Below are 52,628 nucleotides of genomic sequence, written 5' to 3' on the forward strand. Positions count from 1 at the left end.
CTCGGACGCCTGTGAGGTCACACGCGCCACCTGGTCGGGCTGCGGACGCGAGGAGGAGGACATCACGGTGACACTCTCGCAGGGATCGAGGCGACTGTCAGCCCGCGTCCGACGCGGGACGACGACGGGAACGGCCGCGTGAACAGACTCGTCGCCGCGGGACGCGCCCTGCGTTCCGCGGCACCGCACCGACTGCCCGACGTGCTGCGCGAGGTGCTGCGCCTCCACTACACGGCGCAGGACGTCGAACTCCGGCTGGCCGACTACGGGCTGACGGTGCTGCTGCCCGTGCCGCCCGGCGGCGCGCGGGGCACGGGCGTCCCGGCGCCGGCCGCCGTGCACGGCAGCGCGCCCGGCCGCGCCTTCGGCGCCCAGGAGCCGCATGTCGAGGAGCTCGGCGACGGGCTCGTCCTCGCGCACCTGCCCGTGACCGTGCGCGGCGACCGGCTGGGCGTCCTGTCGGTGACGCTGCCCGGGACGCACGCCCGGGAGCGGCTCACCGAGCTCGCCGAGGTGGCTCAGCTGCTGGGCCACGAGATCCTCGTCGCAGAGCGCGACACCGACACGTACCGGTGTGCGCGCCGCACGGACCGGCTGACGCTGGCGGCCGAGATCCAGTGGCAGCTGCTCCCGGCCCGGTCCTGCGCCCGGGACGAGTACGCGCTGGGCGCCCAACTGCAGCCCGCCTACGCCGTGTTCGGCGACAACTTCGACTGGGCGGCCGACGACGACCATCTGACGGTGTGCGTCACCGACGGGATGGGCGAGGGCATCGAGGCGTCGCTGCTGACCAGCCTCGGCATCAACGCCCTGCGCAACGCGCGCCGGGCCGGCGTCCCGATCGCCGACCAGGCGGCCCTGGCGGACCAGGCGATCCACGCGCACTACGGGGGCGACGCCCACCTGTCGGTGCTCCTGGTGGACATCGAGCTGTCCACCGGGCGCATGCGGGTCGTCGACGCGGGCTCGCCGCACCTGCTGCTGGTGCGCGACCGGACGCTGAGCCGGGTGGACCTGGAAGCGCAGCTCCCGTTGGGCATGTTCGAGGAGACCGACTACGTGGCCCAGGAGCTCGCCCTGCTGCCCGGCGACCGGCTGCTGTTCGTCAGCGACGGGGTGCACGCGGTCGTCGCGCCGGGCGGCGAGGCGTACGGCGAGCACGCGCTCGCCCGCGCGGTGGCGTCGGCGGCCCTGCTGCCGGCGGCGGACGTGCCGGGCGCGGTGCTGCGGGCGCTGACCGGCCACCGGGGCAGACCCGAGCCGGACGACGACGCGCTGGTCGTGTGTCTCGACTGGTTCGGGCAGCCGTCCCCGTCGCCGTCCGGCCGCCCCGGCTCACAGCCGTCGCCCGGCGAGGGGCGGGGCACGGTCCCGTCGCCACCGCCGGGACCGCAGCGGCACGACGCGGACGAGGAGTGAAAGAGATGCCGGAAGACGAGACGGCGGCGGAGCAGCCGGCCGAACGGGCGGCGCCCGTGGAGGAGGTGGGGGCGTTCCTGAGCCGTCGCCGCGAGCAGATCGCCCAGCGCTGGGCCGACGAGCCCCTGTTCCGCGTCGTGTTCACGATCTCGCGGGACGAGGCGGTGGAGGCGGGCCGGGGCGTCGTCGACGCGCTCGCCGACGTCGCCCGCTCCGGGCGGGTGGAGGACACCGACGGCGCCGGGTTCACGGCGGTGCGCGAGCAGTTGGCCAGGATGGCGGCCGCCCGGGCGCGCGCCGGTCTCAGCACCGCGCAGATCTCCCACGAGGTGGACGCCCTGCGCACGCCCGTGGTGAACCTCCTGGTCGCCGACCTGCCGGAGGCGCCCGCCGAGCACCTCAGGGAATGCGCGACGACCCTGACGGCGCTGATGGGCACCCTGCGGCTGGTGGTCATGGAGACCTCGCTGACCGAGGGTCAGGCCCTCATCGACCGGCAGCAGCTGCAGCTGCTGGAGGTCGCCACGCCGGTCATCCGGCTGTGGGACGGCATCGTCGCCGTGCCGCTGATCGGGACGCTCGACAGCGCGCGCAGCCAGGTCGTGATGGAGACGCTGCTGGAGTCGGTCGTCGACCAGCAGGCACGGTTCGCGATCCTGGACATCACCGGGGTGCCGACCGTCGACTCGCTGGTCGCGCAGCACCTGATGAAGACCGTCGCCGCCGTGCGGCTGATGGGCGCGGAGTGCGTCGTCTCGGGCATCCGGCCCGCCATCGCGCAGACGATCGTGCACCTCGGCCTGGACCTGCCCGTGGTCACCCGGTCGAGCCTCGCCGACGCCCTGGCGTACGCCCTCGACCGGCTGGGCGCCGGCATCGTGCCCACGGCGTCCGGCGGTGCGGGTCCCCGGTGAACCACGACCTCTCGCGCGCGGGCACCGCCCATGTGCCGGTGCTGCGGCTCGGCGACGTCCTGCTGATCACCCTTCAGGGCGACCTGCACGACGGCGCGGCGGAGCGGCTCCAGCAGGACGTCGCGGAGTCGATCGTCCGCAGCCGGGTGACCGGTGTGGTCATCGACGTCTCCGGCGTGGAGATCGTCGACTCCTTCCTGGGGCGGGTGCTGGCCGAGATCGCCGCGAGCGCACGGCTGCTGGCCGCCCGGACCGTGGTGGCGGGCATGCGTCCCGCGGTGGCGATCACGCTGGTGGAACTGGGGCTGACGCTGCCGGGGCTGCGCACGGCGCTGAACACCGAGGCCGCCATGGCACTGCTCGCGACGTCGTCGGACGAACCACGCCGGGAGCCTCGGTGAGCGAGACGTCCGCGGGCGTCGGCGCCCGCCTGCCGATCCGCTCGGACCTGGATCTGGTGTGGGTGCGGCAGCACGTGCGCCAGGCGGCGGCTGCGCTCGGCTTCGGCCTGGTGGAGCAGACCAAGCTGGTCACCGCGGCCAGCGAACTGGCCCGCAACACGCTGGTCTACGGCGGCGGCGGCGAGATGGAGGCCCGGGAGGCGTCGGACGGACGGGCCGCGCGCGGGCTGCGGCTGACGTTCACCGACGGCGGACCGGGCATCGCCGACCTGGAGCAGGCCCTCAGCGACGGCTTCACCTCGGGCGAGGGTCTGGGGATGGGCCTCGGCGGTGCGCGCCGGCTGGTGCACGACTTCGCCATCGACAGCGCGCCCGGGGCCGGCACCACGGTCACCGTGACGTCCTGGGCGGTGCGCCCGCCCCGGCCGCGTGAGGAGCAGCCCGGATGACGCGCGTGTGGGACGTACCGGTGCACGACTCGACGCGGGTGCGCGACGCCCGGGTGGCCGCGGAGGGCGCGGCGGCGCTGGCGGGTCTGGACGGGCAGCGCACCGCCGACGCGGCGCTGGTCGCCACCGAGCTGGCGACCAACCTGCTCAAGCACGCGCGGGGCGGGCAGCTGCTCGTGGAGGCGGTCGCCGCGCCGGTCGGGCGTGCCGAGGCCCGCATGGTGCAGATCGTCGCCGTCGACCACGGACCGGGCATGTCCGACGTTCCCGCCGCGCTCGGCGACGGGTTCTCCACCGCGGGCTCGCTGGGGGCGGGGCTCGGCACCTGCCGACGGCTGTCGGACGACTTCGACCTGCACAGCGTCCCCGGCCGCGGGACGGTCGCACTGGCCCGCATCGGCGGCGCGGGCGCCTCTTCCGGCCGCCGGGACCCGGCCGGCGCCGCCGCCGGGCCGGGCGCGCCCTCGCACTCCCCCGCCGCCGTGCGGGCCGGCGGGATCAACGTGCCCTTCCGGGGCGGCGAGTGCTCCGGGGACGCCTGGACCTGCGTGCGGGACGGCGACCTGCTGACGCTGATGCTGGCCGACGGTCTGGGACACGGCCCCGAGGCGGCCCGCGCCTCGACCGCGGCGGTGGAGGAGGTGCGGCGCAGCGCCCGTCTCGCGCCGGCCGAGCTGCTGCGCCGCCTGGACGGCGCGCTGCGCGGCACACGGGGCGCGGCGGTCGGAGTGGCCCGGCTCGATCTGCGCGCCGGGCGGCTGCTCTTCGCCGGCATCGGCAACATCGGGGCGCGACTGCGCGAGGGCGACTCCTGGCGGCATCTGCTCTCCCGGCCGGGCATAGTCGGCGTGCACCGGCCCGCCACCATTCCGGAGACGGCGGCCGAGTGGGCCGCGGACCGGCTGCTCGTGCTGCACAGCGACGGACTGCCCAGTCGCTGGACGCCGCCCGCCGACCCCCGTCTGCTGTCCGCGGACCCCGCGCTCACGGCCGCCGTCACGGTGCGCGACGCCGGCAGTTCCGCCCGACCCGTACGGGACGACACCGCCGTCGCCGTGCTGTCGCCTGGCCCGCCGGACCGTTCATGAGGCGCAGCTGGCGGATCGGCTCCGTCGAGGACGCGGCACGCGCGCGTATCGCCGTCGCCCGGGTGGCGGCCGCGTACGGCGTCGCGCCGCTGGACCGCACCCGGCTGTCGGCCGCGCTCAGCGCGCGGCTGCGCGGGTGTCTGACCAAGGGCGGAGTCTGGTCGCTCGAGCTGACCGGGGCCGGGGGGCAGCTCGACGTCGAGGTCGCCGCCTCCCCCGCCGGCGACGAACCGCCGTGGCGGTACGCCGTGCCCTGCCCGGAGCCGGCCGCGGCCCCCGTCGCCGATCCGGTGGCGGGCGACGCCACCGTCTTGTCGGAGGCGCTGCTCGGCGCGGACGAGGACACCGCGCTCGTGCTGGACCGGCTCGCCGAGCAGGAGGAGCTCGTCGCGTTCCACCGGGAGGAGCTGCACCAGACCAACCAGGGCGTCCTGGCGCTGCACGCCGATCTGGACGCCGCCGGGCGGGCCCAGCGTGAGGCCTTCGCGGCGGAACGCGCCGCCCGCCGCGAGGCGGAGAGCGCCCGCCGCAGGCTGACGTTCCTGGCCGACGCCAGCGCCGCGCTCACGGCCTCCCTCAACCACGAGGAGATCGTGCGCCGGCTGCCCGAGCTGCTGGTGCCCGAGTACGCCCGCACGGTCGACGTATGGCTGTTCGACGCCGAGGACGAGCGGGGGGCGTCCGCTCCGCGCCCCGCGGCCGCGGTGATCGCGGCCCGCACCGGAAGGCCCCAGTACGCGGCCGCCCGTCCCGGCGGTCTGCCCGGGGTGGACGACCAGCCCGCGTCGGCGCTGCTTCCGGCCCGGCCCCTGCTGTGCGTGCCGCTGCCGACGCGCCGGGCGCCGCTGGGCGTGCTGACCCTGACCCCGCCGGGCGACCGCTGGGACCCCGACGACGCCGTGATGCTCGTGGAGCTCACCCGGCGGGCGGGCGGCGCGCTCGACAACGCCCGCCGCTTCGAGCACAACCGGGACATCGCCGAGACGCTCCAGCGCGCCCTGCTGACGGAGCTGCCCGCCCCGTCGGGGCTGCGGCTGGCGGCCCGCTATCTGCCGGCCACGTACGGCCTGAACATCGGCGGCGACTGGTACGACGCGTTCCGGCAGCCCGACGGCAGCCTGATCACCGTCATCGGCGACGTGACCGGGCACGGGCTGCACGCGGCGGTGATGATGAGCCAGCTGCGCACCGCGCTGCGCGCCTACGCCGTGGACGGGGGCAGCCCGGGCGAGCTGCTGACCCGGCTGCACACCTTTCTGCACCACCTCCAGCCCGACCTGTACGCGACCGCCGTGATCGCCCGCTTCCGGCCCGGCGAACCCGTGCTGACGTGGGCGGCCGCGGGTCATCCGCCGCCCGTGCTGCGCGGCCCGGACGGCCGGGTGCGCACGCTGGACGCCAAGCCGGGTGCGATGCTCGGCATCCCGTTGCACCAGGAGATCGCCGACCACACGGCGCCGCTGGAGCCCGGCTCCACGCTGGCGCTCTACACCGACGGCCTGGTGGAGCGGCGGGCGCAGGGCATAGACCCGGGGATCGACCGGCTGGCGGCGGCGCTCGGCGGGTTCCGTGCCGAGGAGCTGGACGCGGACCTGGACGGCGCGGCCGAGCGCATCCTGGAACCGATGCTGAGCGACTCCGAACGCGACGACGACGTCTGCCTGCTGCTGTGCCACATCGACAGCCGCATCGACGGCCATGTCCACGGCCGGGCGGGCGAACGGGCCGACGGCGGGGCGGGCGACCGCACCGCCGGCCGGGTCGGCAGCCGGGCCGGCGACGTTCGCGGCGGGGCCTGAGCGGGGCGGTCAGTCGTCCGGGCCGGCCGGATCCCGGCCCGACGCCGAAGGTCCCGTCGCCGTGCGGGCCTGGTGGAAGGCGAACAGTCCGTGCTCGAGAGCGGTCCGCTGGGCCGGCGTCATGGCCTCGAACACCGAGGTGAGCCTCCGGATCCTGCGCTCGGCCACGTCCGCGAGGACGCGGTGGCCGTAGGCGGTCAGCACGAGCTGCACCTCGCGCCGGCTGTGCGGCTGCACGGTCCGCTCGAGGAGCCCCGCGGCCTCCAGCCGGTCGCAGAGGCGGCTCGCGGTGGGCAGACCGACGCCGAGATGCTCGGCCAGGGCCGTCAGGTTCAGCTCCGGGCGGCCCCGGACCGTGCGCAGGGCGTGCAGCTGCCGGGCGGGCAGCCGGGGCGAGGTCTCCTCCGCCGCGGCGAGCCAGCAGGCCACCAGGCTCTCCACGGCGTCGGCGACCTGCCGCGCCTGCCTCCCGCGGTGGTGCGTCCACCGTCCGTCGTCGGAGCCGTCCGCGTGCCCCGCTGTCACTGCTGTCGGACCACCGGATTTGTCATGTACGTCGGCCTACCCGAAGGACCGGGGCGTACACAGGCCCATCGGGGGGTACGACGCTGGCCTCAGGAGAAACGTTCGTCTGCATGCCTCGCCCGGCTGGCGGAACCGGCCCGGGCGCGGTGGTATCGATAAGGTGCGAACGGCTTGGGGCGGGGCACGCGCATGACGTCGGAGCAGGCCGCCCGGAGCCGCAGAAAGGGATGGACATCGTGACACGACCCAGGATCCTGGTGGTGGGCGCGGGCTTCGCGGGGGTGGGGTGCGTTCGGCGACTGGAACGCGCACTGTCCGCTGCGGAAGCCGACGTCACCCTGGTGACGCCGTTCGCCTACCAGCTCTATCTGCCCCTGCTGCCGCAGGTCGCCTCGGGTGTGCTGACGCCCCAGTCGATCGCCGTGTCGCTGCGCCGGAGCAGGAAGTACCGCACCCGCATCATCCCCGGCGGCGCCATCGGCGTGGACCTCGCCTCGAAGGTCTGCGTCATCCGGACCATCACGGACGAGATCGTGAACGAGCCGTACGACTACATCGTGCTGGCGCCCGGCAGCGTCACCCGCACCTTCGACATCCCGGGGCTCACCGACCACGCGTTCGGCATGAAGACCCTCGCGGAGGCGGCGTACATCCGCGACCACGTCATCACCCAGCTCGATCTCGCCGACGCCAGCAACGACCCCGCCGAGCGGGCCTCACGCCTGCAGTTCGTGGTCGTCGGCGGCGGCTACGCCGGCACCGAGACGGCCGCCTGTCTGCAACTGCTCACCCACAACGCGGTCAAACGCTATCCACGGCTGGACCCGAGCCTGATCAAGTGGCATCTCATCGACATCGCGCCGAAGCTGATGCCGGAACTCGGCGACAAGCTGGGCCGCAGCGCCCAGGAGGTCCTGCGCAAGCGCGGCATCGACATCTCGCTGGGCGTGTCGATCGCCAAGGCGGGCCCGGAGGAGGTCACCTTCACCGACGGCAGGGTGATCCCGACCCGGACACTCATCTGGACGGCGGGCGTCGTGGCGAGCCCGCTGATCGCGACGCTCGGCGCAAAGACCCAGCGCGGGCGGCTCGTGGTCGGGGCCGAGATGAACCTGCCCGGGAACGACGGGGTGTTCGCGCTGGGGGACGCCGCCGCCGTGCCCGACCTGGCCAAGGGCGAGGACGGCGCGGTCTGCCCGCCCACCGCGCAGCACGCGATGCGGCAGGGCAAGGTGGTCGCCGACAACGTCATCGCCACCCTGCGGGGCCGGCCGATGCGGCCTTACGAGCACAAGGACCTCGGTCTGGTCGTCGACCTCGGCGGCGCCGACGCCGTCTCCAAGCCGCTCGGCATCCAACTGCGTGGGCTGCCCGCGCAGGCCGTGGCGCGCGGCTACCACTGGTCGGCGCTGCGCACCGGCGTCGCCAAGGCGCGGGTCCTGACCAACTGGACGCTCAACGCGATCGCGGGCGACGATTTCGTGCGCACCGGCTTCCAGGCACGCCGTACCGCGAAACTGAAGGACTTCGAGTACACCGACAGTTATCTGACGCCCGAACAGGTACGGGCGCAGGTCGAGGGGGCGGCCCCGGACAGCGCCTGACATCCGCACGGCAGGAGAGACGGCAGGAGAGTACGACGGCGTGAGGGCAGCGGCACGGTCGCTCGGCGCGCGGTGGCGGGATCGGGTCGCCGCGTCCGATCCCGGGCTGCTGCGTCTGGCGGCGGGACTGCGCACGGTCGGCGCGATCGCCCTCACGCTGGCCGTGCTCTCCCTGCTGGGCGCGGACGTCGCGCATCTGGTGGCGGGCGCCATCGCCTCGATGGTCGCCACTTTCGCCGTCCGGGAGAAGCAGCGCGGCCCGCAGGCCGTCACCCTGGCGCTGGGCCTGCCCGTGGCGCTCGCCTCCGTGTCGCTGGCGGCGCTGCTCAGCTCCCGGCCGGCGGCCGGCGACTTCTTCTTCGTCGCCCTGATCTTCTGCGCCGTCTACGGCCGCCGGTTCGGCGACCGGGGGACCGCGCTCGGGCTGATCGCCTTCCAGGTCTACTTCATGGCGCTGTTCGTCGGCGTCGGGACCTCGTCCCTGCCGGGCTACCAGGAGGTCATCGCGGTGGCCTTCGCCTGCAGCGCGACGGTCCGGTTCCTGCTCGTGCCGCAGACCTCGTCCGGCATCCTGGAACGGCTGCGGCAGGCCTTCCGGGCGCGGCTCGCCCAGCTGCTGGACGCTCAGCTGGATCTGCTCGACGCCGGTCAGGACGACGCGGAGAAGGCTCTCGGCCAGGTGCGCGAGGGCACCGCACGGCTGCACGAGACGGCCATGATGATCCAGGGCCGGCTGGTGGAGGGCACGTCCGACGAGACGGTCGCCCGCCTGGTGCAACGCCGGATCGCCGACGCCGAGATCGCCGCCGAGCGGCTGGGGCTGCTCCTGCTCACCGCCCGCAGCGCCGAGCGGGCCGACACCCTGACCCTGCACCTGCCCGGCGCGCCGCTCCCCGAGGCCACCCGGCTGCCGGTGCGGGACGAGGCTCTCGACACCCTCCGCCATGATCTGCGGGCCCTGCGGCTGCTGGTACGGCATCCCGTCGAGGCCGGGTCGGGCGCCGCGCTCTCCCAGGTGCGCAACCGGCTGCTCGGCTACCGGGACGAGGAGAACCTGCCGCAGGCGCCGCCCCCCGTGCAGGACGTCTTCCGGGGCGTCGGCGAGACCGCGCGGGCGGTGCTGGGCCTGCGGGTCGCGCTCGACGGGCCGCAGGACGAGTCCGCCGACAGCCCCGAGACGGCCCGCTCCCGCGAGGAGCTGGACGCCGAGGACGCGGCGATCGGCGGCGCCGAGGACGACGAGGCCCCCGCGGACGACGCCACCGGACTGCGCAGGCCCACCACCCGGGCCGCCGTGCAGGTCGCCGTCGGGTCCTCGCTGGCGATCCTCGGCGGCGAGCTGCTCTCCTCGCACCGCTGGTACTGGGCGGTGCTGACCTGCTGGATCGTGTTCATGAACACGTCCTCCACCGGGGAGATCCTGGTCAAGGGCTACCGGCGACTGCTGGGCACCGTGCTCGGGGTGGTGGCGGGCATCGCGCTGGCGGGCCTGGTCGGCCATCACACCTGGACGGCGTTCGCGGTCGTGCTGCTGTGCGTGTTCGCGATGTTCTACACGGCGCCGCTGTCGTACACGCTGATGTCGTTCTTCGTGACCGCCGCGCTGGGTGTGCTGTACACGCTGCTGCACACCTACAGCCTGTCCGTGCTGGTGCTGCGGGTGGAGGAGACGGCGCTGGGGGCGGCCTGCGGGATCGTCGCGGCGGCGCTGGTGCTGCCGGTGCGCACGGACCGGCGGACCAACGAGCTGCTGACGACCGTGCTCGAGCGGCTGGGCGAGGTCACCGAGGCGGCCGTGGAACAGCTGAGCGGCGCTCCCCCGGCGGATCTGCTGGAGCGCGCCCGGGACCTGGACCAGGCGTTGGCCGATCTGCGGGCCGCCACCCAGCCCCTGACGCACCCGGTCACCCCGCTGCGGTCGCGGCGGGACACCGCCCGCTACGTCGTCGCGCTGCTGGAGACCTGCGCCTACCACGCGCGGTCCCTGGCGGCCACAGCGGAACTGCTGCCCACCCATCCGTCGATCGCGGCGGACCCGCGGCTGCGCCGTGCCGGTGCGCGCATCCTGCACAACCTCGGGGCGCTCGACGCGCGCGTCGCGGACGAGCGGAGCACGGCGGAGGTGCTGGCCGGGCCGAGCGTCGCCGCGCTGCTGAAGCCGGGCGTGCCGGGGACGCCGCGCTACGGCCGGGTGACCGACCGCGTGCTGCGGCATCTCCAGCGCCTGGACGAGGCGGTGGTGGGCCTCGCCCGTCCGCTCGGGACGCCGGTGGCGGCGCCGAAGTGAGAGCGGGCGGAAGCGGGCCGGACGCGGCCGGGCCCTCCGCGAGCTGCACGGAGCGCCCGGCCGGGCTCAGAAGTCGGTGGACATGCCGCTGGCCGCCGCGATGCCCCGCAGGGCCTCGGTGTCCTTCTGACGCTGCTGTATGCAGCCGGCGATCTCGGCGAGCCGGGACGGGTCGGACGCGGTGACCGCGTCGGTGACCACCCGGACCGGGCCGGTGCCGTCCACCTGGATCTCCACCAGCTGGTTGTCCAGCCGGCCGGTGACCGCGGTGGCGATGACCAGCGCGGCCTCGTCGCGGACCTCCTGCGGCAGGTCCTCGGTCTCCTGTGGGTCGAGGGCGAAGTCGAGACGCTCGGGTTGCTGTCCGTCGAGGGCGCGCAGCGCCGGGGCGACGACCTCCAGCAGGAGCTGGTAGTCGTCGCTGTCCATGCGGACGCGCAGCAGGTCGAGATACATGTCCACGGGCCGTCCGTCGCGCGGGAACTCTGCTTCGTTCATTTGGTCCGTGTTCCCCCGCGGACGGTCGTCAGACCTTGCGCCAGCGAGCCATCGAGAAGGAGAAGAGCCCGAAGAGGACGAGCCCTGCGGCGACGCAGGCCAGCAGGGCCGGCCCCGCCGGGGCGCCGGCGAACGAACGCAGGGTGTCGTCGAGCCCCTTGGCCTTGTCGGGCCGGTAGTCCACGGCGGCCCGGACGGCGAACGCCCCGGCGGCCGCGAACACCAGCCCGCGGGCCGCACCGCCGCCCACTCCGGTGACGTCCACCATGCGCCGCACGCCCGGGGACATCTCCCCCAGCCGCATCTGCTTGCGGTAGGAGCGCATGACGGCGCGGGCCCCGATCCACAGGCCGGCGACGACGATCCCGACGCCGGCCGCGCCGACGAGCCACTGGCCGGCGGGGAGGTCGAGCACCCGGGCGGTGACGTCGCGGGACTGTTCGTCGCTGGAACCGCCCCCGTCGCCCGAACCGGCGGCGAACTCCAGCACGGAGTAGGCGACGAAGGAGTAGAAGGCGCACCGGGCGAGCGCCGTCAGCCGCTTCCTGGCGCTGCGCCCGTCGGCGCCGACCCCGCCGAAGGCGGCCTCGGACAGCCGCCACACCGCCATGCCGACCAGCCCCACGCCCAGCGCCCACAGCAGCACGGCGCCGAAGGGCTTCTGCGCGATCTCGGCGAGGGTGCCGCGGCGGTCGGCCTCCTGACCGCTCTCGCCGAACGCGATCTGCAGGGCGATCACGCCCACCAGCAGATAGATCACGCCTCGCGCGGCGAGCCCGGCCCGGGCCGCCCCCTTGGTCAGCGACCCCCGCGCCGCCCGCTCCGCCTCGGCCCGCCCGTTGCGCGCCCACGCACTCGTGTTCATCCCGACCTCCCGGAATCCTCCCCGAACTTCGCGGGATCCGCATGCCCCCGCTCGGGCCGTGCACACCCGCCGGTCGGCGACGGGCGGGCGCGCCGGCACCGGGCCCGTCCGAGCCGCGCCCGAGGCGCGGACGAGCAGGCGCCCGGAGGCCGGACACGCGGACGGGCAGGCGCATCCCGGCGATCGCCGTGGTGCGCCTGCCCGTCCCGGCCGCTCAGGCCCGCAATGCCCGTCCCGGGCGCCGCTCAGGCGTACACGCGCGGGCCGTCGTCGGTGTGGCGCCCGGCGGCGTCGGCGGCCGCGGCCGCGTCGAGCCACTGGCGCGCCGTCTCCAGAGCGTGTCGCACGTCCCGGGTCCCGGTGGACACGCACAGGGTGTAGGCGAGGTCGCGGGCCTGCGGATGGTGCTCGCCTGCACCGGACTCCCTCACCCCCTGGTACTCGTCGACGAGTTTGCGCAGGACGGCGGGGTGGGGCATCAGCATGGGTCGCTTCTCTCCGTTCTTCGTTCGGGACCCGGCGGTGAAGGAAGGGGCGTCCTGCGGTGTCAACGCAGCGCCTCCTGACGCACCCGCTCACAGCTGCGGTTGATGAGGCGCGAGACGTGCATCTGGGAGATGCCCAGCCGGTCGGCGATCCTGCTCTGCGTCATGTCCTCGAAGAAACGCATGTAGAGGATGGCGCGTTCGCGTTCCGGCAGCCGCCGCAGACCCTCCTTGGCGGACTCGCGGTCCACCACGGTGTCGAAGGAGGAGTCGGCGGCGCCCATGGTGTCGGCGAGGCTGTAGCCGTCGTCGCCGGCCGGGATCTCGGCGTCCAGCGAGAGCGTGCTGAAGCTCTCCAGGGCCTCCAGGCCTGCCGCGACCTCGTCCTCGGTGAGGCCGGTGTGCGCGGCGAGGTCGGCGGCCGAGGGCTCGGGGGCGCCGGGGGCCTGGGCCAGCTCCCGCCGTGCGACGCGCACCTTGTTGCGCAGCTCCTGCACCCGGCGGGGCACGCGCAGCGCCCACATGCGGTCGCGGAAGTGACGCTTGATCTCGCCGGTGACGGTGGGCACGGCGTAGCTCTCGAAGGCGCCGCGCTCGGGGTCGAAGCGGTCGACGGCCTTGACCAGGCCGAGGGCCGCCACCTGGCGCAGGTCCTCGGTCGCCTCGCCGCGGTCGCGGAACCGGCCCGCGATGCGGTGGGCCATGGGCAGCCAGGCGGTGACGATCTCGTCGCGCAGGGCATCCCGTTCCGGCCCGTCCTGCAGCGCGACGAGCCGGGCGAAGCGGCTCGCCGTGTCGGGCGCGTCGTCGTGGGTGCGGCGCAGTTGGGCAGTGGTCTGCGCGGTGGGCCGGGCACTGGGCTGAGCAGGGGTGGAAGCCGTGACGTCGTGACGGCTTGTCGACATGTCGATAGGCATGCGGATTCGCTCCTGAACGGTCATTTCAGGGACAGACGACGAGAGGGCTCCTGCCACCCGGGGCGCACGGGGCGCCCCGGGGCGGACATACCGCTCCCGACGGCGCGCCTCCGGTCCGAAGCACGAACCTCCGTCTGCCCTCCCCCCGGGGGCGCAAACTCCGCCTGCCCGAAACCCGTCGCGGAATCTCCGAGCCGTGCCCGGAGAGGACCGGCACGCGGGTCAGAACACGGGCACGACGGCCGTGACGCGCTTGCCGCCGGAGGGAAGACCGGCCACCCGGACGTCGCGGGCCAGCCGGCAGACGATCGGCCAGCCGCGGCCCCCCGCGCGCTGCCGTCCCCGTTCGTCGTACGGGTCGACGGCGACGGGCGGCCGGTCGCTGCGATCGCTGACGGAGACCCTCACGGCCCGGCCCTCCAGGTCGACGTCGAATCCCGTCATGCCGCCCCCGTGAAGGATGGCGTTGGTGGAGAGCTCCGAGGCGACGAGCAGCGCGTCGGAGAGGCCTTCTTCGTCGTAGGGGCATCCGGTGGCCCCGCATCGGGCGGCCACAGCCCGCCGTACGGCGTTGCGGACGTCGGCGGGTCGGCGCCGCTCGTGCTCCCCGCACCGGAAGGGGTCGTCCGGCGTGTCCACGAAGTCGGTGGAGTCGTTCGTCAGCATCCCTTTCGCTCCCCTGGCAGTTGCCGAGTCTCGGTGGCGGACGGTCGATGATCGACGGTCGTGATCGACGGTCGATGCGTGAGTGGTCGTGCAGGCGATTCCGCCGAGCCGCTGTTCTCGCGGCGGCCGGCGCGTCGCCCCTCGGGCCACGGCCTCGGCGGGGCGGGCGCCGGTGCGCTCGCGCCGGGCCGTCCGGGCGCCGCAGCGGCGGCCACGCCCCGTCGGCCCGCGCCGCACGTTCCTCTCCTCTCCGGCTGGCCGCCCCGCCCGCCGCCAAACCTCTCGGGCGGGGCGCAATCGTCCGCCTCGGCCGGGGTAGACGACGTACATGATGGATGTCGTGGACTCTGACGAACTGCTGCGCCGCATCCAGCGGGCCAGGACCTGCGCACAGGAGGAAGTGCGGGCCTGGCGGGCCCGGGGCGCGGATCTCGCGGACGCCGACGCGGACGGGGCGCGTGACGCCCGCACCCGGGGAATCGCCTACGAGGCCGTGCTCAGGGTGCTGGACGAGATCGTCACCCCGGGCCGGCCGGCCGAGGGCCGCTGACCGGACGGCGTCGACGAGGCCGCCGCCCGGACTACGCCAAGTGAGGCCGCCCGGACGGCAGATGAGGTGAAACAGGTCACGCAACCGGGTTTTTGGTGTGCCAAAACCCTTCGAATGGTTTACCGTTCATACACACGTGGTGGTCGGAGTCGACGCACTTCTCCTCCGCACCCCACGCGCTCGTACCGCCCTGGCTGGCTTCCCCCGTCCAGCCAGGGCTTTTCTCTGCCCTCAGCCGGAAAACCCCGTCCGCCGAGGTGCCCCCGGCGTCCCGAACGGCTGAAATGGAAGAGGCAAGCACCCTCAGACAGGCACCCCAGACACGCCCCCCCCCAGACGATCGTCGGCGAGAGGCTCGCGCCATGACCAGAGCGACCAAGCTGCTGACCGCCCTCCCCCCGCCTCAGCGCCAGCGCCTGATGGCCCTCGCCCGCGAGGTCTCCTTCCCCGAGGACGCCCGGATCTTCGAGGCGGGAGGCACGGCCGACCGCTTCTGGATCATTCGCTCCGGCGCCGTCTCGCTCGTCCAGCAGGTGACGTCGCTGCGCCGGGTGACCGTGGCCGGCCTGGGGTCCGGCGACCTGTTGGGATGGTCGTGGCTGTTCCCGCCGTACCGGTGGGACTTCGGCGCGGAGGCGTTCAGCCCCGTGCGCGCCTACGAGTTCGAGGCGCAGCCGGTGCTCAAGCTGTGCGAGGAAGACCCGGCGCTCGGCATGACGCTGGTGCGGCTCGTGGCCGAGATCCTCGCGCACCGGCTGGAGATGACCCGCGGCAAGCTCATGGAGCAGTACGGGACGCACCGGCGCGGAGTGCTGTAGCGGCACGCGCCGACAAAGGCCGTGGGGGGCAGACGGCGACGGGGTCCACCGCACCCCGTACGCGACCCGCCCCATGGCCCGGAAGCCCGGGAGCCCGGGAGCTGGATCAGATGCGGTACCGGCGCAGTGCGGGCAGCGCGGCCGCCAGGCCCAGCATCGCCGCGACCACCAGCAGTCCGCCTCCCGTCACGGCCGCGCGGGGCCCGAAGGCGGCGCCCGCCGTGCCGTGCAGCACGTCGGCCAGGCGCGGGCCGCCCGCCACCACCACCGTGAACACGCCCTGCATGCGCCCGCGCATCTCGTCGGTGGCCGCCGACAGCAGGATCGCCCCGCGGAAGACCATGGAGACCATGTCGGCGACGCCGGCACAGGCCAGGAACAGCACGGCGAGCCACAGGCTGCCGCTCAGCCCGAAGCCGGCGATCGCCGCGCCCCACGCGACCACCGCGCCGATGACCATCCAGCCGTGCCGACGCGCACGGGAGAACGTGCCGGACAGCAGCCCGCCCGCCACCGCGCCGACGGGGATCGCCGCGAACAGCAGGCCGAGGGCGAGCCCCTCGCCGTAGGGGGCGTAGGTCTCGGCGGCGAGCTGCGGGAACAGGGCGCGCGGCATGCCGAAGACCATCGCGATGACGTCGGCGAGGAAGGACAGCAGCAGCACCTTGTGCAGGGCTATGTAGCGGAATCCCTCCGCGATCTCCCGGATCCCCGCGCGCCGGACCGTCGCGGTCGCCGTCGGCGGCAGCGCGGGCAGGCGGACCACCGCCCACAGGGTCACGCAGAGCGCGACGGCGTCGAGGAGGTACAGCTCCGGGAGGCCGACGACGGGAATCAGGGCGCCGGCGAGCAGCGGGCCCGCGACCAGCCCGGTCTGCATGACGGTCGAGCCGAGGGCGTTGGCGGCGGCCAGTTCGTCGGCGGGGACCAGCCGGGCGATGGAGGCGTTGCGAGCCGGCGCGTTCAGACCGAAGAAGGCCTGCTGGGCGGCGAGCAGCACCATCAGCACGGCCACGGAGTCGAGGCCCGCCGCCGCCTGGAGCCAGAACAGCACCGACGTCACGGCGATGCCGCTGTTGGTGACCAGCAGCAGCTTGCGCCGGTCGACGGTGTCGGCGACCGCGCCGCCCCACAGCGCGAACAGCACCATCGGCGCCAGTCCGGCGAGGCTCGCGTAGCCGACCCAGGCGGAGGAGCCGGTGATGTCGTAGATCTGCTTGGGCACGGCGACGGCGGTGAGCTGACTGCCCACCGCCGTGACGACGGTGGAGGACCACAGCCGCCGGTAGGCCGGCCGGCGCAGCGGGCGCGTGTCCATCGCCCAGCGGCGCCAGCCGCGCCGGGGACGGTCCCGCGGGCTCGGGTCGGCCTCCTCGGCCTCGGGTGCGGTGCTGCTCTCGCTCGTGTCCACGCGAATCCTGGTTGCTCGATACATCTTTCTGGTCGGGGGCCACTATCCCAGCACCTGGCGGGGTTCTGCCGCACTTTGGACGGACGATCTCATTGCCCGGACGGCGTCGTTCGTCCGACGCCCGCGCTTCCCCCGCCTCGGCCGGCCGACGCGGAGCCGTCTCGACCGACCGGCGCGGAGCCGTCTCGACCGACCGGCGTGAGCCGCCCCGGCCGGGCTGCGCGCGGATCAGGCCCCCGCGACGAGCGTCACGCCGAGGACGATCATCGTGGCGGCGACCAGGCCGTCCAGGACGCGCCAGGCCGAGGGCCGGGACAGGAAACGGCTGAGCAGCCGCGCCCCGAAGCCCAGGGCGGCGAACCAGCACACGCTGGCGAGCGCGGCCCCGAGGCCGAACGTCCAGCGCAGCGGGCCGCGGTCGGCGGCGACGGAACCGAGCAGGAAGACGGTGTCGAGGTAGACGTGCGGGTTGAGCCAGGTCATCGCCAGGCAGGTGAGGACGGCACGCCGCCGGGAGCCCACCGGGTCGCCCGCGGCCGCCAGCCCGCCCGAGGGCCGGAACACCCGCCGGGCCGCCAGCGCCCCGTAGCCGACGAGGAACAGGCCGCCGATCCAGGCGACCGCGGTCAGCGCGCCCGGCCAGGCCGTCACCAGCGCTCCCACTCCGCCCACCCCCAGCGCGATGAGCAGGGCGTCCGAGAGGGCGCAGATCCCGACGACGGCGAGGACGGCCTCCCTCCGGATCCCCTGGCGCAGGACGAAGGCGTTCTGGGCGCCGATGGCGACGATGAGCGAGAGACCGGTGCCGAACCCGGCGGTCGCGGCGGCGAGAGCGTGGGACATGCCGTCCACGCTAGGGAAGCGATCACCGCGCGTACAGCTAAAGATTCTTACGTATCATTAGCGCTCGTGATGACGACGTGATGACGGACCTGCCCCTCGACCAGGTGCGGACGCTGCTCGCCGTGGTGGACGAGGGCACCTTCGACGCGGCCGCGGCCGCGCTGCACGTGACGCCGTCGGCGGTCAGCCAGCGGGTGAAGGCCCTGGAGCAGCGCACGGGCCGCGTACTGCTGCTGCGCACCAAGCCGGTGCGGGCGACGGAGTCCGGGGAGATCGTTGTGCGGTTCGCCCGGCAGCTGGCCCGGCTGGAGCGCGACACGCGGACCGAGCTGGGCATGAGCGCACAGGGCGAGCCCACCCGGGTGACCGTCGCGGTCAACGCCGACTCCCTCGCCACCTGGTTCCTGCCCGCCCTGTCCCGGTTGCCGCCGGAGCCGCAGCTGTGTTTCGAACTGCACCGCGAGGACGAGACCCGTACGGCTGAGCTGCTGCGCGAGGGGCTGGTGATGGCCGCGGTGACCTCGTCGCCCGACGCGGTGACCGGCTGCTCCGTCCGCGCGCTGGGCACGATGCGCTATCTGGCGGCCGCCAGCCCGGAGTTCGCGGCCCGCCATCTCGACGACGGCCCGCTGCGCGAGACCCTCCCCCGGGCGCCCGTGATGACGCTGGACCGCAGCGACGACCTCCAGGACGCCTTCGTGCGCGGTCTGCGGCGCGGGGCGGGCGGCGCGAGCACCCTGCGCCACGCCGTGCCGACCTCGGAGGGCTTCGTGACCTCGGTCGTCGCGGGCCTGGGCTGGGGCATGATCCCCGAGGCGCAGGCCGAAGCGCCGCTGCGGGCGGGCCGACTGCTCTCCCTCGCCCCCCGACGTCCCCTCGACGTCCCCCTGTACTGGCAGCAGTGGCGGCTCGACTCGCCCGCGCTGGCCGCGGTCGCGGACGCCGTGGCGGCGACGGCGACCGAGGCCCTGCACCCTCCCCGCCGGGACGCACCACAGCACTAGCCGACGACGACAGCGACGGCAGCGGCAGCGGCAGCGACGGCAGTGCAGGAGAGGCCGACCGCATCGGGGACGGCCGGCGGGCTCTCAGGGGGCGGCGGGCCGGTTCGCGCGGAGGGCGGCCAGCCGGGTCTGCGCGCTGTCCAGCAGCATCTCCAGTGCCGTCGGGTACGCGCTCGTCACCATGCGGGTCGACAGCAACGCGGCCGCCTCGGCGATCCGGGGGTGGGTCTCGGCGGGCAGCCGGGCGTAGGTCGAGCGCCACATGGCGTCGTCGGCGCGCTGCGCGGCCGGCGGCAGCGCCAGGGCCGCGGCGTCCAGGGCGGCGAAGGCCAGGGTCTGGTCGATGAAGGCGTGATAGATCCGCACGGTCTCCGGCAGCGGGAAGCCGGCCGTGCGCAGCACGTCCAGCACGGCCTCGTCGGCGGCGAGTTCGCTCGGCCGGCCGGTCACCCGGCTCGTGGTGAGCTGGGCGGCCTGCGGGTGGGCGACGTAGGCGGCGTGGATGCGCAGGCCGACGGCGTGCAGGTCGGCCCGCCACTCCCCCGTCGGCCGCCAGCCGCGCAGCGCCTCGCCGATGAGTGCGTCGCCGATGGCCAGCGTGAGGTCGTCCATGCCCCGGAAGTAGCGGTAGAGCGTGCTGGGGTCGCAGTCGAGGGCGAGGCCCAGGCGACGGGCGGTGAGTCCGGCGCTGCCGTGCTCGCGCAGCAGCCGCAGGGCGGCCTCGACGATCAGCCGCTCGGACAGCACGGCGCCGCTGCGGGTGGGCCGGCGTCTGCGCCGTCTCTCCTCGGGCACGACCTGCTTGGCCATACGTCCCGCACGCTCCCTCCGGCCTGTCTGCGGCCTGTCGCCGTCCTGCTCCCGGTCTCCGGGCCCATCCTTATGCCAACGCCATTGACCTTACGTGAGCCCCGGGCGTTGTATCGGCGCCGGGCCCCGCTTCGCACACGTCCTTCTCAGGTTCAGCCGAGGGAGTTCTTCTCATGCGTGTCCTGCTCGTAGGCGCCGGCGGTGTGGGCACCGCCGTCACCCGCATCGCCGCCCGCCGTCCGTTCTTCGAGGCGATGGTCGTCGCCGACTACGACCCCGCCCGCGCCGCGGCCGCCGTCGCCGCTCTCGACGGCGACGAGCGGTTCCTCGCCGAGCGGATCGACGCCGCCGACGAGGCGGCCGTGGCCGCCCTGCTCGCGCGCCACCGCTGCGACGTCCTGCTGAACGCCACGGACCCGCGGTTCGTGATGCCGCTGTTCGGCGCGGCGCGCACCGCCGGCGCCACCTATGTCGACATGGCGATGTCGCTGTCCCGCCCGCACCCGGAGCGCCCGCACGAGGAGTGCGGCGTCAAGCTCGGCGACGCGCAGTTCGCCGAGGCCGACGACTGGGCCGCCGCCGGCGCACTGGCGCTGGTCGGCATGGGCGTCGAGCCGGGCCTCTCGGACGTCTTCGCCCGGTACGCGGCCGACGAGCTCTTCGACGAGATCGAGGAGATCGGCGTCCGCGACGGCGCGAACCTCACCGTCGAGGGCTACGACTTCGCTCCGTCCTTCAGCATCTGGACCACGATCGAGGAGTGCCTGAACCCGCCGGTCGTCTACGAGGCCGACCGCGGCTGGTTCACCACCGCGCCCTTCAGCGAGCCCGAGGTGTTCGACTTCCCCGAGGGCATCGGACCGGTCGAGTGCGTCAACGTGGAGCACGAGGAGGTGCTGCTCGTGCCGCGCTGGGTGAAGGCGGACCGGGTCACCTTCAAGTACGGCCTGGGCGCGGAGTTCGTCGAGACGCTGAAGACCCTGCACCGCCTGGGACTGGACCGCACCGCGCCGGTGACCGTGCCGAGCGCGCAGGGACCGGTTCAGGTCTCGCCCCGGGACGTGGTGGCGGCCTGCCTGCCCGACCCGGCGACGCTGGGCGGGCTCATGCACGGCAAGACCTGCGCGGGCACCTGGGTGCGCGGCGTCAAGGACGGGGCGCCCCGCGAGGTGTACCTGTACCACGTGGTCGACAACCAGTGGTCGATGGCCGAGTACGGCAGTCAGGCCGTGGTGTGGCAGACGGCGGTCAACCCGGTGGTCGCCCTCGAACTGCTCGCCACGGGCGCCTGGTCGGGGGCGGGCGTCCTCGGGCCCGAGGCGTTCCCGGCCCGCCCCTTCCTCGACCTGCTCACGGAGTACGGCTCGCCGTGGGGGCTGCGGGAACAGTGAACGGCTTTCCGGGCGCGCCCTGTTTCACCTACGCCTCGCCGGTGACCCGAACAGGAGCAACCATCCGGAACATCACAGACGAGAGATCACAGGTGACTTCGATGGACGACTGGCGACAGCACGCCGCGTGCCGCCGCGAGGACCCGGACCTCTTCTTCCCGATCGGAACCTCGGGCCCGGCACTGATGCAGGAAGAACAGGCGAAGACGGTCTGCAGGCGCTGCCCCGTGCAAGAGGCGTGCCTCGAATGGGCCATGGAGACCGACCAGACGCTCGGGGTGTGGGGCGGCACGAACGAGACCGAACGCCGGGCCCTCAAGCGGCGCGTCAAGGCACGACGCAGTTCGTGACCGCGAACGCGGTCCGGACGGCCGGGCCTTGACGCCTCAGCCGTCGCCCGGCGGCGGCGCGGCCGGAAGCCGCAGGGTGAACACGCTGCCCTCGCCCGGGGTGCTGGCCGCTTCGATCGCGCCTCCGTGGGCGTCCGTCAGCTGGCGGACGATCGACAGCCCCAGCCCGCTGCCGCCGGTGCGCCGGCTCCGCGACTTCTCCGCCCGCCAGAACCGCTCGAAGACGTGCGGCAGATCCTCGGGGGCGATGCCCGAGCCGGTGTCGGCGACCTTCAGCACGACCCGGTCGCCGTCCCGGCGGGCGGTCAGCGTGACCGAGCCGTCGGCCGGGGTGTGGCGCACGGCGTTGGCGACGAGGTTGCCGAGGACCTGCCGCAGCCGCACCGGGTCGGCGTCCAGCCAGACCGCGTCGTCGGTCGCGGTGCGCAGCGCGACCCCGGCGGTGTCGGCCGCCACCCGGTGTGCGGCGGCGACCTGGGCGAGGAGATCGTCGGCGGGCACCGGTTCGCGGTGCAGCACCAGGGTTCCGGCGTCGGCCGCGGCGAGGTCGCGCAGGTCGTCGATGACCCGTTGCAGGACCAGCGCCTCCTCGTGCAGCGCGCCGAGCAGCTCGGCGTCGGGTTCGACGAGCCCGTCGCGGGTGACCTCCAGCCAGCCGCGGATGTTGGTGAGCGGACTGCGCAGTTCGTGGGCGACGTCGGCGACGAGGGCCTTGCGCTGCGCCTCCAGCCGTTCCCTGCGTTCGGCCAGGTCGTTGAAGGCCTCGGCGAGGATGCCGGTCTCGTCCCGCGTCGTGACGGGCACCCGTGCGTGCCGGTCCGGGGGCTGCTGAGCGGCCTCCGTCAGGGCCCGCAGCGGGCGGACGAGACGGGTGGCGACGAGGGCGCTCACCGCGACGGTGACGGCCAGCACCAGCCCTGCCACGCCGACGACCTTCGCCTTGTTGGCAGGCGACATGTCCCAGCGGGTCTGGCCGCCGGTGTCCCCGCCGCCCAGGAAGAGTTCGGCGGCCGGAGCCACGTATGGGTCGAGCTGGACACGGCGGGCTTCGTCGAGGCAGGTCTGCGCCGCCCGCATCCCCTTGGCGTCGCGCGCCTTGGCGACCACGGGCCCGGGGGTCGCGTCCCGGCCGAGGGCGCCGGGCGCGCCGGGGCCGAAGAACAACGGCGTCGCGGGATCCAGGCCCGCGCGGGTCAGGCAGCCGGCCGCGTGCCCCTGGAGCGCGGTCAGAGCCTTCTCCTCGGTGGGCATCGCGCCGTTGAGCCGGCCGTCCGCGCACTCGTCGGGCACATAGCCGGACGAGGTCGCGCCGTCGGCGTCCTCGACCACGGGCCGGCCGCTCGGGGTCCGCGTGAGGGTCGTCTCGATGCCGAAGCGGGCGAAGCACTTCTGCCGGTCGCGGGCGCTGGCGTCGAGCTCGTCGCGTTCACCGGCGGTGAGCCGGTAGGGGCCCACCGCCCGCGGATCGGTGCCGCTGAGCTGGGCGCCGCGCTCGGTGTACGTGTCGGTGCGCAGCGGGTCGACGGCGGCGGCGGCGCGCGGCGGGAGCGACGTGCCCCGCGGCGCCGAGTCCGCGAGGGGGACGCGGTCGGTCGTGGTGAGGGCGATGCGTCTGCCGGTCCTCGCGGACAGCTGGCTGACCGTCTGCTGGACGCCGGTCCACTCGGGGTGGGTGGCCGCGTAGCCGCTGAGCTGCGCGAGGATGTCCATGTCGTCGGCGAGCGCCTGGCCCTGTTCCTCGCGCAGTGCGCGGGTGGTGGTGGTCACCGCGAGCCAGGCCGTCGCGGCGACCGAGCACACGGCGATCAGGACGGAGGCGCTCAGCAGCCGCACCAGCAGGCGTTTGCGCAGGGGTATCCGGGTGCGGTTCACGGCCGGCCGCCGCTCAGCTTGTAGCCGACGCCGAACACGGTGAGCAGCCGCACGGGCTTGCGCGGGTCGGCCTCGACCTTGCGACGCAGGTTCATGATGTGCACGTCGACGGCCCGTTCGGTGGAGGAGCGGTCGAAGCCGCGGGTGCACTGGAGCAACTGCCGCCGGGAGAAGACCCGTTCGGGTTCCGCGGCCATCGCCAGCAGGATCTGGAACTCGGCCGGTGTGCAGTCCACCGGCTCGCCCTCGCAGCGCACCTCGTGCCGCTCCGGGTCGACGGCGAGCCCCGCGGCCCGTACGACGGCGTCGTCCCGCCGGTCGGCGCCGGCCCGGCCGCTGCGCCGCAGGACGGTGCGGATGCGGGCCATCAGCTCGCGCGGGCTGTACGGCTTGGTCATGTAGTCGTCGGCGCCCAGCTCGAGGCCGAGCAGGAGGTCGTCCTCGGCGGCGCGCGCGGTCAGCATCAGCACCGGGACGTCGTCGCCCTGCCGCAGCACCCGGCACACCCCGAACCCGTCGACGACCGGCAGCATGAGGTCGAGGACCACGAGGTCCGGCCGGTCCCGTCGCACCGCCTCCAGCGCGGCGGAGCCGTCGTGCACGACGGTGGCGGTGTGGCCCTCGGCGAGCAGCGAGCGGCGGATGAGCTCGGCCTGCATCGCGTCGTCCTCGGCCACCAGTACATGAGCGCACACGCGACTACTCCGTTTTCTCAGCGGGCCAGAGAGGCATGGTCGCCCATGACGACCACGGGGTGCAGGGCGGGGTCGAGGGCGCGCAGCAACTCCTTCATGTGGCGCTCGGCGACGCTCACGCATCCGTGGGTGGGGCCGCCGTGGTCGACGTGGAGCCAGATCCCGCCGCCGCGGCCCGCGCCGAGCGGGCGGGTCCAGTCGAGCGGGGAGACGCCGGGCGTGCGGTTGTAGTTCACGGCGATCACGTAGTCGAAGGAGCCTTCCAGTGACTCGCCCTCGAATCCGGTGCCCGGTGAGCGAAAGCCCCTGCCCTGATCGTAGGGAAGTCGTGTGCCGGGGTCGGGCAGCAGGCCGCCGGCGTCGGTGAGGCCGTAGACGCCGATCGGCGAGCGCAGGTCGCCGCCCATGTGGTGGTCGCTCCAGCCGCGCAGGGCGTTGTGCGCGGGCCAGCGCTCGCCGGCCTGCCAGCCGGCCTCGGTGCGCCGGTAGAGGACGACGGTGGAGAGCGGGGAGTTCTCGCCGGCGCCGGTCACCACGACCGCCTGCCGGGCGTCGTCCGGCACCTGGGACCAGGTCTTCGGTCCCAGGCCCGGTATGCGCTGCGGCACGGTCCGGGCGGCGGCCGCGGGTGCGGGGGCGCTCGGCGCGGGGCTCACCGCGGCCGGGGCGTCGTCGGCCCCGGCTCCGTCGAGGGCCGCGGCGCCGCCGCATCCGGTGAGCAGGAGGGACGCGGCGAGCAGCGCGGCACGGCGTCGGAGCCGAGGCTGGTTGGCGATCATGGGTCGACTCTCGCCGACAGGTGTGTGGAACTCGTCAGGTTGCGGGCTCTGTTCGTCGACTACGGCCTTGCGGGCTTGCCCCGGCCGTACAGCCAGGTGCGGAAGAGGTCGCCGAGGTCCTTGCCGGAGACCCGCTCCGCGAGGCGTTCGAACTGGGCCGTGGTGCCGTGGCCGTCGCGGTGTGCGGCCGCCCAGGCGCGCAGGATGCACAGGAAGGCGCGGTCCCCGACCGTGGTGCGCAGGACCTGCAGGGTCATGGCGCCGCGCGCGTAGACGGGGGTGCCGAAGATGTTCGCGCCGCTGCCGGGGTCGCCGGGCGGGAACGCCCACAGCTCGTCGGTCGCCGGGAGGGCGTACAGGTCGTCGAAGCTCTTCTGGGCGCTGTCGCCGCCGTGCTGCTCGGCGTAGAGCCACTCGGCGTAGGTGGCGAAGCCCTCGTTGAGCCAGATGTCCTTCCAGGAGGTGAGGGAGACGGAGTCGCCGAACCACTGGTGGGCGCTCTCGTGGACGAGGGTGCTCAGGGAGGGGGCCCGGTCGTACACCGGCCGGGTCTGGGTCTCCAGGGCGTAGCCGACGTTCGGGGCGTGGTCGACGATGGCGCCGGCGGCGCGGAAGGGGTAGGGCCCGAACAGCCGGCTCTCCCACTCGAGCACGGAGGGCAGTTTCTTCACCACCGGCGCGGCGGCCGCGGCCTCGCGCGGGTCGACGGCGTTGTACACCTGGAGTCCGTCACGGGTGGTGTACTGCTCGACCTTGAACTTTCCGACGGTCGCGGTGGCGAGGTAGGCGGCCATCGGTTCCTTCTGCCGCCAGCGGTAGGTCGTCGTGCCGTGCGCGGTGCGGCGGCCGACGAGGACGCCGTTGGCGACCGCCGCGCGGTCGGCGGGGACGGTGATGGCGAAGTCGTAGGAGGACTTGTCGAGCGGGTGGTTGTTCGCCGGGAACCAGGTCATGGCGCCCTGCGGTTCGCCGGCGACGAAGGCTCCGTCGTCGGTGGGGATCCAGCCGTCCAGGGAGCCGTCGGGGTCGGTGACCGGGCCGGGCGTGCCGTTGTAGGCGACGGTGATCTGGAACCGCTCGCCCTTGCGCAGGGCGCGCTTCGGGGTGACGACGAGCTCCTGGCCCTGTCGGCGGTGCGTCGCCTTGACGTGATCGACCGTCAGGCCGGTCACCTTCAGCCCCTGGAAGTCGAGGTCGAAGCGGGTCAGGCGCTGGGTGGCGCGGGCGGTGAGGACCGCCTTGCCGTCGAGGTGGCGGCTGCGGGGGTCGTAACGGAGGGTCAGGTCGTAGTGAGTCACGTGGTAACCGCCGTTGCCGGCGAGCGGGAAGTAGGGGTCGCCGACGCCGGCCGTGCCCGTCGGGCCGGCCGCCGTGGCGGGACCGGCCGCCGCGAGCAGCGCGGCCACGGCGACGGGGACGGTGGCGGCGACGGCTTCGCGGCGCAGCAGGGCGGTGGCGCGTCTGCGGGGCTGTGTCACGTGCGCTCCTGGGGGGGGGTGGCCTGTGATCAATCGTCCTCAGACTAGGACGGGAGGCCGCGGTCTTCCCCCTCATTCAGGTCAAGCCGAGCGGTCTCCTCGAGCGTCCTGGGCCTACGATCGACACGATCCGCCTACCCGAGGACGGCCGCCATGAAGGTCCGCGTACGTCGCGTCTACGATCCGCCCGAGCCGCAGGACGGTGTGCGGGTGCTGGTCGACCGGCTGTGGCCGCGCGGGGTGTCCAAGGAGGCGGCCCGCGTCGACGAGTGGCCGAAGGGTCTGACCCCGTCCACGGAACTGCGCCGTTGGTATCACGCGGGCGAGGGCTCGCACGAGGAGTTCGCCCGTCGTTACGAGGCGGAGCTCACCGCGCCGGAGGCGTCCGAACTCCTCGATCATGTGCGTGAGTTGACGAAGAAGGGCCCGGTGACTCTGCTCACCTCCGCGAAGTCCCCGGAGCAGAGCCACACGGCGGTGCTGGTCCGCCTGTTGACGGCGGACCAGCCCTGACGTCAGCCGGTCTGCTTCGCCGCGGCCCGGCCGGCGGCCCGCCCGGAGAAGAGGCAGCCGCCGAGGAAGGTGCCTTCGAGGGCGTTGTAGCCGTGGACGCCGCCGCCTCCGAAGCCGGCCACCTCGCCCGCCGCGTACAGCCCCTCGACGGGCTGCCCGTCGGCGCCCAGGGCGCGTGAGTCGAGGTCGGTCTGGATGCCGCCGAGCGTCTTGCGGGTGAGGACGTGCAGCTTGACGGCGATCAGCGGGCCGGCCTCGGGGTCGAGGACGCGGTGCGGGGTGGCGACGCGGCCGAGGCGGTCGCCGATGTAGCGGCGGGCGTTGCGGATGCCCTGGATCTGGGCGTCCTTGCTGTAGGGGTTGGCCATCTGCAGGTCGCGGGCCTCGATCTGCCGGCGCAGGCCGTCCACGTCGAGCAGCGGCTTCCCGGTGAGCGCGTTCATCTTCTCGACGAGCTCGTCGAGGGTGTCGGCGATCACGAAGTCCGCGCCGTGATCGAGGAACGCCTGCACCGGCGCCGGGGCTCCCTTGCCGAGCAGTCGGTCGCGCAGCACGGCCCGGCGGTCCTTGGCGGTGATGTCGGGGTTCTGCTCGGAGCCCGACAGCGCGAACTCCTTCTCGACGATCCTGCGGGTGAGGATGAACCAGGAGTGGTCGTGGCCGGCGATGTCCTCGGTCGTGCGCAGGTGTCTGAGCGTGCCGAGGGTGTCGTAGCCGGGCAGGCACGGGTCGGGCAGCCGGCGGCCGAGGGCGTCGAACCACAGGGAGGACGGGCCGGGCAGGATGCGGATGCCGTGGCCGGGCCAGATGGGGTCCCAGTTCTGGATGCCCTCGGTGTAGTGCCACATGCGGTCGCGGTTGACCAGCCGGACACCGGCCTCGGCGCTGATGTCGAGCATCCGACCGTCGACGTAGGCGGGCACGCCGGTCACCATCTCGGCGGGGGGCGTGCCGAGCCGCGCGGGCCAGTGGCGTCGCACGATGTCGTGGTCGGCGCCGATGCCGCCGCTGGTGACGACGACGGCTCGGGCGGTCAGCTCGAAGTCGCCGATCGGTTCGCGGTTGGAGGCGACGCCGCGCGCGGAGTCGTCGGGGGCGAGGACCGTGCCGCGCACGCCGCGGGCGGCGCCGTCCTCGATGACCAGCTCGTCCACGCGGTGGCGGTGGTGGAAGGTCAGCAGTCCGTCCCGGGCGGCCTGCTTGGCGTACCGGACGAACGGATCGACGACGCCGGTGCCCGTCCCCCACGCGACGTGGAAACGGGGCACGGAGTTGCCGTGCCCGTCGGCGCGCAGATCGCCGCGTTCGGCCCAGCCCACGGTCGGCACGAAGGAGATCCCGTGCCCGGCGAGCCAGCTGCGCTTCTCCCCCGCCGCCCACTCCACGTAGGCGCGCGCCCAGCGCACCCCCCAGGAGTCCTCGTCCTCGGTCCGGTCGAACTGCGCGCTGCCCTGCCAGTCGTTCCAGGCGAGGTCGAAGGAGTCCTTGATGCCGAGGCGGCGCTGCTCCGGGGAGTCGACGAGGAAGAGCCCGCCGAAGGACCAGAACGCCTGGCCGCCCAGGTTGGCGGCGTTCTCCTGGTCGACCAGGGCGACCCGCCGGCCTCTGCTGGTGAGTTCGTGCGCCGCGACCAGGCCGGCGAGGCCCGCTCCGACGACGATGACGTCCGCGTCCATGGCGACCGTTGCCCTTCTGTCCGAGTCTTTGTGCGAGGTGGTGTGCGTGGGGGTCAGGCGTGGTGTCCGCTGCCGTCGGTCAGCAGCGCGGTGAGCAGTTGCCTGAGCCAGGCGCGGGCGCTGTTCACGTCCTTGTCCAGCAGCAGTTGGGTGGTGACGCCGTCGTAGGCGGCGACCACCGCGCGGGCGGCGCAGTCGACGTCGCCGAGCACGGCGGGCAGGGGGGTGTGGCCGCGGGCCCGGGACAGCCGGTCGGCGATCGCGCGGCGCAGCCGGGCCCGGTGCGCGAGCAGGGTCTGCGCGACGGCCGGGTCGCGGGCGGCGTGCACCAGGAAGTCCGTCTTGACCAGCAGCCAGTCGAGGTCGAGGAGGAGCACCTCGGTGACGCGGTCCACGGACGCCGGCACGTCGAGGTCGGGCCCGTCGCCGGCGAGGGCGTCGGCGACCTGCCGGGCGATGACCTCCGCACGCTCCTGGTAGAGGGCGAAGAACAGTTCGTCGAGGCTGCCGAAGTTGGAGTAGAAGGCGCCCCTGCTGTAGCCGGCCGCGTCGCAGACCTCCTCGATGGAGACCCGGCCGAAGCCCTTGGCGGCGAACACGGCGAACGCGGCGTCGAGCAGGTTGGCGCGGGTGCGGACACGGCGCCGGGTGACGCGTCCCGCCGTCTGCTGCACCGCCATGACCGCACCTCCGTTCGATACGTGAATGTATCCGATACACCGATGTATCGAAAGGGGTCGCCGTCCGCACCCGCCCTCTGCTCCCAGACGCATCGCTACGAACAGGTTTTCGATTAGGGCGTACGCTGGAACCATGACCGCGCACCACCTCCAGGGCTCCCTCTTCGACCAGACCGACGAACTGCGCCTCGGCCCCCTCGACGGGCTGCGCCGCACCGTGCTCGGCGCCGGCGCCTGGATCGACGTGCTGCCGGGCTGGCTCACCGGCTCGGACACCCTGTTCGAACACCTCGCGGCCGAGGTCCCCTGGCACGCCGAGCAGCGCAGGATGTACGACAACGTCGTCGCCGTGCCCCGCCTGCTCGCGTTCTACGCGGAGCGCGAGGCGCTGCCCCACCCCGTGCTGGAGGAGGCCCGCCAGGCGCTCTCGGACCACTACGCCGCGGAACTGGGCGAGCCGTTCGTCACCGCCGGGCTGTGCCACTACCGCGACGGCCGGGACAGCGTCGCCTGGCACGGCGACCGGATCGGCCGCGGCGCCGTCCGGGACACGATGGTCGCCATCCTCTCCGTGGGCTCCCCGCGCGACCTGCTGCTGCGCCCCGCGGGCGGGGGCGAGGCGGTGCGGCGCCCGCTCGGCCACGGCGACCTGATCGTGATGGGCGGCTCCTGCCAGCGGACCTGGGAGCACTGCGTCCCCAAGTCCGGCCGTGCCGCGGGGCCGCGCATCAGCGTCCAGTTCCGCCCTCGCGGAGTGCGATGACGCCGGGCACGTGAGCAGGGCGCCCACCACGGACGAGGCCGCCGCCCCGCGGGTGCGCACGACTCGGAACCCCACCGTCCGCATGCGCCGGGCGATCTGCTTTGCTGTCCCCGTCGAGCACCAACCTCCAGGACACGGGACGGCCATGCGGGCAGACGTACGGCAAGTGGCGGACGGCACCTACCTGGTGCACGGCTCACACACCAACTGGGTGATCCTCTCCGAGGGGGACGCCTTCACCCTGATCGACACCGGCTACCCGGGCGACCGCGAGCGGGTCCTCGACTCCCTGGCGGCGGTGGGCGGCTCTCCCGAGGCGCTCTCGGCCGTGCTGATCACCCACGCCCACAACGACCACCTGGGCTCCGCCGAGCACCTGCGCTCGGTGTACGGCGTCCCGGTCTATCTGCACGAGGCCGAAGTCCCGCACGCCCGACGGGAGTTCCTCCAGCAGGTGAGCGTCGGGGCGATCCTGCGGAACGCCTGGCGGCCCGGCGTCGTGCCGTGGCTGGCGCACGTGGTGCGCTCGGGCGGCGCCGAACAGCACCCGGTCACCGCGCCCGAGGCGTTCCCCGTCGCCGACGGCCCGCTCGACGTGCCCGGCCGCCCGGTCCCCGTGCACACCCCGGGTCACACCGACGGGCACACGGTGTACCACCTGCCGCAGGCCGGGATCGTCGTCTCCGGCGACGCGCTGGTCAGCGGTCACGCGACGTCACGGGTGAAGGGGCCGCAGCTCCTGCCGGACATGTTCCACCACGAGCGAGCCCGGGCGGTCGCCTCGCTCGACGTGATCGGCGCTCTGGAGGCCGACCGGCTGCTGCCCGGCCACGGGCCGCTGCACGAGGGGTCCGTGCGGGCGGCTGCCGAGCTGGCCCGCGAACGCGCCGTCTAAGGTCAGGCCATGGCTTTGCAGATCAGCGCCACCAACCCGGAGCACCCGGCACTCCTGCTGGAGCTGCCCTGGCACCTGCCCCTGGAGGAGTGGCCCGACGAGGTCCTCGTCCCGCTGCCGCGCGGCATCTCCCGTCACGTGGTGCGCTATGCCCGGGCCGGCGACGAGGTCATCGCCGTCAAGGAGCTCGCCGAACGGCCCGCGCTGCGCGAGTACGAGCTGCTGCGCGACCTGGACCGGCTCGGCATCCCCTCCGTCGACCCGCTGGCCGTGGTCACCGGCCGCACCGACCCGGCCGGGGATCTGCTGGAGCCGGTGCTGATCACCCGCCATCTGGGCGGTTCGCTGCCGTACCGCTCGATGTTCGAGACGACGATGCGCCCGGCGACCATGCACCGGCTGATGGACGCCCTCGCCGTGCTGCTGGTGCGGCTGCACCTGGCCGGTTTCGCGTGGGGCGACTGCTCGCTGTCCAACACGCTGTTCCGGCGGGACGCGGGCGCCTACGCCGCCTACCTCGTGGACGCCGAGACCGGCGACCTGCACCCGCAGCTCAGCCCTGGCCAGCGCGACTACGACCTCGACCTCGCCCGGGTCAACATCAGCGGCGAGCTGCTCGACCTGGAGGCCTCGGGGGCGCTGCACCCCTCCGTGGACCCGATCGAGTTCGGCACCGAGATCTGCCGCCGCTACGGGGCGCTGTGGGAGGAGCTGACCCGCACCTCGGTGTACCCGGCGGGCAAGTACCACTACATCGAGCACCGCATCCGCCGGCTCAACGAGCTCGGCTTCGACGTCGCCGAGATGCAGATCGAGCACTCCTCCAACGGCGACTCGGTCGCCTTCGTGCCGAAGGTCGTGGACGCCGGCCACCACCAGCGCCAGCTGCTGCGCCTGACCGGCCTGGACACCGAGGAGAACCAGGCCCGGCGGCTGCTCAGCGACCTCGAGAGCTGGATGGCCACCCAGGACGACTACGCCCCGGGCGACCCCCTCGCGGCCCGCCCGGAGGTGCTGGCGCACCGCTGGGTGCGGGACGTGTTCCGGCCCACCGTGCGCGAGGTCCCCCTCGAACTGCGCGGCTCCATGGACCCGGCGGAGATCTACCACGAGCTCCTGGAGCACCGCTGGTACCTCTCGGAGCGCGCGCAGCACGACATCGGGCTCGACACGGTGGTCGCCGACTACATCAAGAACATCCTGCCCAAGGCACGCGAGACGCTGGAGCCGACGCTCCCGGAGTGAGTCAGCCCTGCGGCACGACGGCCACCGGGCAGTCCGCGTGGTGCAGGACGCCGTGCGCCACCGAGCCGATCCTGGCGCCCACCGCCGTGCGGTGGGCGCGTCGGCCGACCACCATCAGCTGCGCCCGGCCGGACACCGAGAGCAGCACCTGCCCGGCGCTGCCCATCTCCACGTGCTCCACCACGGGCACCTGCGGGAACCGCTCCCGCCACGGCTGCAGCGCCTCGCTCAGCGCCTTCTTCTCGTACGGCTCCAGGCCGCCGGCCTCGTCGAGGAGCTTGAGCGAGCCGGGGCTGTAGGCGAACACGGGCGGCAGGGTCCAGGCCCGCACGGCCCGCACGGCCGCGCCCCGGGCCGCGGCCGTCTCGAAGGCGAAACGCAGTGCGGGGGCGCTGTCCTCGGGGTCGCCCTGCTGACCGACGACGATCTCCTGGCCGCCGGCCTCCGCCGAGGCCCGGTCGCCCGCCCGCACCAGCACCACCGGGCGCGTCGCCTCGGCGATCACCTGCTGGCCCACCGAGCCCAGCAGGAACCCGACGACCGGTCCGTGCCCGCGGGAGCCGAGCACCAGCAGCTCCGCCTCCGCCGCCGCGGCGACCAGCGTCTCGACGGGTGCGCCCTCGCACACGTCGGTGACGACGGCCAGTGCGGGGTGCCGTTCGGCGATCTCGGCGACGGTGCGCTCGGCCGCGTCGCGCACCCAGCGTTCCTGCGCGTCCCGGTCGGCCACGTCCTGCGCCGCGTTCGGCTGGAACCGCCACGCGTGCACCACCCGCAGCTCCAGGTCGCGCCGGACGGCCTCGCGGGCCGCCCAGGCGAGCGCCGCCACGCTCTCGTCCGTCCCGTCGACCCCTGCCGTGATCGGGCCCGTCATCCCGCCGCCTCCTCGTGTCGTGATCACATCCGTCCGCTCCAGTCTTCCCTAAGCTGCGGGCATGACCTTGGAGTGGGAGCAAGTGATCGTCGACGCGGCCGACCCGGTGGCGCTCGGACGCTGGTGGGCGGCGGCGCTCGGCTGGGTCGTGGTCGACGAGTCGCCCGACGAGTACGAGATCAGACCGGAGCGGGACCGGCTGCCGGGCCTGCTGTTCGGCCGGACGCCGGATGCGAAGACGGTCAAGAACCGGCTCCACCTGGACTTCCGGCCGGACGACCGGGACGCCGAGGTCGCCCGTCTGCTCGCGCTGGGCGCCCGGCACGCGGACATCGGCCAGGGCGAGCAGCCGTGGGTGGTGCTGGCGGACCCGGAGGGCAACGAGTTCTGCGTGCTGGCAGCGCGACGCACGCCTTGACCGTGCGCGCCCCGCACTGTGCCGGCAGTGCACGGCCCGCCGGCAACTCCGAGCGAACCCCGTCGATCGAACATACGATGGGCACAGCCGGCGCGGGCTTCGCCGTGCCGCGACGACAGACGACCCTTTCGGGGTGGGAGACGCATGGCACAGGCCGCCGATTCGGCGCGGACCGTCATCCTGACCGTGGACGACGACCCGGGGGTATCCCGTGCCGTCGCCCGTGACCTGAGGCGCCGCTACGGCGCCTCGTACCGGATCGTGCGGGCCGAGTCCGGGGAGTCCGCGCTGGAGGCGCTGCGGGAGCTGAAGCTGCGCGGCGACCTGGTGGCGGTGATCCTGGCCGACTACCGGATGCCGCAGATGAACGGCATCGAGTTCCTCGAACAGGCGCTGGACGTGTACCCGGGCGCCCGGCGGGTGCTGCTGACGGCGTACGCGGACACGAGCGCGGCGATCGACGCGATCAACGTCGTCGACCTGGACCACTATCTGCTGAAGCCGTGGGACCCGCCGGAGGAGAAGCTCTACCCCGTCCTGGACGACCTGCTGGACGCCTGGCGCGCCAGCGACTACCGGCCGGTGCCCGCCACGAAGGTCGTCGGGCACCGCTGGTCGGCACGGTCCTCGCAGGTGCGGGAGTTCCTGGCCCGCAACCAGGTGCCCTACCGCTGGTACTCCGCCGACGAGCCCGAAGGGCAGCGGCTGCTGGCCGCGGCCGGCGTGGACGGGCAGCGGCTGCCGCTGGTGGTCACCGCGGAGGGCGCCCCCCTGATCGAGCCGGACGCGCCCGAGCTGGCCGCCCAGGTGGGCCTGGCGACCACGCCGACGGCCGAGTTCTACGACCTCGTGGTGATCGGCGGCGGCCCGGCCGGGCTGGGCGCGGCCGTGTACGGGGCCTCCGAGGGACTGCGGACGGTGCTCGTGGAGCGGTCGGCGACCGGCGGACAGGCCGGGCAGAGCTCCCGCATCGAGAACTACCTGGGCTTCCCGGACGGGGTCTCCGGAGGCCAGCTCACCGAGCGGGCACGCCGCCAGGCCGCCAAGTTCGGCGCGGAGATCCTCACCGCGCGCGAGGTGACCGGGCTCGAGGTCAACGGGTCGGCGCGGGTCGTCCGCTTCTCGGACGGCTCGGCGGTGGCCGCGCACAGCGTGATCCTCGCGACGGGCGTGTCCTACCGGCAGCTGGCCGCCCCGGGCTGCGACGACCTGACGGGCTGCGGGGTGTTCTACGGGTCCGCGCTCACCGAGGCCGCCGCCTGCCAGGGGCACGACGTGTACATCGTGGGCGGCGCCAACTCCGCGGGTCAGGCGGCGATGTACCTGTCGCGGGGCGCCAAGTCCGTGACGCTGCTGGTGCGCGGGGAGTCCCTGGCGGCGTCGATGTCGCACTACCTGATCCAGCAGATCGAGGAGGCGCCGAACATCTCGGTGCGCGCCAGGACCGTCGTCGAGAGCGCGCACGGGGAGGGGCGCCTGGAGCAGCTGACGCTGCGGGACGTGACCACCGGGCAGAGCGAACTCGTCGACGCGCAGTGGATGTTCGTGTTCATCGGCGCGGCCCCGCTGACCGACTGGCTGGACGGCACGGTGCTGCGCGACGAGCGCGGGTTCATCCTCGCCGGCCCCGACCTCACGCCGGACGGGCGGCCGCCGGCGGACTGGGAGCTGGACCGGCCGCCGTACCACCTGGAGACCAACATCCCCGGCGTGTTCGTGGCGGGCGACGCACGCGCCGAGTCCGCGAAACGGGTCGCGTCCGCCGTCGGAGAGGGAGCCATGGCCGTGATGCTCGTCCACCGTTACCTGGAGCAGTCGTGAGCGGGCGGCTGATGCCGTGCAGCCCGGCCGAGATCAGTTCGCTGTTCCTGTTCGAGAAGCTCTCCCCCGACCAGCTGGGTCGACTGTGCGGCGAGGGGCGGGTGGAGAAGTTCGAGCCGGGCCCGGTGTACACCGAGGGCGACCCGGCGACCTGCTTCTACGTGATGATCGAGGGCACAGTCGTGATGTACCGCCGGGTCGGCGGGGACGACATCGAGGTCAGCCGCACCTCCCAGCGCGGGGTGTACGCCGGGGCCATGCAGGCCTACCTGGGCGACCGGGTGCCGCAGGTCTACCAGAACTCGATGCGGGTGACGGAGCCGACGAGGTTCTTCGTGCTGCCCGCCGAGTCGTTCTCGGCGGTCATGCAGGAGTGGTTCCCGATGGCGGCGCACCTGCTGGAAGGGCTGTTCTTCGGTTCGAAGAACACCCAGCGGGCCATCGGGCAGCGCGAACGGCTGCTGGCGCTGGGCTCGCTGTCGGCGGGCCTCACACACGAGCTCAACAACCCGGCGGCGGCGGCCGTGCGGGCCACCGCCACGCTGCGCGAACGGGTGGCGAAGATGCGGCACAAACTGGCCGTGATCGCCTCCGGCGGGTACGAGCCGGAGGCGCTGACCCGGCTGATCGAGATCCAGGAGCGCACGGCCGAACTGGTCGCCAAGGCGCCGAGCCTGAGTCCGCTGGAGGCCTCCGACCGGGAGGACGCGCTCACCGACTGGCTCGACGACCACGGTCTCCCCGAGGGCTGGCGGATCGCGCCGACCTTCGTGCAGGCCGGACTCGACGTGGACTGGCTGGAGCAGGTGGCGGCGGCCGTCGACGAGGACATCCTGCCCGGCGCGATCGGGTGGCTCAACTACACCGTCGAGACCGAGCTGTTGCTGGACGAGATCGGCGACTCGACCAACCGCATCTCCCATCTCGTGGACGCCGCCAAGCAGTACTCCCAGCTCGACCGCGCCCCCTACCGGGTCGTCGACGTCCACGAACTCCTTGACAGCACCTTGCTGATGCTCGGCGGCAAGATCGGCCGGCGCATCCAGGTCGTCAAGGACTACGACCGGACGCTGCCGAGGATCCCCGCCTACCCGGCGGAGCTCAACCAGGTGTGGACCAACCTCGTCGACAACGCCGTGTTCGCCGTCGACAGCGCCGGCGGCGAAGGCACGTTGACGGTGCGGACCGCACGGGAGGGCGACCGGCTGCTGGTGGAGTTCCGCGACACCGGGCCCGGCATCCCGGCGGACATCCGGGGCCGGATCTTCGACCCGTTCTTCACCACCAAGCCGGTCGGCGAGGGCACCGGTCTGGGCCTCGACATCTCCTGGCGGATCGTCGTCAACAAGCACCACGGCAGCCTGCACGTCGAGTCCGCGCCGGGCGACACCCGCTTCCAGGTCCTGCTGCCGCTGACCGCCCCCGATCCCGGCGCCGACGGCGGCCCGGACCTTGAGACCTCCGAGGAGCCCGTATGACCGACGTGGACGGCATCGACCCGAGCGTCCCGCCCAGCGGCGCCGGCTGCGTCGACTGCGACGCCGCGGGCGGCTGGTGGTTCCACCTGCGGCGCTGCGCGAGCTGCGGGCACGTGGGCTGCTGCGACTCCTCCCCCGCGCAGCACGCCACCGCCCACTACAAGACCACCGGGCACCCCCTGGTACGCAGCTTCGAGCCGGGCGAGGAGTGGTTCTGGGACTACTCCTCGGACGAGCTCTACGAGTCGGGGCCGGAACTGGCCCCGCCGGTCAGCCACCCCGCCGACCAGCCGGCGCCGGGGCCGGCCGGGCGGGTCCCGCAGGACTGGGCGCGATCGCTGCACCGCTGACGCGGGCGGGCCCTCGCTGGCGCCCCCGGGTCGTCGCTCCCGGCGGCTCCGGGGCCGCTCCCGCCCTCCGTCCCTGGTCGCGGCGCTCGTCGAAGCCGGCGCGTGCCAGGATGGAGGCGTGTCGCAGACCGTGTTCAGCACTCCGTTCATCGGCCGGGAAGAGGAACTGGCCCGGCTCTTCGGCGTGCTGGAGCGCGCCCGCGACGGCGAGGCGCGCGCCGTGCTGCTCGCCGGGGACGCGGGCGTCGGCAAGACGCGCGTGCTCGGCGAGGTCGCCGCAAGGGCCGTGGAGTCCGGCCTGACGGTGCTGACCGGCCACTGCGTCGACCTCGGCGACGTGGGCCTGCCCTATCTGCCGTTCACCGAGATCCTGGGCGCGCTGGCGGCCGACGAGCGGTTCGCCGCGGTCCTGGGCGCGCATCCGCTGGTCGGCCGGCTGCTGGGCGCGGGCTCCGGCACGGCGCCGGACGACGGGGACCGGGCCCGCGCGACCGGCGGAGAGGGCCGGCTGCGGCTGTTCGAGGGGATGGCGGCGCTGCTCGCCGACCTGTCGCGGGTCGCTCCGGTGCTTCTCGTCCTGGAAGACCTGCACTGGGCCGACCAGTCCTCCCGGGACCTGCTGCGCTTCCTGCTCAGCCGCGGGTTCCTGCAGCGGCCCGCGGGCGACGGACGGGGCCACCGGCTGGCGGTGCTGGCCTCCTACCGTGCGGACGACCTGCACCGCAGACATCCGCTGCGCCCGCTGCTGGCGGAGCTGGTACGGCTGCCGGCCGTGGACCGGATGGAACTGCGGCCGCTGGCGGACGCGGAGGTGACCCGCCTGGTGCGGTCTCTGGAGGAGCGCCCGCTGCCGGACGCCACGGTCCGCGGGATCGTGGCGCGCGCGGAGGGCAACGCCTTCTACGCGGAGGAGCTGTCCACCGCCGCCGGCGCGGAGGCCGGCGGGATGCCGAGCGGACTGGCCGATCTCCTGCTCATCCGCGTCGAGCAACTCCCCGAGGCCGCACAGCAGGTGCTGCGCACGGCCGCCGTCGCCGGCCGCCGGGTGGAACACGCCCTGCTGCGGGACGCGATGGACCTGCCCGACGACGAGCTGGAGTCGGCGCTGCGCGAGGCCGTCGGCCGCCGGCTGCTGGCCGCGGGCGACGACGGCACGTACGCCTTCCGGCACGCGCTCGCGCGCGAGGCGGTCTACGCCGACCTGCTTCCGGGCGAACGGGCCCGGCTGCACGGCGCGTTCGCCCGGCTGCTGGACGGCCGGGGCCGGCGCGCCGAGACGGCGGCCGAGCGGGCGCACCACTACCGGGAGAGCCACGACCTGCTCGAAGCCCTCACCGCCTCCCTGGAGGCCGCCGACCACGCCCAGCACGTCGGCGCGCCCGCCGAGGAACTGCGGCATCTGGAATCCGTCCTGGACCTGTGGGAGTCCGTGCCCGCCGAAGCCCTGCCGTCCGGCGAGGGCGACGACCGGGTCACGCTGACGCTGCGCGCCTCGGCGGCCGCCGCGCACGCCGGGGAGCCGCACCGCGCGGTCTCGCTGACCCGGGCCGCGCTGGCGGGCGTCGGCCAGGACACCGACGCCGAACTGGCCGCCCGGGTGCGGTACACGCTCGCGGGCACCCTGATCAACGTGGACAGCCTGAAGGCCGCCTTCGCCTACAGCAGCGAGGCGCTGGCCATGATCCCCGCCGACCCGCCGTCGTCCACGTGGGTGTGGGCGGCCGCCACGCATGTCCTGGCCGCGCGTCAGGTCGGCGACTTCGCCACCGCGCTCGAGGTCGCCCGGCGGGCCCTCGGCGTCGCCGAGCGGCTGGACCTGACGGACGCCCGGGCCGATCTGCTGGTCTCGCTGGCCAACCTCGAGGGCGACGGCCGCCGCTCCCCCGAGGGCCGGGCCCGCTTGAAGGAGGCGCGTGAGCTGGCGCTGCGCGGCGGCAACGCCTCCGTGGAGATGCGCGCCCTGTTCACCCTGGCCATGGGCGCGTACGAGGCCGGGGAGCCGCAGGAGTGCCTGCCGTGGCTGGCGGAGGGCCTGGACCGGGCCCGCCGCGCCGGGCTGCTGAACTCCCCGTACCCGCTGGAGATGCGCTATCTCCAACTGCTCGTGCTGTACACCCTGGGCCGCTGGGACGAGTGCCTGCGCACGGCGGCCGCCGATCTCGCGGTGCTGCCCGCATCGGGCGGCTTCGCGGTCGGCCCCGCGTTGTACGTGGCGCTCGCGCGCGGCGAGCGCGCCGCCGTCGAACGGGCCCGGGGCTTGCTCGAAGGGAGCTTCGACTGGATGGCGACGCTCGTCGCGGCCATCGTGCTGACGGACGCGGCGGCGACGGCCGGCGACCCGGAGGCGGCGGTGGCGCGGCTGCGGTCCTCGGTGGAGTCGCTCACGGACGAGGCGGGGACGCGCCCCGACGCCACCGTGCGGCTCACCGCGCTCGCCCTCCCGGCCGTGGCCGACGCGGCCGCCGAGGCGCGACGCGCCGGTGACGAGGCGACGGCCGGCCGCTGGGCGGCCGTGGCCGCCGAACTCCTCGAACCCGCCCGTGCGGTGGCCCTGCGCGGCGGTACCGGCGTGCCGCAGGGGCCGGAGGGGCACGCCTGGCTGGCCCGCGCCGAGGCCGAGTGCGCCTGGGCCGCCACGGGACCGGACCCGGCGCTCTGGGCGCAGGCGGTGGCGGCGTTCGGTCAGGGCGACGTGTACGAACTCGCGCGGTGCCGGCTGCGGTACGCGCAGGCCCTGCTCGCGGCGGGCCGTCGCGAGGAGGCCGCCGTCGAGGCCGGCGGCGCCCGGGAGACGGCCGTCCGGCTGGCGGCCGGCCCGCTGCGGGAGCGGGCGGACGCCCTGATCCGGCGCGGCGGTCTCGCCGAGGGACCGGCCGGCGCCGGGGACCGTCCGACGTCGCTGACGGCGCGGGAGCAGGAGGTGCTGCGGCTGCTCGGCCTCGGTCGCAGCAACCGGCAGATCGGCGAGGAGCTGTTCATCAGCGGCAAGACGGCGAGCGTGCACGTCTCCAACATCCTCGCCAAGCTCGGTGCGGCGAGCCGTACGGAGGCGGTGGCGATCGCCTACCGCGAGGGGCTCCTGGAACCGCGGTCCGGCGCGCCGGACTGAGCCCCGCACGGCCGCGGTGCGGGTTGACCTGCGTGGCGGCGCCGGGTGAGGGTGCGAGGACACGAAGAGTCAAGGCGCGGTCCGGCCGACGCCGCCCGCGCCGGAAGGGTGACCGCCTTGATCGGCATCTCGGACATCGAAGCCGCCGCCGCACGGATCGCCGGACATGTGGTCCGCACGCCGACCGTGCCGAGCCCCGGCCTCTCCAGCCTGCTCGGCGTCCCTGTGACCGCGAAACTCGAACTCCTGCAGCGCACCGGCTCGTTCAAGGCGCGGGGCGCGACGGCGAAGCTGCTGTCGCTGGGCGAGGCCGAGCGGGCCGCCGGGGTGGTGGCCGTGAGCGGCGGGAACCACGGCGTCGCGCTCGCGGTGATGGCCGCCGCCCTGGACGTGAAGGCCACGGTGGTGATGCCGCGGTCGGCGCCGGCCCGCTCCGTGGAGACCGCGGAGGCGGCCGGCGCCTCGGTGCGGCTGACCGACGGCATGGACGCCGCGTTCGCGCTGGTGGAGCGGTTGCGCGACGAGGGCCTCACGCTGGTGCACCCGTTCGATGATCCGCTGGTCGTCGCCGGGCAGGGCACCGTCGGTCTGGAGCTCGCGGCCGACGCGGGCGAACTCACGGACGTGCTGGTCAGCATCGGGGGCGGCGGGCTGATCGCGGGGGTCGCGGCGGCCCTGCGGGCGCTGCGGCCCAAGGTGCGGATCTGGGGCGTGGAGACGCAGGGCGCGCAGGCGATGTCCCAGGCGCTGGCGGCGGGCGGGCCGGTGCCGGTGGCGCTGTCGTCGATCGTCACGACCCTCAGCGCGCCCAGCGTCTCGCGGCTGACGTACGACCACGTCCGCGCTCTGGTGACCGAGGTGCTGCTGGTCTCCGACCGGGAGGCCGTGCAGGGGTCGGTGGAGTTCGCCGAGCACGCGAAGGTGTGGACCGAGCCGGCGGCCGGCTGTCTGCTGCCCGCGGCCCGGCGGGTCGTCGAGCGGGTCGGCGACGGGGTGCGGCTGGGACTGGTGGTCTGCGGGGGCAACGCGACGACCGCCGACATGAGGGCCTGGACGGACCGGTTCGAGGTGCGCTGAGTCGATTCGCCGGAAAGAGGGAAAACCCGGCCGGGGCGTCGCCGAAGGGAATGGACGGGGGCCGGGAAGGTCGATTTCCGGACGCCCGAGGAGACCGGCACGTCTTGTTTACCGCGGGTTACCCTCGCAGGACGGGACGGGTGCGGCTCCGTCCGAGGTCCCCCAATTCCCTTTTCTCGCACACCTACTCGACGCGCGGCGAAGTCTTTTTCTTGAATGAAGGACAGGAATCGGGCCGAGTTGCCGTCCCGTTGAACGGACCCCCTCGCGCCGGTCGTACCACTGGGAAAGGTGACAGCGGTTTCGACGAGGGATGACCATGGTCAAGACGCACGTCTCCACGCACGAGTGGGTCGCCGGGAGGTACCGGCTGCTCGACGTCGTCCACCGGGAGACGAACCGCGTCAGCTGGTACGGCGAGTACGTCGAGGAGACCGGGGCGGCCCGGCCCTGCCTGGTCACCAGGATCGGTCTGCCCGCCGACCAGGGCGAGGAGAAGGCGCGCCAGGCCGCCGACCGGGTGCTGCGCATGTCGGAGACGATGGCCCGGCTGTGCCCGGGCCGGATCGCCTCGGTCGTCGACGCCCTGGAGGAGGACGGTTCCCTGTGGACCGTCACCGAGTGGATCGACGGCCTGCCGCTGGGTCAGCTCATCGCGCAGAAGGGCGCGTTCAGCCCGGGAAGGGCCGCGGCGATCGGGCTGCAACTGCTCGACGTGCTCGAGGTCGCGCACGGTGAGGGCATCACCCACGGCGAGCTGAGCCCCGGCCAGATCTTCGTGCGCAGCCAGGGCCCCGTCGTCCTCACCGGGTTCGGGCTGGCCGGCGCGACCCTGGCCCCGCGCGTGGCGGCCCCGTCGTACGCCTCGCCCGAACAGGCCCGCGACGAGCGGATCGGGCCCGCCGCAGACCTGTGGACGCTGGGCGCGCTCCTCTACACGATGGTCGAGGGACGGCCGCCGTACCGGGACCGGGACCGGCCCGAGGCCACCCTGAAGGGCGTGGACAGGCTGCCCCTGCGCACCCCGCTGCGCGCCGGCCCCCTCACCTCGGTCGTTCAGGGTCTGCTGCGCAAGGACTCCCGTGAGCGGCTGACCCGTACGGTGGTGCGCCAGTCCCTGACCCGCCTGCTGGACGACGACCCGCACACCGCCGTGCCCGCCCCCCGGCTGCATCGCGTCCGCGCCGCCGCACGGCAGATCGGCCCGCAGTGGAGCGGCCGGGCGATGGCTGCCGGGACCGCGCTGGCCGTCGTCACCGTGGCGATCGCCGCGCTCGCCGTGGCCCAGGGCCTGCCCGACGGCGACGACACGGCGGCCGGCGACGCGCAGGCCCGGCCGTCGGCCTCCGCCACGGGGCCGGGCGAGGACGCCGGGGACAGAGTCTCCGCCACGCCGGACCCGGCTCCCACGCCGACCCCCGCGCCCAGCAGGCCGGGCAGCGCCTCCCCGAGCGCACCCCCGCGGACCTCGCCGCCCCCGGCTGCCACCGCCGACGCCCTCCCGGAGGGCTTCCGGATCTACCGCGCCGACGAGGGCTTCTCGGTGGCCCTGCCCAAGGGGTGGGGGCGGCTGGACACGGCCCGCGCGGCCGACGGGGCCTACCGCGTCACGTTCGGCGCGAAGGGCGACCCGCGCACCCTCGCGGTCACCTACAGCAAGGACGCCGGACCCGACCCGGTCGCCGTCTGGCGCGACGACGTCGAACCCAATCTCGAGCGGACCGCGGGCTTCCGGCGGATCGGCCAGATCAGGGCCACGACGTACCAGGGGTTCAAGGGCGCCGACATGGAATGGCTCTTCGACGGCGCCGACGGGCGGCAGCGCACGTTCGGCCGCGGATTCCTGCTCGGCGGGGGCCGCAGCTTCTCGCTGCGCTGGACGACGCCCGCCGCGGACTGGAACGCGAGCGCCAACCGGCAGGCCCTCGACGCCTTCCTCAGGACCTTCCGGCCGGGTCCGGCCGCCTGAGCCCGGCGACCGGGGGCACGGCCCCGGGGGACTCCCGCCGCCCGCCCGGTCGCCGCCGCCCTCCCCGGCCCCCGGCCCCTCTGTCGTCGGCGGCCTGTTTCCGCCCGCGACGGCCGGGGACTCGGGCCTCATGGTGCGAATCGGATACACGATGATGACCGAGCAGGCCGGCCCTCGTGACCTGGTCGACCACGTGGTGCGGGCCGAGGAGGCGGGATTCGACTTCTCGGTGACGTCGGACCACTCCTTCCCCTGGCTGCGCTCGCAGGGACACGCCCCGTACGCCTGGGGCGTGCTCGGAGCGGCGGCCCAGGCCACCTCCCGGATGCCGCTGATGACGTACGTGACGTGCCCGACGTTCCGCTACCACCCGGCGGTGGTGGCGCAGAAGGCGGCGACGATGCAGTTGCTGTCCGAAGGGCGCTTCCGGCTGGGGCTCGGCTCGGGCGAGAACCTCAACGAGCACGTGGTGGGCGGCGGATGGCCGTCGGTGGACGTCCGGCACGAGATGCTCGAGGAGGCCGTGGAGATCATCCGGGGCCTGTTCGAGGGACGGCACGTCACCCGGCACGGCGCCCACTTCGACGTGGACTCGGCCCGGCTGTGGGACCTTCCGGACGAGCCGCCGCCGATCGGGATCGCCGTCTCCGGCGACCGTTCGTGCGCGCTCGCGGGCCGGCTGGCCGACCTGGTGATCGCCACCGAGCCCGAGAAGGCGCTGCTCGACGCGTTCGACCGGCACGGCGGCACGGGGAAGCCGCGCGTCGGCCAGCTCCCGGTCTCGCACGACGCCGACCGCGACACGGCCGTGCGGCGGGCGCACGACCAGTTCCGCTGGTTCGGCGGCGGCTGGAAGGTGAACTCCGAACTGCCGCACCCGGACTCCTTCGCGGCCGCGACCCAGTTCGTGACGCCCGACGACGTCGCCGCCTCGATCCCGTGCGGCGACGACCCGGACGACTTCGTCGAGGCCGTGCGCCCCTATGTCGAGGCCGGGTTCACGGAGGTCGCCCTGGTGCAGATCGGCGGCGACGCCCAGCACGCCTATCTGGACTGGTCGGAGAAGACCCTGCTGCCCGCGCTGCGCGGCGCCTTCGGATGACCGGGAGTCGACCGGGAGCCCGGCCCGCGCGCGGGTCTGGCCGGGGCCGGCCGGGAAGCGCGTATAGGCTGCCGTCGCGGACGTCCGCGGCGCCGATCCCGCGGCCGCAGCCTGTGGAGGAGAACCACCCGTGACCCTGGCGATCGACCTGCCCGAGACGGCCGCCGAGGCGTCCGCCGAGACGTCCCCCGCGCCGCTGTCCGACCTCGTGGCGCGCGACGCCCGCGAATTCGGCGTGTACGCGCGGACCGGCGGGTGGGCCTTCGGCCTGCTGGTGGCGCGCAGCGTCCGGCCGGGCGGGCAGAGCGCCGACGAGACGCCGAAGGCGTCGGCGAAGGAGTTCGCCGGACTGGCCGGCTGCTCCCCCGAACGCGTCCTGCGGTTCTACAAGGCGTGGGACCGGGCCGCGGACGACGGTCTCGTCCCGCATTTCGAGGAGCTGGCGCCCGGCCAGGAGGTCGAGCTGCCGGACGCCGAGGTCTGGGCGACGTACTACGTCTCGCGCTCCAGCGCCTCGTCCGAGCGCGGGGCTGCGATCGCGGAGGCCGCCGAGGCCGAGGGCATCCGGCCGACGAAGGCGCTGGAGGTCGCGGAGAACCCCACCGCGCTGCGGGCCGCCATCCTCGCCGACCCCTCGACCGCCCGCGCCGCCCGCGCCGCCCTCCTGGACCGCGTCAGAGAGGACCCGGAGCTGCAGCACGAGCTGGCCCGTGACGTCGTGCGCACCGACGACCTCAAGAAGGCCGTGGCCTCCGAGAGCCGCTCGGCCGACCGCATCGGCTATGTGCGGCAGATCGCCGAGTCCGGCCGGATCAGGACGCCCGCCGGGCAGACCCTCGACGCGCCCGCGGAGCTGCGACAGGAGGCCGAGCGGCACCTGTCGCTGCTCGACGAGCTGGACGAGGGCGAGGACGCAGGCGAGTGGGCGAACGACGCCTACGACACCCTGAAGGGCCTGGTCGTGGAGGCCGTCGAGGCCGACCCCGAACTGCGCGTCCAGGAGCGGCGCACGAAGTTCTACAGCGGTCTGCAGCGGGCGACCAGGGTCTTCGAGGAGCTGACCTTCGACGACGTCGACACCCAGGAGTTCTACGAGGACGACATGGTCCAGCAGCTCGAGGAGCTCCAGCAGGCGATCGGCAGCTGCATCGCCGCGCTGCGCGGCGCACGGGGCGCCGACCCCGGTCCGGACGGCCCGGCTCAGTTCGTGGTGTAGTGACTCCGGGTCCACAGGGGCAGCACGAACCAGCACAGTCCGTACCACGCGACCACGCCCGCGACCAGCCACGGCACGAACGCGTCGTGGGTGGCCACCCGCAGGATCAGCAGCAGCGAGGACGTCATGGTGGCGAGGAGCAGGAGCAGGCCGACGAGGGTCAGCCTGGACGCCACCCGCACCGCCTGCGGCTTGACCCGCCGCCCGGAGACGAGGCGGTGCAGGGACACCGGGCCTATGAGGGCGCCGGTCGCACAGGCGCCGAGGACCACGGTCACGATGTAGATGACCTGGTCGATGTCCTCCAGGTCGGCGTAGCGCGGGGTGAACACGACGGTCAGGAGGAAGCCGAAGAGGATCTGCACGCCCGTCTGGGCGACGCGGATCTCCTGGATGAGCTCGCCCCACATCCGGTCGGCTCTCTCCTCCTCGGTCTCGTTGCGCCCCGTGCGCCGCTCGGCGCTCGTCGCCGTGTCCGTCACCTCTACCGCCCTCCCGGCTCGCGTGGGGGTCCCTCGACCCTCTCCTCACCGCGAGTACCCCGGGAGCGGCGGTTCTTGCCGACCGGCGCCGGGTGCTTCTACCAGCGGCCCTCGACCTGCTCCCTGATCCGCCGGTCGTAGAGGTCGCGGACGGCCGCGAGGGTGGCCCCGGAGAGCTCCGGGAGACGGGCGGCGGCCGCGTTGGCGCGGGCCTGCTCGGGCGAGCGGGCGCCCGGGATCACGGTGGTCACGCCGGGCTGCTGGACGATCCAGCGCAGCGCCAGCTGGGCCGGGGTGCACCCCTCGGGGGCGAGGGCCGCGAACTCGACGGCGGCCTCGACGCCGGTGGCGTAGTCGACGCCGGAGAAGGTCTCGCCCTGGTCGAAGGCCTCGCCGTGCCGGTTGTAGGCGCGGTGGTCGTTCTGCGGGAAGACGGTGTCCCGGGTGTACTTCCCGGAGAGCAGTCCGGAGGCGAGCGGCACCCGGGCGATGATGCCGACGCCGGCCTCGCGGGCCGCCGGGAGCACCTCGGCCAGGGGCTTGAGGCGGAACGGGTTGAGGATGATCTGCACACTCGCCACGCCCGGCCGGGCGATCGCGGTGAGGGCCTCGGCGCAGGTCTCCACGCTGACGCCGTAGTGCGCGATGCGCTCCTCCTCGACGAGGGTGTCCAGGGCGTCGAACACCTCGTCGCTGGAGTAGACGGGGGTCGGCGGGCAGTGCAGCTGCACGAGGTCGATGCGGTCGACGCCGAGGTTGCGGCGGGAGCGGTCGTTCCAGGCGCGGAAGTTGTCGAGGACGTAGTTCTCGGGGATCTGGTCGACGCGGCGGCCCATCTTCGTGGCGACCAGCACATGCAGGTCGGGCCGGCCGCTCAGGAAGGCGGCGATGGTCTGCTCGCTGCGTCCGTCGCCGTACACGTCGGCGGTGTCGAAGAAGGTGACTCCCGACTCGGCCGCCGCCTCCAGCACCGTCAGAGCTTCCTTGTCGTCGACGTCGCCCCAGTCGGCCCCCAGCTGCCAGGTACCGAGACCGACGACCGACACGTGCTGACCGGACCTGCCGAATTCGCGCTCTTCCATGGCGTCAGTGTGTCATCCGCGGCAGTCCGCCGCGCCGCCCGGTCCGCCGTCGGCGGCGCCGCCTTCGAGGTGGGCCTGGATGGTGGGGCCGTACCGGTCGGCGACCTCGTCGACCGGCGTCGCCCGCAGCTCGCTCCCGCGGGCGATGCCGAACATGACGCCGAGGCCGAGCAGGGCGGCGACGGCCAGTTCGGCGCGCACTCCGCGGTGGGCGCCGGTGAGGCGTTCGGCCAGGCGTTCGGTGACCTGGACGCGGAAGTTGGCGCGCAGCACGTCTCCGTGGTCGCCGTGCAGGGGCGCGAAAGCGATGCGCAGCAGGGGGTCGGCGCCCCGCTCGCGCTGGCTGACCAGCACATGCCGGACCATGTGCCGGCCCAGTCGCTCCAGCGGGGCGTCCAGCAGGGCGTCGGCGTCCTCCTGGAAGGACATCACCCGGGCGAACAGGGCGTCCTTGTTGCCGAAGTACTTCAGGACCAGGGGCGCGCTCACCCCGGCGCGCTCCGCGACGGCCTTGAGCGTGATGTCGGCGTGGGCCTGGCGGGCGAGGAGGTGGCGGGCGGCGCGCAGGATGGCGGCCCTGGTCGCCTCGGCGTCGCGCCGGGCGGGGGCCGGGGAGTCGGTGGGAGCCGGGGGGCCGGTGGGGACCGGGGCGTCGGGTGAAGTGCTCACGGGTTCATGCTCCCTCTCTGGCCTCGTCGTTCACCGGCCGGGTGCGGCCCCGGGGCGCCGGCGTGTCCTCGGTCCCGGCGTCGCCGGGGATGGCGAGCGCCACCGCGCACGCGCCGAGGGCCACCGCGCCCGCGACGCCGAAGGCCAGCAGATAGCCGTGCAGCGTGGGCGCCCTGGCCCCGCCGAGAAGGCTGGTGTGGTGCACGAGGACGGCGGCGACGGCTGCGCTGGAGACGGCCTGTCCGATGGTGCGCATGAGGACGTTGACGCCGTTCGCCGACGCGGTCTGCCCGGGCGGGACGGCGCGCAGGATCAGCGCGGGCAGCGCCGAGTAGGCGAGGGTCGTGCCGGTGGACACGACGGTCGCCCCCACCATGATCATCCACAGTTCACGGCTGTCGGCGACGCGCAGGGCGTACCCGGCGGCGATGACGGCGGCGCCGAGGGCGAGGGTGATCCTGGGGCCTCGCCTGTCGGAAATGCGGGCGGAGAGCGGCGAGAACAGCAGCATGGTGACGCCGCCGGGCAGCAGGCACAGGCCCGTCTGGACGATGGACAGCCCGAGCCCGTACCCGCTCGCCTCGGGAGCCTGCACGAGCTGGGCGGTCACCAGCGAGTTGGCGTAGAAGGCGAAGCCGGTCAGCAACGCGGCCAGGTGGGAGAGGCCCACGCTCGGCCGGGACACCAGCCGCAGGTCGACCAGCGGCTCCGGGGAGCGCAGCCGCCCGCGCCACCACAGACAGAGCACGGCGACGGCGCCGAGGAGGAGACCGACGATCCGGGGACTGCCCCAGCCCCACTGACCGCCCTGGGAGACGGCGAGCAGGAGACAGACCAGCCCCGCGGCGAGGCCGAGCGCGCCGGTGACGTCGAACCGGCCCGGCTCGCGCACCGGCGACTCGGGCACCGCCAGGCGGATGAGCACGACGCCGGTCGCGCCGAGGGCGGCGGTCACCCAGAACATCGCGTGCCAGTTCGCGTACTGCACGACCACGGCCGCTGCGGGCAGTCCCAGTGCGGCGCCGACGCCGACGGTGGAGCTCATCAGCGCGATGGCGGATCCGCGGCGCTGCGGGGGCAGTTCGTCGCGCAGGATGCTGATGGACAGCGGGACGACACAGGACGCGGCGCCCTGCAGGGCGCGGGCCGCGATCAGCACCCCGATGTCGGAGGTGAGGGCGCAGACCACGGAGCCGGCGACCATCAGGGAGAACGCCAGGAGCAGGACCCGGCGCTTGCCGTACATGTCGCCGGCCCGGCCGAGGACCGGGGTGAGGACGGCGCCGGACAGCAGGGCGGCGGTCACCGTCCAGGAGACCGCGCCGGCCGAGGCGCCGGTCAGCCGGGGCAGGTCGGGCAGCAGGGGGACGACGACGGTCTGCATGACCGCCATGAGAATTCCGCAGTACGCCAGGACCGGAATTGTGAGCCGGGTCCACAAGTCAGGGTTGCCGCTGGTCGGGGTGGATATCGGAGCGGGCGACGCCATGGGCACTCCAACGGCCGGAACAGCACGCGAAAAGAGGTGAATGACCATTCACCATAGCAGTGAATGGTCATTCACCCAAGGTTCGCCCGGTGTGCCGGAGCCCGTCGGACCCCTACTCGCCCGAGGCCAGCGTGCGGGCGTGCGCGCCGCGCGCCAGCTTCGGGCCCAGCCAGCGCTTGAGGCGGCGCAGCGCCTCGAGGCGACCGGCCGCCCGGTCGAGGCGGTAGTACAGCTGGGGCGGGACATAGGGCAGCAGGGGCGAGTGACGCTGTCCGAGCAGGGCGAACATCTGCTCCGGGGGGAGGTGGATGTAGCGGGTGAGGTTCTCGTACCACTGGGCGCTGTAGCGGGCCGCGCTCTGCTGGGAGAGCAGGGCGGACTTGCGTACGCGCTCATAGCGGTCGAGGGCCTGCGGAAGGTCCGCGCTCTCGCGCAGCGCCCCGGCGAGGGCGATGGCGTCCTCCAGGGCGAGGGTGGTGCCGGCGCCGATCGAGTAGTGGGTGGTGTGGGCGGCGTCCCCGAGCAGCACGAGGTTGCCGCGGCTCCAGGTGCGGTTGACGAGCGTGCGGAACGTCAGCCACTGGGCGCTGCCGCCGGCGGAGGAGGCCCGGCCGACGAGGGGGTGGCCGTCGAGGATGTGCGCGAAGAGCTTCTCCAGATCGGCGAGGCCGTCGGCCTCGCTCGCCCGGTCGAGGCCGAGTCCGGTCAGGGTCTCGGGGGCGCACTCGATCACACAGGTGCTCTGCTCGTCGCTGAAGGGGTAGCCGTAGCACCAGACCCAGCCGTGCGCGGTCTCCACGAAGGCGAAGGTGAAGGAGTCGAAGACCTTGGTCGTGCCGAGCCAGACATAGGCGTTGCGGCCCTCGGTGAGCTGCGCGCCGAAGTCGTCCGCGTGGGCGGTGCGCAGCGCGCTGTGGACTCCGTCGCCCGCCACCACGAGGTCGGCGTCCGGCAGGTTCGCGGCGGTGATCTCGCTCTCGAACTCCAGCCGTACGCCGAGCGCGCGGGCCCGGTCCGCGAGGATCTCCAGGAGGCGGTGACGGCCGATGCCGTGCCCCTTGTCGCCGGGCTGACGGGTCGCCAGGTCCCGTACGTGCGCGACGCCCTCGTGCCAGCGGACGGAGCTCTCCTCGATCGCGCGCGCCGACTCGGGGTCGTGGGCGCGGAGTTCGTCGAGGAGCCCCTGCCAGTACGTGACGCCCCAGCCGTAGGTCGAGCCCTCCGGGTTGCGCTCGTGGACGGTGATGTCGTGGGACGGGTCCTGCCGCTTGAGCAGGATCGAGAGATACAGGCCGGCGGGCCCGCCGCCGACACAGGCGACCTTCACGAGCACCCCTTTGGAGTCACCAGACGTGGTTGATTGACGACGCAGGGTAGCAGGGGGCGAGGTCGGTCGCCGGACGCCCCACGTGCCCGATCGCGCCACTTTTCACACGTGAGCCACACCACCCACGGCGCGGCGGCCCGAGAAAGATCACCGGAAGCGGTGTCCCGACGGAAAGGAATTGCCCGTTCCGGCGCGCCGCGGTCCATCGGCGGCCAAGATCATCTTGATTGAAGATTGCACGACATGTAAGCGAATGTCCGGATCAGAGCCAACCGTGCGAGGCCGATTTCCCGGCCTCGCGGTCCGGCCGATAGGCATGCGGAGTCGTCACCCCCTCGCACAACTGGAGATCCCGCATGCCGCACATCAGCCGCCGTCGCGCACTCACCGCGGTCGCCACCGTCGGCGCCACGCTCGCCGCCGTCCCCGCGGCCCGTGCCGCCGACGGCCGGCCCGGCGCGCACGACGCGCACGGCTCCCCCGAGGCCTTCGACGAGGTGTACAAGGGCCGCCGGATACAGGGACGGAGCCGGACCGGCGGCGGCCATCACCACGGCGGCGGCTACGCCGTGTACGTCGACGAGGTCGAGCTGCACGTGATGCGCAACGCCGACGGCTCCTGGATCAGCGTGGTCAGTCACTACGACCCGGTGTCCACTCCCCGGGCCGCGGCCCGCGCCGCGGTGGACGAGCTGCAGGGCGCCCGGCTCGTCCCGTTCCCGGCCGGCTGATCCGCCGTCCGCCCTGTCCTTCCGCACCCTTGGAGCACCGCACATGACCGTCCGCAAGAACCAGGCCGCCCTGACCGCCGACGAGAAGCGGCGGTTCGTCGCCGCCGTCCTCGAGCTCAAGCGCACCGGCCGCTACGACGCCTTCGTCACCACGCACAACGCGTTCATCCTCGGCGACACGGACGACGGCGAGCGCACCGGCCACCGTTCGCCCTCCTTCCTGCCGTGGCACCGCAGATTCCTGCTGGAGTTCGAGCGGGCGCTGCAGTCGGTGGACGCCTCGGTGGCGCTGCCGTACTGGGACTGGTCCGCCGACCGGTCGCCCCGTTCCTCGCTGTGGGCTCCGGACTTCCTCGGCGGCAGCGGACGCAGCCGGGACGGCCAGGTGATGGACGGTCCGTTCGCCGCCACGGCGGGCGCCTGGCCCATCAACGTCCGGGTGGACGGCCGCACTTACCTGCGCCGCTCGCTGGGGGCGGGCGTCCGCGAGCTGCCCACCCGGGCCGAGGTCGAGTCGGTGCTCTCGATGGCGACGTACGACATGGCTCCCTGGAACAGCGCGTCCGACGGCTTCCGCAATCACCTGGAGGGCTGGCGCGGCGTGAACCTGCACAACCGGGTCCATGTGTGGGTCGGCGGGCAGATGTCGACCGGCGTCTCCCCCAACGACCCGGTGTTCTGGCTGCACCACGCCTACATCGACAAGCTGTGGGCCCGGTGGCAGCGCCGGCACCCGGGGTCCGGCTACGTCCCGGGCGGCGGGACCCCGAACGTCGTCGACCTGCACGAGACGATGCGGCCCTGGAACGACACCTCCCCGGCGGACCTGCTCGACCACACCGTCCACTACGCCTTCGACGCCGACTGACCGCGCCGGCCGGGCCGATCGCACCGGCCTGTTTGCCTCCGCGCTGACGGGTACCCGCCACGGGCAACACCGACAGGATGTACCCGACAACGCAGGAGGAGACGACCGTGTCGCAGGTCGAGGAATCCATCGAGGTCGACGTGCCCGTGCACACGGCCTACAACCAGTGGACGCAGTTCGAGAGCTTTCCCGAGTTCATGGGCGGCGTGCAGCGCGTCGAGCAGCGCACCGACACGCTCACGCACTGGGTGACCAGTGTCAACGGCGTGCACCGCGAGTTCGACGCGGAGATCACCGAGCAGATCCCCGACGAACGGGTCGCCTGGACCACGGTCTCGGGCGAGGCCGAGCAGGCCGGGGTGGTGACCTTCCACCGGCTGGACGACGCCCACACCAAGGTGATGCTCCAGATGGAGTTCCAGCCGGAGGGCGTCGCCGAGAACGTCGGCGACAAGCTGGGCTTCGTGAAGCGTCAGACCAAGCAAGACCTGGAGCGCTTCAAGACGTTCATCGAGGAGCGCGGCCTGGAGACCGGAGGGTGGCGCGGCGCGGTGGTGTGAGGCGCGGCTGGGTGAGGCGCGGTGAGGTGGGGGCCGCCGCCCGCCTCGCGCCCCCGGTCAGCCCGCACCCCGGGCCAGCCCGCATCGCCCGTCAGCCCGGTTCGTCCGTCAGCCCGCGTCGCCGGCCGTCGTCCGGCACTCCGGGTGTCCCCAGCCCTGGTCGTTCTTGGCGATCTGCTCGCCGGCCGCGTAGGGGCGGCCGCACAGACAGCGGCCGGGGAACTTGGCGCTGATCGTGCGGGCCGACGAACCGCCGCTCCGCCGGGGCGACCTGCCCCCGGCGGAGCGGCCCCCCGTAGGGGCGGGCCGCCCCGGG

Annotated in this window: 50 protein-coding genes and 1 pseudogene; 29 read left to right on the top strand and 22 right to left on the bottom strand. The window is 73.9% G+C overall.

Annotated elements, in window-relative coordinates; genetic code table 11:
- Positions 1 to 138 precede the first annotated feature (138 nt).
- From ABT300_RS14050 to ABT300_RS14075, 6 genes are read left to right on the top strand one after another with little or no spacing between them, the layout of a single operon-like run.
- On the top strand, positions 139 to 1,419 hold the full coding sequence (locus ABT300_RS14050; RefSeq protein ID WP_351674764.1) for a PP2C family protein-serine/threonine phosphatase: 1,281 nt from the start codon (positions 139 to 141) through the stop codon (positions 1,417 to 1,419).
- Between the two features lie 5 nt (positions 1,420 to 1,424).
- Complete coding sequence (locus ABT300_RS14055) at positions 1,425 to 2,333, top strand: STAS domain-containing protein (protein ID WP_351674765.1); 909 nt, start codon at positions 1,425 to 1,427, stop codon at positions 2,331 to 2,333.
- Positions 2,330 to 2,734 carry an STAS domain-containing protein gene (locus ABT300_RS14060; protein WP_351674767.1) on the top strand — a complete coding sequence of 135 codons (405 nt, stop codon included), beginning with the start codon at positions 2,330 to 2,332 and terminating at the stop codon, positions 2,732 to 2,734. Before ABT300_RS14055 ends, ABT300_RS14060 begins: the two co-directional genes overlap by 4 nt.
- Complete coding sequence (locus ABT300_RS14065) at positions 2,731 to 3,183, top strand: anti-sigma regulatory factor (RefSeq protein WP_351674768.1); 453 nt, start codon at positions 2,731 to 2,733, stop codon at positions 3,181 to 3,183. The genes ABT300_RS14060 and ABT300_RS14065 overlap by 4 nt, the downstream gene beginning before the upstream one ends.
- Positions 3,180 to 4,271, top strand: coding sequence for a SpoIIE family protein phosphatase (locus tag ABT300_RS14070; RefSeq protein WP_351674769.1), 1,092 nt, complete (start codon positions 3,180 to 3,182; stop codon positions 4,269 to 4,271). Before ABT300_RS14065 ends, ABT300_RS14070 begins: the two co-directional genes overlap by 4 nt.
- Positions 4,268 to 6,070 (top strand): PP2C family protein-serine/threonine phosphatase, encoded by a 1,803-nt coding sequence (locus ABT300_RS14075; RefSeq protein ID WP_351674771.1) that lies wholly within the window; start codon positions 4,268 to 4,270, stop codon positions 6,068 to 6,070. Before ABT300_RS14070 ends, ABT300_RS14075 begins: the two co-directional genes overlap by 4 nt.
- Before the next feature lie 9 nt (positions 6,071 to 6,079).
- Here ABT300_RS14075 and ABT300_RS14080 read toward each other — a convergent pair whose 3' ends face one another.
- A complete protein-coding gene (locus ABT300_RS14080) occupies positions 6,080 to 6,595 on the bottom strand; it encodes a MarR family winged helix-turn-helix transcriptional regulator (protein ID WP_351674772.1) in 516 nt (171 codons plus the stop codon).
- A 227-nt stretch (positions 6,596 to 6,822) separates the two neighbouring features.
- Between ABT300_RS14080 and ABT300_RS14085 the strand changes: the two genes are divergently transcribed.
- Together ABT300_RS14085 and ABT300_RS14090 are read left to right on the top strand one after the other, a co-directional pair.
- On the top strand, positions 6,823 to 8,199 hold the full coding sequence (locus tag ABT300_RS14085) for an NAD(P)/FAD-dependent oxidoreductase (protein ID WP_351674774.1): 1,377 nt from the start codon (positions 6,823 to 6,825) through the stop codon (positions 8,197 to 8,199).
- A 40-nt stretch (positions 8,200 to 8,239) separates the two neighbouring features.
- The gene (locus ABT300_RS14090) at positions 8,240 to 10,486 is read left to right on the top strand and encodes an FUSC family protein (protein WP_351674776.1); all 2,247 of its coding nucleotides are present in this window, start codon (positions 8,240 to 8,242) and stop codon (positions 10,484 to 10,486) included.
- Positions 10,487 to 10,552: 66 nt separating this feature from the next.
- On the opposite strand, the gene ABT300_RS14095 is transcribed toward ABT300_RS14090, so the two are convergent.
- From ABT300_RS14095 to ABT300_RS14115, 5 genes are all read right to left on the bottom strand, one after another.
- Positions 10,553 to 10,984 (bottom strand): hypothetical protein, encoded by a 432-nt coding sequence (locus ABT300_RS14095; RefSeq protein ID WP_351674777.1) that lies wholly within the window; start codon positions 10,982 to 10,984, stop codon positions 10,553 to 10,555.
- A gap of 28 nt (positions 10,985 to 11,012) precedes the next feature.
- Positions 11,013 to 11,849, bottom strand: a complete 837-nt coding sequence (locus tag ABT300_RS14100; RefSeq protein WP_351674779.1) for a DUF1206 domain-containing protein — start codon at positions 11,847 to 11,849, stop codon at positions 11,013 to 11,015.
- Positions 11,850 to 12,094: 245 nt separating this feature from the next.
- The gene (locus tag ABT300_RS14105; RefSeq protein WP_351674781.1) at positions 12,095 to 12,334 is read right to left on the bottom strand and encodes a DUF5133 domain-containing protein; all 240 of its coding nucleotides are present in this window, start codon (positions 12,332 to 12,334) and stop codon (positions 12,095 to 12,097) included.
- Between the two features lie 62 nt (positions 12,335 to 12,396).
- Positions 12,397 to 13,251, bottom strand: coding sequence for a SigB/SigF/SigG family RNA polymerase sigma factor (locus ABT300_RS14110; RefSeq protein WP_351674783.1), 855 nt, complete (start codon positions 13,249 to 13,251; stop codon positions 12,397 to 12,399).
- Positions 13,252 to 13,473: 222 nt separating this feature from the next.
- On the bottom strand, positions 13,474 to 13,917 hold the full coding sequence (locus tag ABT300_RS14115) for an ATP-binding protein (RefSeq protein WP_351674784.1): 444 nt from the start codon (positions 13,915 to 13,917) through the stop codon (positions 13,474 to 13,476).
- Positions 13,918 to 14,245: 328 nt separating this feature from the next.
- On the opposite strand from ABT300_RS14115, the gene ABT300_RS14120 reads away from it, so the two are divergent.
- Positions 14,246 to 14,467 carry a hypothetical protein gene (locus ABT300_RS14120; protein WP_351674786.1) on the top strand — a complete coding sequence of 74 codons (222 nt, stop codon included), beginning with the start codon at positions 14,246 to 14,248 and terminating at the stop codon, positions 14,465 to 14,467.
- 362 nt (positions 14,468 to 14,829) lie between these two features.
- Positions 14,830 to 15,285: a cyclic nucleotide-binding domain-containing protein gene (locus ABT300_RS14125; protein ID WP_351674788.1), complete on the top strand. Its 456-nt coding sequence runs from the start codon at positions 14,830 to 14,832 to the stop codon at positions 15,283 to 15,285.
- A 106-nt stretch (positions 15,286 to 15,391) separates the two neighbouring features.
- On the opposite strand, the gene ABT300_RS14130 is transcribed toward ABT300_RS14125, so the two are convergent.
- Together ABT300_RS14130 and ABT300_RS14135 are read right to left on the bottom strand one after the other, a co-directional pair.
- Positions 15,392 to 16,696, bottom strand: coding sequence for an MFS transporter (locus ABT300_RS14130; protein WP_351674790.1), 1,305 nt, complete (start codon positions 16,694 to 16,696; stop codon positions 15,392 to 15,394).
- A gap of 228 nt (positions 16,697 to 16,924) precedes the next feature.
- The gene (locus ABT300_RS14135) at positions 16,925 to 17,539 is read right to left on the bottom strand and encodes a LysE/ArgO family amino acid transporter (protein ID WP_351674791.1); all 615 of its coding nucleotides are present in this window, start codon (positions 17,537 to 17,539) and stop codon (positions 16,925 to 16,927) included.
- Positions 17,540 to 17,619: 80 nt separating this feature from the next.
- Here ABT300_RS14135 and ABT300_RS14140 point away from each other — a divergent pair, with 80 nt between their 5' ends.
- Complete coding sequence (locus ABT300_RS14140) at positions 17,620 to 18,543, top strand: LysR family transcriptional regulator ArgP (RefSeq protein ID WP_351674793.1); 924 nt, start codon at positions 17,620 to 17,622, stop codon at positions 18,541 to 18,543.
- 84 nt (positions 18,544 to 18,627) lie between these two features.
- On the opposite strand, the gene ABT300_RS14145 is transcribed toward ABT300_RS14140, so the two are convergent.
- Positions 18,628 to 19,353, bottom strand: coding sequence for a TetR/AcrR family transcriptional regulator (locus ABT300_RS14145; protein WP_351674795.1), 726 nt, complete (start codon positions 19,351 to 19,353; stop codon positions 18,628 to 18,630).
- A gap of 173 nt (positions 19,354 to 19,526) precedes the next feature.
- On the opposite strand from ABT300_RS14145, the gene ABT300_RS14150 reads away from it, so the two are divergent.
- Together ABT300_RS14150 and ABT300_RS14155 are read left to right on the top strand one after the other, a co-directional pair.
- A complete protein-coding gene (locus tag ABT300_RS14150; RefSeq protein WP_351674797.1) occupies positions 19,527 to 20,744 on the top strand; it encodes a saccharopine dehydrogenase family protein in 1,218 nt (405 codons plus the stop codon).
- A 101-nt stretch (positions 20,745 to 20,845) separates the two neighbouring features.
- Complete coding sequence (locus tag ABT300_RS14155) at positions 20,846 to 21,094, top strand: WhiB family transcriptional regulator (RefSeq protein ID WP_351674798.1); 249 nt, start codon at positions 20,846 to 20,848, stop codon at positions 21,092 to 21,094.
- Between the two features lie 36 nt (positions 21,095 to 21,130).
- Here ABT300_RS14155 and ABT300_RS14160 read toward each other — a convergent pair whose 3' ends face one another.
- The 4 genes from ABT300_RS14160 to ABT300_RS14175 are packed head-to-tail and all read right to left on the bottom strand — an operon-like array spanning position 21,131 to position 25,918.
- Positions 21,131 to 22,966 (bottom strand): sensor histidine kinase, encoded by a 1,836-nt coding sequence (locus ABT300_RS14160; protein WP_351674799.1) that lies wholly within the window; start codon positions 22,964 to 22,966, stop codon positions 21,131 to 21,133.
- The gene (locus ABT300_RS14165) at positions 22,963 to 23,661 is read right to left on the bottom strand and encodes a response regulator (protein ID WP_351674801.1); all 699 of its coding nucleotides are present in this window, start codon (positions 23,659 to 23,661) and stop codon (positions 22,963 to 22,965) included. Before ABT300_RS14165 ends, ABT300_RS14160 begins: the two co-directional genes overlap by 4 nt.
- Positions 23,662 to 23,678: 17 nt before the next feature.
- Positions 23,679 to 24,440 carry a L,D-transpeptidase family protein gene (locus ABT300_RS14170; RefSeq protein WP_351674803.1) on the bottom strand — a complete coding sequence of 254 codons (762 nt, stop codon included), beginning with the start codon at positions 24,438 to 24,440 and terminating at the stop codon, positions 23,679 to 23,681.
- A gap of 59 nt (positions 24,441 to 24,499) precedes the next feature.
- The gene (locus ABT300_RS14175; protein WP_351674805.1) at positions 24,500 to 25,918 is read right to left on the bottom strand and encodes a M1 family metallopeptidase; all 1,419 of its coding nucleotides are present in this window, start codon (positions 25,916 to 25,918) and stop codon (positions 24,500 to 24,502) included.
- Positions 25,919 to 26,071: 153 nt separating this feature from the next.
- On the opposite strand from ABT300_RS14175, the gene ABT300_RS14180 reads away from it, so the two are divergent.
- Positions 26,072 to 26,431 carry a DUF488 domain-containing protein gene (locus ABT300_RS14180; protein ID WP_351674807.1) on the top strand — a complete coding sequence of 120 codons (360 nt, stop codon included), beginning with the start codon at positions 26,072 to 26,074 and terminating at the stop codon, positions 26,429 to 26,431.
- Between the two features lie 2 nt (positions 26,432 to 26,433).
- On the opposite strand, the gene ABT300_RS14185 is transcribed toward ABT300_RS14180, so the two are convergent.
- Together ABT300_RS14185 and ABT300_RS14190 are read right to left on the bottom strand one after the other, a co-directional pair.
- Positions 26,434 to 28,107 carry an FAD-binding dehydrogenase gene (locus ABT300_RS14185; RefSeq protein ID WP_351674809.1) on the bottom strand — a complete coding sequence of 558 codons (1,674 nt, stop codon included), beginning with the start codon at positions 28,105 to 28,107 and terminating at the stop codon, positions 26,434 to 26,436.
- A gap of 53 nt (positions 28,108 to 28,160) precedes the next feature.
- Positions 28,161 to 28,787, bottom strand: coding sequence for a TetR/AcrR family transcriptional regulator (locus ABT300_RS14190; protein WP_351674811.1), 627 nt, complete (start codon positions 28,785 to 28,787; stop codon positions 28,161 to 28,163).
- 133 nt (positions 28,788 to 28,920) lie between these two features.
- Here ABT300_RS14190 and ABT300_RS14195 point away from each other — a divergent pair, with 133 nt between their 5' ends.
- The 3 genes from ABT300_RS14195 to ABT300_RS14205 all read left to right on the top strand — a co-directional run bounded on the left by ABT300_RS14195 (position 28,921) and on the right by ABT300_RS14205 (position 31,690).
- Entirely contained in the window at positions 28,921 to 29,550 is a 630-nt protein-coding gene (locus ABT300_RS14195) for an alpha-ketoglutarate-dependent dioxygenase AlkB (RefSeq protein WP_351674813.1), read from the top strand.
- A gap of 145 nt (positions 29,551 to 29,695) precedes the next feature.
- A complete protein-coding gene (locus ABT300_RS14200; RefSeq protein ID WP_351674845.1) occupies positions 29,696 to 30,445 on the top strand; it encodes an MBL fold metallo-hydrolase in 750 nt (249 codons plus the stop codon).
- A gap of 9 nt (positions 30,446 to 30,454) precedes the next feature.
- Positions 30,455 to 31,690 (top strand): DUF4032 domain-containing protein, encoded by a 1,236-nt coding sequence (locus tag ABT300_RS14205; protein WP_351674815.1) that lies wholly within the window; start codon positions 30,455 to 30,457, stop codon positions 31,688 to 31,690.
- A 1-nt stretch (position 31,691) separates the two neighbouring features.
- Here ABT300_RS14205 and ABT300_RS14210 read toward each other — a convergent pair whose 3' ends face one another.
- On the bottom strand, positions 31,692 to 32,564 hold the full coding sequence (locus ABT300_RS14210; RefSeq protein ID WP_351674817.1) for a universal stress protein: 873 nt from the start codon (positions 32,562 to 32,564) through the stop codon (positions 31,692 to 31,694).
- Positions 32,565 to 32,625: 61 nt separating this feature from the next.
- Between ABT300_RS14210 and ABT300_RS14215 the strand changes: the two genes are divergently transcribed.
- From ABT300_RS14215 to ABT300_RS14255, 9 genes are all read left to right on the top strand, one after another.
- Positions 32,626 to 32,982 carry a VOC family protein gene (locus ABT300_RS14215; protein WP_351674819.1) on the top strand — a complete coding sequence of 119 codons (357 nt, stop codon included), beginning with the start codon at positions 32,626 to 32,628 and terminating at the stop codon, positions 32,980 to 32,982.
- A 144-nt stretch (positions 32,983 to 33,126) separates the two neighbouring features.
- Positions 33,127 to 34,803, top strand: a complete 1,677-nt coding sequence (locus ABT300_RS14220; RefSeq protein ID WP_351674821.1) for an NAD(P)/FAD-dependent oxidoreductase — start codon at positions 33,127 to 33,129, stop codon at positions 34,801 to 34,803.
- Positions 34,800 to 36,281, top strand: coding sequence for an ATP-binding protein (locus ABT300_RS14225; protein ID WP_351674823.1), 1,482 nt, complete (start codon positions 34,800 to 34,802; stop codon positions 36,279 to 36,281). Before ABT300_RS14220 ends, ABT300_RS14225 begins: the two co-directional genes overlap by 4 nt.
- Positions 36,278 to 36,631, top strand: a complete 354-nt coding sequence (locus tag ABT300_RS14230; protein ID WP_351674825.1) for a UBP-type zinc finger domain-containing protein — start codon at positions 36,278 to 36,280, stop codon at positions 36,629 to 36,631. Before ABT300_RS14225 ends, ABT300_RS14230 begins: the two co-directional genes overlap by 4 nt.
- 118 nt (positions 36,632 to 36,749) lie before the next feature.
- On the top strand, positions 36,750 to 39,740 hold the full coding sequence (locus ABT300_RS14235) for an ATP-binding protein (RefSeq protein WP_351674826.1): 2,991 nt from the start codon (positions 36,750 to 36,752) through the stop codon (positions 39,738 to 39,740).
- Positions 39,741 to 39,857: 117 nt separating this feature from the next.
- Entirely contained in the window at positions 39,858 to 40,817 is a 960-nt protein-coding gene (locus ABT300_RS14240) for a threonine/serine dehydratase family protein (protein ID WP_351674827.1), read from the top strand.
- A 313-nt stretch (positions 40,818 to 41,130) separates the two neighbouring features.
- Positions 41,131 to 42,786, top strand: coding sequence for a serine/threonine protein kinase (locus tag ABT300_RS14245; RefSeq protein ID WP_351674829.1), 1,656 nt, complete (start codon positions 41,131 to 41,133; stop codon positions 42,784 to 42,786).
- A 130-nt stretch (positions 42,787 to 42,916) separates the two neighbouring features.
- Positions 42,917 to 43,888, top strand: coding sequence for an LLM class F420-dependent oxidoreductase (locus ABT300_RS14250; protein WP_351674831.1), 972 nt, complete (start codon positions 42,917 to 42,919; stop codon positions 43,886 to 43,888).
- 130 nt (positions 43,889 to 44,018) lie between these two features.
- Positions 44,019 to 45,104, top strand: a complete 1,086-nt coding sequence (locus ABT300_RS14255) for a hypothetical protein (RefSeq protein WP_351674833.1) — start codon at positions 44,019 to 44,021, stop codon at positions 45,102 to 45,104.
- Here ABT300_RS14255 and ABT300_RS14260 read toward each other — a convergent pair.
- The 5 genes from ABT300_RS14260 to ABT300_RS14280 form a co-directional block, all read right to left on the bottom strand.
- Positions 45,089 to 45,586, bottom strand: coding sequence for a DUF6328 family protein (locus ABT300_RS14260; protein ID WP_502977936.1), 498 nt, complete (start codon positions 45,584 to 45,586; stop codon positions 45,089 to 45,091). The two genes, ABT300_RS14255 and ABT300_RS14260, sit on opposite strands and share 16 nt — an antisense overlap.
- A 98-nt stretch (positions 45,587 to 45,684) precedes the next feature.
- Complete coding sequence (locus ABT300_RS14265) at positions 45,685 to 46,668, bottom strand: aldo/keto reductase (RefSeq protein WP_351674835.1); 984 nt, start codon at positions 46,666 to 46,668, stop codon at positions 45,685 to 45,687.
- A 12-nt stretch (positions 46,669 to 46,680) separates the two neighbouring features.
- Positions 46,681 to 47,337: a TetR/AcrR family transcriptional regulator gene (locus tag ABT300_RS14270; protein WP_351674837.1), complete on the bottom strand. Its 657-nt coding sequence runs from the start codon at positions 47,335 to 47,337 to the stop codon at positions 46,681 to 46,683.
- Between the two features lie 4 nt (positions 47,338 to 47,341).
- Positions 47,342 to 48,826 (bottom strand): MFS transporter, encoded by a 1,485-nt coding sequence (locus ABT300_RS14275; protein WP_351674838.1) that lies wholly within the window; start codon positions 48,824 to 48,826, stop codon positions 47,342 to 47,344.
- A 112-nt stretch (positions 48,827 to 48,938) separates the two neighbouring features.
- Positions 48,939 to 50,159 carry an FAD-dependent monooxygenase gene (locus ABT300_RS14280; protein ID WP_351674840.1) on the bottom strand — a complete coding sequence of 407 codons (1,221 nt, stop codon included), beginning with the start codon at positions 50,157 to 50,159 and terminating at the stop codon, positions 48,939 to 48,941.
- Between the two features lie 350 nt (positions 50,160 to 50,509).
- Here ABT300_RS14280 and melC1 point away from each other — a divergent pair, with 350 nt between their 5' ends.
- From melC1 to ABT300_RS14295, 3 genes are all read left to right on the top strand, one after another.
- The gene (gene melC1, locus ABT300_RS14285; RefSeq protein ID WP_351674842.1) at positions 50,510 to 50,884 is read left to right on the top strand and encodes an apotyrosinase chaperone MelC1; all 375 of its coding nucleotides are present in this window, start codon (positions 50,510 to 50,512) and stop codon (positions 50,882 to 50,884) included.
- Positions 50,885 to 50,927: 43 nt separating this feature from the next.
- A complete protein-coding gene (gene melC2 / locus ABT300_RS14290; protein ID WP_351674844.1) occupies positions 50,928 to 51,752 on the top strand; it encodes a tyrosinase MelC2 in 825 nt (274 codons plus the stop codon).
- Between the two features lie 107 nt (positions 51,753 to 51,859).
- Positions 51,860 to 52,312 (top strand): SRPBCC family protein, encoded by a 453-nt coding sequence (locus tag ABT300_RS14295; protein WP_351674848.1) that lies wholly within the window; start codon positions 51,860 to 51,862, stop codon positions 52,310 to 52,312.
- Between the two features lie 108 nt (positions 52,313 to 52,420).
- Here ABT300_RS14295 and ABT300_RS14300 read toward each other — a convergent pair.
- Positions 52,421 to 52,628: pseudogene (locus ABT300_RS14300) on the bottom strand (ribonuclease HI); the annotation flags it as partial.

Origin of the sequence: Streptomyces sp. NPDC001027 (assembly GCF_040299045.1) — a bacterium.
In the GTDB taxonomy this organism is placed as follows: Bacteria; Actinomycetota; Actinomycetes; order Streptomycetales; family Streptomycetaceae; genus Streptomyces.

Coding starts and splice junctions, on each gene's coding strand:
- ABT300_RS14070 (WP_351674769.1), top strand. CDS start 3,180: ATGACGCGCGTGTGGGACGTACCGGTGCACGACTCGACGCGGGTGCGC.
- ABT300_RS14150 (WP_351674797.1), top strand. CDS start 19,527: ATGCGTGTCCTGCTCGTAGGCGCCGGCGGTGTGGGCACCGCCGTCACC.
- ABT300_RS14250 (WP_351674831.1), top strand. CDS start 42,917: ATGGTGCGAATCGGATACACGATGATGACCGAGCAGGCCGGCCCTCGT.
- ABT300_RS14110 (WP_351674783.1), bottom strand. CDS start 13,251: ATGCCTATCGACATGTCGACAAGCCGTCACGACGTCACGGCTTCCACC.
- ABT300_RS14205 (WP_351674815.1), top strand. CDS start 30,455: ATGGCTTTGCAGATCAGCGCCACCAACCCGGAGCACCCGGCACTCCTG.
- ABT300_RS14055 (WP_351674765.1), top strand. CDS start 1,425: ATGCCGGAAGACGAGACGGCGGCGGAGCAGCCGGCCGAACGGGCGGCG.
- ABT300_RS14125 (WP_351674788.1), top strand. CDS start 14,830: ATGACCAGAGCGACCAAGCTGCTGACCGCCCTCCCCCCGCCTCAGCGC.
- ABT300_RS14140 (WP_351674793.1), top strand. CDS start 17,620: ATGACGGACCTGCCCCTCGACCAGGTGCGGACGCTGCTCGCCGTGGTG.
- ABT300_RS14215 (WP_351674819.1), top strand. CDS start 32,626: ATGACCTTGGAGTGGGAGCAAGTGATCGTCGACGCGGCCGACCCGGTG.
- ABT300_RS14180 (WP_351674807.1), top strand. CDS start 26,072: ATGAAGGTCCGCGTACGTCGCGTCTACGATCCGCCCGAGCCGCAGGAC.
- ABT300_RS14230 (WP_351674825.1), top strand. CDS start 36,278: ATGACCGACGTGGACGGCATCGACCCGAGCGTCCCGCCCAGCGGCGCC.
- ABT300_RS14145 (WP_351674795.1), bottom strand. CDS start 19,353: ATGGCCAAGCAGGTCGTGCCCGAGGAGAGACGGCGCAGACGCCGGCCC.
- ABT300_RS14245 (WP_351674829.1), top strand. CDS start 41,131: ATGACCATGGTCAAGACGCACGTCTCCACGCACGAGTGGGTCGCCGGG.
- ABT300_RS14275 (WP_351674838.1), bottom strand. CDS start 48,826: ATGGCGTCGCCCGCTCCGATATCCACCCCGACCAGCGGCAACCCTGAC.
- ABT300_RS14190 (WP_351674811.1), bottom strand. CDS start 28,787: ATGGCGGTGCAGCAGACGGCGGGACGCGTCACCCGGCGCCGTGTCCGC.
- ABT300_RS14120 (WP_351674786.1), top strand. CDS start 14,246: ATGATGGATGTCGTGGACTCTGACGAACTGCTGCGCCGCATCCAGCGG.
- ABT300_RS14200 (WP_351674845.1), top strand. CDS start 29,696: ATGCGGGCAGACGTACGGCAAGTGGCGGACGGCACCTACCTGGTGCAC.
- ABT300_RS14105 (WP_351674781.1), bottom strand. CDS start 12,334: ATGCTGATGCCCCACCCCGCCGTCCTGCGCAAACTCGTCGACGAGTAC.
- ABT300_RS14195 (WP_351674813.1), top strand. CDS start 28,921: ATGACCGCGCACCACCTCCAGGGCTCCCTCTTCGACCAGACCGACGAA.
- ABT300_RS14210 (WP_351674817.1), bottom strand. CDS start 32,564: ATGACGGGCCCGATCACGGCAGGGGTCGACGGGACGGACGAGAGCGTG.
- ABT300_RS14075 (WP_351674771.1), top strand. CDS start 4,268: ATGAGGCGCAGCTGGCGGATCGGCTCCGTCGAGGACGCGGCACGCGCG.
- ABT300_RS14115 (WP_351674784.1), bottom strand. CDS start 13,917: ATGCTGACGAACGACTCCACCGACTTCGTGGACACGCCGGACGACCCC.
- ABT300_RS14135 (WP_351674791.1), bottom strand. CDS start 17,539: ATGTCCCACGCTCTCGCCGCCGCGACCGCCGGGTTCGGCACCGGTCTC.
- ABT300_RS14100 (WP_351674779.1), bottom strand. CDS start 11,849: ATGAACACGAGTGCGTGGGCGCGCAACGGGCGGGCCGAGGCGGAGCGG.
- ABT300_RS14220 (WP_351674821.1), top strand. CDS start 33,127: ATGGCACAGGCCGCCGATTCGGCGCGGACCGTCATCCTGACCGTGGAC.
- melC2 (WP_351674844.1), top strand. CDS start 50,928: ATGACCGTCCGCAAGAACCAGGCCGCCCTGACCGCCGACGAGAAGCGG.
- ABT300_RS14265 (WP_351674835.1), bottom strand. CDS start 46,668: ATGGAAGAGCGCGAATTCGGCAGGTCCGGTCAGCACGTGTCGGTCGTC.
- ABT300_RS14095 (WP_351674777.1), bottom strand. CDS start 10,984: ATGAACGAAGCAGAGTTCCCGCGCGACGGACGGCCCGTGGACATGTAT.
- ABT300_RS14155 (WP_351674798.1), top strand. CDS start 20,846: ATGGACGACTGGCGACAGCACGCCGCGTGCCGCCGCGAGGACCCGGAC.
- ABT300_RS14170 (WP_351674803.1), bottom strand. CDS start 24,440: ATGATCGCCAACCAGCCTCGGCTCCGACGCCGTGCCGCGCTGCTCGCC.
- ABT300_RS14085 (WP_351674774.1), top strand. CDS start 6,823: ATGGACATCGTGACACGACCCAGGATCCTGGTGGTGGGCGCGGGCTTC.
- ABT300_RS14185 (WP_351674809.1), bottom strand. CDS start 28,107: ATGGACGCGGACGTCATCGTCGTCGGAGCGGGCCTCGCCGGCCTGGTC.
- melC1 (WP_351674842.1), top strand. CDS start 50,510: ATGCCGCACATCAGCCGCCGTCGCGCACTCACCGCGGTCGCCACCGTC.